This is a genomic window from Lentzea jiangxiensis (assembly GCF_900104175.1).
GTDB lineage: Bacteria > Actinomycetota > Actinomycetes > Mycobacteriales > Pseudonocardiaceae > Lentzea > Lentzea jiangxiensis.
In genome coordinates this window covers 1-57,671 of sequence record NZ_FNIX01000008.1, presented here as the reverse complement: position 1 = coordinate 57,671, position 57,671 = coordinate 1, and the positions used below count along the sequence as shown (strand labels likewise).

The window sequence follows — 57,671 nt, the reverse complement described above, 5'->3', positions numbered from 1 at the left end:
GGTCGACCGGCACGAGCCGTTGCGCACCAGCTACCGCCTCGACGGCACCGACCTCGTGCCCGAGGTCGCGCTGGAGGCGCACCTGTCGATCACCACCCACGACCTGCGCGACCTCCCCGCCGCCGCGCGGTCGGAGCGCGCCGAGGCGCTGGTGGCCGGGGAGCTCGCCCGCCGCGTCGACATCTCCGGCGGGCTGCCGCTGAGGGTCGTGCTGCTGCGGCTGGAGGACGACCGCCACCGGCTCCTCCTGCTGGTGCACCACATCGCGATCGACGGGGCGTCCGTCGCGGTGGTCCAGGACGAGCTGCCGCGCTGCTACCAGGCCGCCGTCGACGGCGGGGACGTGTCACTGCCCCGGCCCGCGGTCGCCTACCACGCCATCGCCCCGCTCGCCGGGGACGTCGGGCACTGGCGCACCGAGCTGGCCGACCTGCCGGAACCGCTGGAGCTGCCGGCGATCCGCACCCGCCCGGCCCGGCCCGACTTCGCCGCCGAGGTGCTGCCGCTGGTCGTGCCGGAGGAGCTCGCGGACGCGGTGCGGCGCACGGCGAGCACGCACCGGTCGTCGTCGTTCATGGTGCTGCTCAGCGCGTTCTCCGTGCTGCTGCACCGGATCACGGGCTCGTCGGACGTCGTGGTCGGCTCGCCGTCCGCCGGTCGCGAGCACGCCGACACCCACGACCTGGTCGGCTACTTCGTCAACATGCTCGCGCTGCGGGTGCGCCTGGGGTGGGACCCGACGTTCGGCGAGGTCATGGACGCCGTGCGCGACACCGTCCTCGACGCGCTCGACCACCGCGACGCGCCGTTCCACGAGGTCTGCGAGGCGCTCGGGCAGACCGGCGACGTGGACCGCCACCCGGTCTTCCAGGTCGTCTTCGCCTCCCCGCCACCGCTGGCCGGGCCGCTCGCCGCGGGGGGCTGCGTCTTCACGTTCACCCAGGGCACGAGCGACCAGGGCCTCTACGACCTCGAACTGCAGCTGCCCGACTCCGGCAGCGGCGAGATGCGCGGCTGGGTCAAGTTCCGCACCGCGCTGTACCACCGTGCCGACGTCGTCGACCTGACCGAGCGCTTCGCCATCGTGCTCGGCCAGCTCACCACCGCACCGCGAGCGCGGCTGTCGAACCTGTCGCTGCTCTCGCCCGGCGAGCGCGACCGGATCGTCCGCGACCTCAACGCCAACGCGACCGCGTACCCGGCGGACGCCACCCTGGTCGAGCTGTTCGAGCAGACCGCCGACCGCCACTCCGGCGACATCGCCGTCGAGTTCGGCAACGAGCGGCTCACCTACGCGGAGCTGGACCAGCGGGCCAACCGCCTCGCCGCGCACCTCGGCACCCTCGGCGTGGCCGGAAGCCCCGTCGGCCTCCTCGCGGACCGGGGCGTGGACTGGGTCGTCGCCGCGATCGCCGTGCTCAAGGCCGGGGGCGCCTACCTGCCGCTCGACCCGGAGTACCCGCTCGACCGCCTGCGGGCGCTGTGCGCCGACGCCTCCGCCACCGTCGTGGTCGCCGACCGCCCGGTGGCCCTGAGCGGGGTCGAGCTCGTCGACCTGTCCGCGATGGTCCTCACCTGTCCGGCCGACCGTCCACAGCGGACTGCGGTCGCGGACGACCTCGCCTACGTCATGTACACGTCCGGCTCGACCGGCATGCCGAAGGGCGTCTGCGTCAGCCACCGCAACGTGGTCCGGCTCGTCCGCGACACGAACTACGTCGACTTCGCGCCCGGTGACCGGGTCGCGCAGGCGTCCACGACGACGTTCGACGCGGCGACGTTCGAGATCTGGGGCGCGCTGCTGAACGGCGGCCGGCTGGTCGGGCTGCCCAAGGACGTCGCCCTCGACCCGGCGGCGCTGGGGGAGTGGCTGCGCGCCCACGAGATCGACACGCTCTTCCTCACCACCTCGGTCGCCATGCACGTGGCACGCGAGCTGCCCGGCGCGTTGTCCGGCCTGCGCTACTTCGTGTTCGGCGGGGAGCAGCCCGACGAGCACGCGATCGCGACGCTGATCGCCCACCCCGGCGGACCCGAGCACGTCGTGAACGGCTACGGCCCGACCGAGACGACCACCTTCGCGTCCAGCCACGAGTGCGAACGCGCGGAGGGCCGCGTCCCCTTGGGACGCGGGCTGAGCAACACCCAGCTCTACGTGCTGGACCAGTACCTCGAGCCCGTGCCGCCGATGGCCGTCGGCGAGCTGTGCGTCGGCGGGGACGGCGTCGGCCGCGGCTACGTCGGCAACCCCGCCCTGACCGCCGGGAAGTTCGTGCCCGACCACCTCGGCGGCAGGTCCGGGACGCGGCTGTACCGCACCGGAGACCTGGCGCGCCTGCTGCCGGACGGCACGTTCGAGTACCTGGGCCGCGCCGACCGGCAGGTGAAGATCCGCGGGTTCCGGATCGAGCCGGGCGAGGTCGAGGCGTGCCTGCACTCGTCGGGACTGGTCCGCCAGGCCGTGGTGGTGCCGCGTGAGGACTCCGCCGGTGACGTCGCCCTCGTCGGCTACGTCGTGCTGGAGCAGGCCGGCGAGGAGCAGCTCGACGAGCTGATGCGGCACGTGCGCGACGCGCTGCCCGCCTACCTCGTGCCGTCCGCGCTGGTGCCGCTGGAGGCGTTGCCGTTGACCCGCAACGGGAAGCTCGACCTGCGCGCGCTGCCCGGCCCGGAGATCGCCGCCGGGGAGCCGGACGAGCCGCGGACGCTCACCGAGGTCGCCGTCGCGAACCTCTGGCGGCAGGTGCTCGGCGCCGAGTCGATCGGCCGCGACACCAACTTCTTCGACCTCGGCGGTCATTCGCTCAAGGCCGCCCGGATCCTGTCGCGCATCGAGGGCGAGCTGGGGGTCCGGCTGCCCATGCGGTCGCTGTTCGACCACCCGACCGTCGCGGGCATCGCGACCGAGGTCGAGCGGTTGCGCGACACCACACCCATGTCCACCGGCGCGATCCGGGCAGGGGCCAGGCCCTCGCTCTCCGTCGCCGACCTGCTCGACCTGTGACCGGAGGGGGACTCGTGCAGGACGTGTTGCGGCGCTTGAGAGCGCTCGATCCCGACAAGCGCGCGGAGGTGTTCGCGCGGCTCGCCGAACGGGGCGAGGAGTTCAACGTCCATCCCGTGTCGTCCGGGCAGCGGAGGCTGTGGCTGCTCGACCAGCTGCACCCCGGTAGCCCCGTCTACAACGTGCCGTACGCCTTCCGGCTGCGCGGACCCGTGGACGGCACGGCGCTGGGGGAGGCGCTGCTCGCCCTCGGGCGGCGGCACGAGGTGCTGCGGACCGTGTTCCTGGACCTCGACGGCGACCCGCGCCAGGTGATCCTGCCGGAGCCGCAGTTCTCGCTCGTCGTGACGCACGCCGACGTCGGCGACCGCGACGCCTTCGCCAAGGCCCGTGCGGCGGAAGCGGCCCGCGAGCCGTTCTCGCTGGCGGACGGGCCGCTGCTGCGGGCCGAGCTGGTGGTGTTCGACGAGACCGACGCCTTGCTGCTGGTGTCGATGCACCACATCGTCTGCGACGGGTGGAGCACGCAGCTGCTGTTCGCCGAGTGGCGCGCCGCCTACGAGGGCCGTGACCTCGGGCCGGAACCGACGCAGTACCTGGACTTCAGCCGCTGGCAGACCGAGTGGCTCGCCGGTCCCGACGGCGCCCGGCTGCTGGACTACTGGACCGGGCAGCTCGCCGGGGTGCCGCCGGTGCTCGAACTGCCGGCGGACCGCCCGCGGCCGGCCGTGATGAAGATGCGCGGCGGCGCGGTCGAGTTCTCCTGGCCGGTCTCGCTCAAGGCGCGGCTCGACGAGTTCTGCCTGGCAGAGCGCGTGACGCCGTTCATGGTGCTGCTGACCGCGTGGAACGTGCTGCTGCACCGCTACTCCGGCGCCGATGACATCGTGGTCGGCACCAACGTCGGCAACCGGCGGGCCGAGGTCGAGAACGCGATCGGGTTCTTCGTCAACACCGTCGCGCTGCGGACCCGACTCGACCCCGAGGCGAGCTTCCTGTCGGTGCTGCACCAGGTGCGGGACACGACGCTGGCCGCGCAGCAGCACCAGGAGCTGCCGTTCGAACGGGTCGTCGAGGCGCTCGCGCCGCCGCGCAGCACCGCGCACCAGCCGGTCGTCCAGACGGTCGTCGGCATGGAGGACAGCCAGCACGAGATCTTCACGCTGCCCGGCGTCGCGGTCGAGAAGATCGCGTCGCACTCCGGGACCGCGAAGTGGGACCTGGAACTCGGCGTCACGTCGACCGAGGGCGGGATCTCCGGGCTGCTGGAGTTCGACAGCGCGCTGTACGACCCCGCCACCGCACGCCGGCTGCTCGGCCACCTGGAGACGGTCCTCGGTTCGGGTCTCGCCGACCCGTCCACCCCGATCGGGCGGCTGACGATGATCACCCCGGCCGAGCGGGTGCGGCTGCTGGAGGAGTGGAACCCGCCGGCGACGTGCCGGCTCGACGGTGTGCTGGTGCACGAGCTCACCGAGGCGTCGGCCGACCGCACGCCGGACGCGGTGGCGCTGGTGTTCGAGGACCAGCAGCTGACGTACGCGGAGCTGGACGCGCGGGCGAACCGGCTCGCGCACCTGCTGCGGTCGTCCGGGATCGGCCGCGGTGACCTCGTCGGCATCAGCCTGCCGCGGTCGATCGACCTCGTGGTGGCGCAGCAGGGCGTGCTCAAGTCCGGCGCCGCGTACGTGCCGCTCGACCCGGAGTACCCGGCCGACCGGCTCGCGTACATGGTCGAGGACTCCGGGCTGCGCCTGGTCGTGACGCTGGCGGCGCTCGCCGGCAGGTTCCCCGGTGCCGGCACGCTGCCGCTGGACGAGACCGACCTCTCCGGCCAGCCCTGCGACCGTCCACAGCGGACGATCGAGCCGGACGACCTGGCGTACGTGATCTACACGTCCGGGTCGACCGGCAAGCCCAAGGGCGCCATGCTGCCGCACCGGGGTGTGGTGAACCTCGCCGACGAGCTGGCGCGGATGCTCGGCATCGGGCCGGGCAACCGGATGCTGCAGTTCGCGTCGTTCAGCTTCGACGTGTCGGTCGCCGACATCATGGTGACGCTGCGGTCCGGCGCCACGGTGGTGCTCGCCGCGCAGCACGACCTGCAGCCCGGCCCGGACCTCGCGCGCACGATCAACGCGCAGCGCGTCGACTTCGCGTGCCTGCCGCCGACCGTGCTGAGGCTGACCGACCCCGCGCTCGTGCCCGGCCTGCGCACGCTGATGGCGGGCGGCGAGGCCTGCCCGGACGAGGTCGCCGCCGCGTGGGCGCCCGGCCGGCGGTTCATCAACGTCTACGGACCCACCGAGGCCAGCATCTGGATCACCTCGTCCGAGTGCGACGGCACGGAGAGCCCGTTGCCGATCGGGCGGCCGATCACCGGCAACACGGCCTACGTGCTGGACGGGAACCGGGAGCCGCTGCCCGTCGGGGTGCCGGGCGAGCTGTACCTCGGTGGCGTGCAGGTGGCCCGCGGGTACCTGAACCGGCCGGAGCTCACCGCCGAGCGGTTCGTGTCCGACCCGTTCGGCGACGGCCGCCTGTACCGGACCGGGGACCTGGCGCGGTTCCTGCCGGACGGGCAGGTCGAGTTCCTGCGGCGGATGGACGACCAGATCAAGCTGCGCGGGTACCGGATCGAGCTCGGCGAGATCCAGACCGCGGTGGCGCAGCACCCGTCCGTGCGCGCGGCGGTGGTCATCGCCCGCGAGGACGTGCCGGGGGACGTGCGACTGGTCGCCTACGCGGTCGCCGCCGAGGGGTGCCGGATCGACGCGGCGCAGCTGCGGGCGTCGTTGCGGCGCGGGCTGCCCGAGTACATGGTGCCGTCGGCGTTCGTGCAGGTGCCCACGATCCCGCGCAACCCCAACGGGAAGCTCGAGCGCCGGGCGTTGCCGAAGCCGGAGTCGGTGGTCTCCGAACGGGTCGTGGTGCCCGCCGGCAACCAGACCGAGCGCGCGATCTCCGAGGTGTGGCGCGAGGTGCTGCGGATGGACCGGGTCGGCGCGGACGACAACTTCTTCGACCTCGGCGGCAACTCCCTGTTGCTGGTGAAGGCGCGCAGCAGGCTGGCCGAGGTGTTCGCGCGGGAGGTGCCGACGGTCACGTTGTTCACCTACCCGACCGTCCGCGCGCTGGCCGCTCACTTCGACGGCGGCGGGCAGACCGGCACGCGTGCCGCCGGTGGCAGGAAGGCTTTGCTGGCGAGGGGGAAGAAGTCGTGACGGAGTACACGGGACTGGAGATCGCGGTGGTCGGCATGGCCGGCCGCTTCCCGGGATCGTCCACTGTGGAGGAGTTCTGGGAGAACGTGCTCGCCGGCGAGGTCGGCGTGCGCCGCTTCACCGACGAGGAGCTCGACGCGGCGGGCGTGACCGCGCAACGACGCGCGGAGCCGGGATTCGTACCCGTGGGTGGCGCGCTGGACGGCATCGAGTTCTTCGACGCCAAGCTGTTCGGCTACAGCCCGCGCGACGCCGCCGTGCTGGACCCGCAGCAACGGGTGTTCCTGGAGTGCGCCTGGCACGCGCTGGAGCACGCCGGGCACCTCGGCGGCGGGGCGGAGGTCGGCGTCTACGCGTCGGCCAGCGTCGACACGTACCTGCTGCGGCACCTGTGGAACAACCCGGCGGTGCCCGGTGGCCTGCAGCCGCTCGACCTGCTGCTGGCCAACGACAAGGACACGCTCGCCAGCCGTGTCGCCTACCACCTCGACCTGACCGGCCCGGCGATCACCGTGCAGACGGCGTGCTCGTCGTCGCTGGTGACGATCCACGTGGCCTGCCAGGCACTGCTGGGCCGCGACTGCGACATCGCCCTGGCCGGCGGCGTGTCGATCCGGCCGCCCGTGCACGAGGGCTACCAGCACACCGAGGGCGGCATCCTCGCCGCCGACGGCCGGTGCCTGCCGTTCGACGTCGACGCGCACGGCGTGGTCGCGGGCAACGGGGTCGCCGCCGTGGTGTTGCGGCGTCTCGAGGACGCGATGGCCGACGGCGACACGATCCACGCCGTCGTGAAGGGCACCGCGGTCAACAACGACGGCGCCGGCAAGGTGGGCTTCACCGCGCCGAGCGTCAACGGGCAGGCGCGGGTCATCAGGGCAGCGCACGACCTGTCCGAAGTGGACTCGTCGACCATCGGCTACGTCGAGGCGCACGGCACCGCCACCCCGCTGGGCGACCCGATCGAGGTCGCCGCGCTGACGCAGGCGTTCGTGCACCCGCCTTCGGCGTGCGCGCTCGGGTCGGTGAAGGCGCTGATCGGGCACCTGGACGCGGCGGCCGGTGTCGCCGGGTTCGTCAAGGCGGCGCTCGCGGTCGGGCACGGCGTCGTGCCGCCCAGCCCGTACTTCACGGCGCCGAACCCCGAGACCGGGCTGGAGGACAGCCCGTTCTTCGTCAACCGCGAGGTGCTGCCCTGGCCCGGTGACGGGCCGCGCAGGGCCGGGGTCAGCGGCTTCGGCATGGGCGGTACGAACGCGCACGCCGTGCTGGAGGAGCCGCCGTCGCCGGAGCCGATGCCGCCCGGCCGCTCGCGGCACCTGCTGGTGTTGTCGGCGGCGAGCGAGCAGGCGTTGGAGCAGAGCAGGAAGAGGCTGGCGGAGCACCTCGCCGCGGGTGGGCACGAACTGGCGGACGTGTCGCACACGGTGCGCACCGGCCGTCGTGCGTTGCGGCACCGGCTCGCGGTCGTGGCCGGTGACCGCGCCGACCTGACCGGGGCCTGGACCGGCTCGGGCGACCGCAGGGACGTGGTGTTCCTGTTCCCCGGCCAGGGTTCCCAGTACGCGGGCATGGCCTCCCAGCTCGCCGACGAGGAGCCGGTGTTCCGCGCGGCACTCGACGAGTGCGCCGCCCACCTGCCGTTCGACCTCCACGAGGTGCTGGCCGACGCCGAACGGCTGACCCGCACGAAGTACACCCAGCCGGCGCTGTTCGCGGTCGAGTACTCGCTCGCGAAGCTCTGGCAGCACTGGGGTGTGCGGCCGGTCGCGATGCTCGGGCACAGCGTCGGCGAGTACGTGGCGGCGTGCCTGGCCGGGGTGTTCGGGCTGCGGGACGCGCTGGGCCTCGTCGCCGCCCGCGGCGCGCTGATGGACGCGCTGCCCGCCGGCGCCATGCTGTCGGTGCCGCTGGGCGCCGCGGACCTGGACCTGCCGCCGGACGTGTGCCTCGCGGCGAGCAACGCGCCGAACCTGAGCACGGTCGCCGGCACGTTCGAGGCCGTCGGGAGGTTCGAGGAGAGCCTCGCGGTCACCAGCCGCAGGCTGCACACCTCGCACGCCTTCCACTCCTCGATGATCGACCCGGTGCTCGGCGAGTTCGCCGCGCTGGTGAGCGAGGTCGAGCTGCGGGAGCCGCGGATCCCGTTCGTCTCGAACGTGTCCGGCACCTGGATCACGGACGCGGAGGCGACCGACCCCGGCTACTGGGCGCGGCACGCCCGCGCGGCCGTCCGGTTCAGCGAGGGACTGACGACGATCCTCGCGAACGGCCCGGCGAACCTGCTGGAGGTCGGACCGGGCAACGTCCTGAGCACGCTGGCCCGGCAGCACGACCTGACCGGCAGCGCGGCCTACGGGTCGCTGCGGCACCCGCGCGAGGACAAGCACGACCTCGACACCGTGCTGGCCGCGGCGGGCCGGCTGTGGATCGCCGGTGCCGACGTGGACCTCGGGGCGCTGACGGCGGACGAACGCCGCCGCCGGGTTCCGCTGCCGGGATACCCGTTCGAGCGGGCGCGGCACTGGGTCGACCTGCCGGGTACCGCACCGCGCGAGGCCGAGGTAGTCGAGGAAGCGCGCGAGCGGGAGGTGGCCGCGACGGGTGACCTCGCCGTGATCACCGGGATCTGGCAGGAGCTGCTCGGCATCGCGAGCATCGCCCCGGACGACGACTACTTCGAGCTGGGCGGGCATTCCCTGCTGGCGACCCAGGTCCTCGCGCGGATCACGGCCGACCTCGGCGTCGTGCTGCCGGCGGCCGCGATCTTCGAGGCGCCCACGCCGGCGAAGCTCGCCGCCAGGGTCGAGCAGCTGCGGGCGCACGAGCCGGAGCAGGACGACGAGTTCGCCCGGCTGCTCGCCGAGATCCGTGACATGTCACCGGAAGAGCTGCGGGCCGAACTGGACCGCGAGCGGGACGCCCAGGAGATCTCCCAGTCATGACAGACCACCTGACCAGCTCACTGACCGAGGAGCAGCGCCAGCTGCTGGCCCTGCGGCTGCGCAACGCCGACCGCTCGCAGCCGGTGTCGTTCACCCAGGAGCAGCTGTGGTTCCTCGACCGCCTCGACCCCGGCAACCCCGCCTACGCGATCCCGTTCGGGCTGAAGCTCACCGGGCCGCTCGACCGCACCGCCCTCGAACTGGCGGTGGGCCGGGTCGTCGACCGCCATTCCGCGCTGCGCACCACGTTCTTCGAACGGGATGGCGAGCTGCGGCAACGGGTGCGCGACAACGTCTCCATCGCCATCGAGGTCACCGACCTGACGGCGGACCCCGGACGTGCCGGGGAAGTGGCCCTGGAGCACGCCCGGCACGTCTTCGACCTGAGCACGGGCCCGCTGGTGGCGTTCCGGCTCGTGGTGCTCGGCGAGCAGGAGCACCTCCTGCTGGTGACGGCGCACCACATCGTGTTCGACGCCGCCTCGGCCGAGGTCTTCGGCTCCGACCTCGTCGCGTTCTACGGCGGTGAGGCGCTGCCCGAGCTGCCCACGACGTTCGGGCGGCACGCGGCGGCCGAGCGGCGCAGGCTGACCGACGAGGTGATGGACGAGCACTTGGCGTACTGGAGGGACAAGCTCGCGGACAGCCCCGCGCGGTCCACGGTGCCGTCCGACCTGCCGCGCCCGGCGATCCAGACCCACAGGGGCGGACGACGTCACTTCGTCGTGCCCGCCGACCTCACCGGGAAGCTCGCCGCACGAGCCCGTGAGCTCGGTGTGTCGCTGAACGCCGTGGTGCTCAGCGGGTTCGCGGCACTGATCGGCCAGGAACGGGTGCTGCTCGGCATGCCGGTCAGCGGTCGCGGCCGCCCGGAGCTGGAGCCGATGATCGGCTCGCTGGCGAACATGCTGGTGCTGCGGGTCGACCTCGGCGCCGACCCCGACGAGGTGGTCCGGGGCACGCACCGCGCGATCAGCGAGGCCTACGCCCACCAGGACGCGCCTTACGCACGGGTCGTCGAGGCCGTCGACCCGCCGCGCGACCCGAGCCAGAACCCGTTGTTCCAGGCCATGCTCAGCCTCACCGAGGCGCCGGCGGCCAAGACGGCCGGCGGGGTCGAGTTCAGCCCGTTCGAGGTCGACAACGGGCTCACCGACTTCGACCTGTTCGTGGTGCTGTCCAGAGTGGACGGCGAGCTGCGCGGTGTCCTCGGCTACAACGCGGACCTCTACCTCGACGAGACCGTCGGTGAGCTGGACGAGCAGTTCCTGACCGTGCTGAGCGGGCTGGCGGCGGGGGAGCCGCTGCGGCGGCGCGACCGGATCTCGATCGCCGCCACGTTCACCGCCGACCCGGTGCGCGAGCCGCTCGACGTCCTGAACGGCGTGCTGCGCCTGCCGGTCGACGTCGAACTGGCTCCCTACGGGCAGATCGTCCAGCACCTGCTCGGCGGCGACGGCGGCAGGCTCGCCGACGTCGTGCTGCTGCGCTGGGAGGACTGGCTGCGCCACGGCGACTCGGTCGAGGCGAGCTGGCAGGACCTCGAGGCCGCGGTCACCGCCTACCGGCAGCGGTCCGCCGCCCCGCTGTTCCTCGTCGTCTGCCCGTCCGCGCAGCCCTTCGGCCACCTCGACGACCGGCTCGCGGTGCTCGCCGACCAGACCGGCGGCGTGCACGCGGTGTGGTTCGCGGACTGGGCCGAGGCGCTGCCCGTCAGCGCCCCGTTCGACCCGCAGGCCGACAAGCTCGGCCACGTCCCGTACACGCAGGAGATGTTCGCCGCGCTGGCGATCCTGCTGACCCGCGAGCTGCACCCGGACTCACCGCGCCTGCACCTGCTGGACACCGCGCTCGGCGACCCGGCCTCGCTCGCCGGTCGCGCCGCGCCCGCCGTCCGGGCCGTCGCGGTCGGCACGCCTCCCGTGGCGCCGCGCACCAGGACCGAGGAACGGCTCGCGAAGGTGTGGCGGGAGGTCCTCAAGCTCGACGAGGTCGGCGTCACGCACGACTTCTTCACGCTGGGCGGGCATTCGCTGCTCGCCACGCAGCTGCTGTCGAAGGTGTTCGCGGAGTTCGGCGTCGACGTGTCGCTGCACGCGCTGTTCACCCACCCGACCGTCGAGGCGCTGGCCGGGCTCGTCGACGAGCCGGGGCAGACCGGGCACCCGCTGTCGCCGGTCTCCCGCACCGGCCCGCTGGAGCTGTCGGCCATCCAGCAGCGGATGTGGGCGGCGACCCAGCTCGACACCACCACGACCCGGATGAACACCACGTTCGCCGTCAGGTTGCGGGGCTCGCTGGACGTGCCGGCGTTGCGCGCCGCGGTGGCCCAGGTCGTGCGCAGGCACGAGATCCTGCGCACCACGTTCGCCGAGCGGGACGGCCGGCCGGTCATGGTCGTGCACCCGGACCTGGACTGCTGGCTGCCCGAGGCCGTCGGCTCGCCCGGCGAGTTCCTCCTGGAGCACACCGGCCACGTCTACGACCTGGAGAACGGGCCGCTGCTGCGAGTCCGGCTGGTGCGGACCGGCACGGACGAGCACCACCTGCTGCTCGGCATGCACCACATCGTCTGCGACAACACGTCGTGGGGCGTGCTGCTCGCCGAGCTGTCGGCCGGCTACGCGCGGGCAGAGCTGCCGGAGCTGGCGGTGCAGTACGCGGACTACGCGGCCTGGCAGCGGGAACTTCTCACCGACGAGGCCCTCGAACCGCACGCGAACCACTGGCGCTCCTACCTCGCCGAGGCGCCGTCGCAGCTGGAGCTGCCGGCACGACGCCCCGAGCGCAACGAGACCCGGCGCACGTCGTCCGAGGTCCCGGGCACCGTCGCGGAAGCGTTGAAGGACCTGGCCCGCGCCGAGGGCAGCACGCCGTTCGCCACGCTGCTCGCGGCGTACGCGGTGGTGCTGTACCGGCGCAGCGCGCAGCCGGACGTCGTGCTGAGCGTGCCGCAGCAGGGCAGGCCGCGCCCGGAGGTCGAGCACCTCGTCGGCTGCTTCACCGACCTGCTGCCGATCCGCGTCGACCTGGCGGGGCGCCTCACGTTCCGCCAAGTCCTGCAGCGGGTGCACCGCGCGATGGTCGACGGCTACCGGCACGCCGACGTGCCGTTCTCCAGCGTCGCCCACGTGCTGCCGCGGCAGAAGGGCCGGCACCCGGTCTACCAGTGCGCGTTCAACTACGCGGACCTGCCCGAGGAGGCGATGACGTGGCCCGGGCTCGACCTGGAGCCGCTGGAGGTGCCGGTCACGAGCCTCGACTTCGACCTGTTCCTCACGCTGACCACCGAGCACGGCGAGCTGGCCGCGACGCTCGAGTACAGCGCCGACGTCTTCACCCCCTGCGGCGCCGACGAGCTGCTCGGGTCGTTCGTCGCCCAGCTGGCCGAGCTGGTCGGCGCGCCGGACACGCCGATCGTCGTCGAGGGCACGGCGAGGTCCACTGTGGACGGCCTGCCGGTGAGCGTCGTGTCGTCGCGCCCGGTCGACGGGGTGTTGCCGGTCCTGTCGTCGTGGGCGGACAAGCTCGGCCTGCCGCTGACCGTGCGCACGACACCGGCCGGCCAGGTCCTGCGCCCGTTGCTGGACCCGGAGGCCGGGCTCGACGGGGTGGAGCGGGAGGTCACCGCGCTGTTGCTGCGGTGGGAGGACCTGTTCGAGGGCGGCGTCGCCGCGTTCGAGATCGCGTTCGCCCGGCTGTGCGGCGCGATCGGGCGGTGGACCGGGCGCACGGGTGCGTCGCTCGCGGTTCTCGCCACGTCCGAACGCGGGGAGAAGCCGTGGCCCGGTGTCTTCGGGCACGCGGCGGACCGGCTGGCCCGCCGCTTCCCGGCGGTGACGGTCGTCGACCTGCTGACGGCCGAGGGCAACGGGGACGTCGTGCTGGGCACCGCTCTCGCGCGGCTCGTCCACGGCGGTGAGCTGCCGGAGGAGCCCAGGGCGGCGGAAGCCCCGCGCACCGGCGAGGAACGCGCTCTCGCCGCCGTGTGGCAGGACGTGCTGAAGCTCGCCGAGGTCGGTGTGCACGACGACTTCTTCGAGCTGGGTGGCGACTCGATGACCGCCATCCAGGTGGTGTGGCTCGCGAACCAGGCGGGCATCAGGTTCACGCCGGCCCAGCTCACGGCCAAGCGCACGATCGCCGAGCTGCTGCGCGTCCCGATGACGCCGGAGCAGCAAGCGCTTGCGGGCGTGTGGTGCGAGGTGCTGAAGCTGCAAGAGGTCGGTCCGCACGACGACTTCTTCGAGCTGGGCGGTGACTCGATGACCGCCATCCAGGTGGTGTGGCTCGCGAACCAGGCGGGCATCAGGTTCACGCCCGCCCAGCTGACCGCCAAGCGCACGATCGCCGAGTTGTGCGCCGCGACCGCGCCTCAGCCGGTCGTGGACCAGGGACCGGTTCAGGGCGACTTCCCGGCCACCGGTGCCCAGCGCTGGTTCTTCGAGGCGCTGGCGACGTCGATGGTCGCGCCCGCCCACTTCAACCACCCCTACTACCTCCGGCTGCGCGTGCCGGCCACGCCCGAGCAGCTGGAGCAGGCCACGAACGCGTTGGTCGCCCACCACGACGGGCTGCGGCTGCGGTTCCGCCGCGAGGGAATCGACTGGTACGCCTCCCACGGCCCGGTCGAGGGCGCGATGCCGTTCGTCTCCTTCGACGTCTCGGACGCGGCCGACCGTGAAAAGGCGATCGAGGACCACCTGAACGAGGTGCACCCGACGCTCGACATCGCGGACGGCCCGCTGGCCAAGGTCGTCCACTTCGGACTCGGCGGCCACGAGCCCGACCGCGTGATGGTCATCTGCCACCACCTGGTCACCGATGGCGTCTCGCGCAGCCTCGTCCTGGAGGACTTCCAGAACGCGCTGCGCCAGGTGCTCGCCGGCGAACCCGTCGACCTCGGGCCCAAGACGACGTCGTTCCGGGACTGGGCGCTGAGGATCGACGAGTACGCCCGCGGCCCGCAACCGCTGGAGGAGCTCGAGTACTGGGAGAGGCAGGCGCCCGGCAGCGAGGAGCTGACCCCGGACCTGCCCGGCCTCAACACCTTCGGCGTCATGCTGGACATCCACACGACGATCGACGCCGAGACCACCGCACGTCTGCGCGAGCTGGCCAAGCGGCACCAGGTCGGTGTCGGCGACCTGCTCGTCTGGGCGTCCGTGCGAATGGCCGCCGAACGGTCCGGCAGTCCCGAGTGGACGATCGCGACCACCGGGCACGGCCGCGAGGCGTTGTTCGACGGCCTCGACCTGTCCCGCACGGTCGGCTGGTTCCAGGTGATGTACCCGATCCGGCTCACGCTGCCGGAGGGCGCCGACACCGACGCGGTCGTGTCGCTGGCCGAGCAGCTCGGGACGGTGCCCGTCAACGGCATCGGCTACGGCCTGCTGCGCTACAACCACCCGGACCCGGCCGTGCGGCAGCGGCTGGAGAAGCCCAGCCCGCAGCTGACCGTCAACTACGCCGGGGCGTTCGGGTTCACCGACCTCTCCAGCGCCGGCGAGCTGTTCGACCTCTGCCAGTCCGAGCTCGGTGTCCTGCAGGACAGGGGAACCGTCTGGCCCGGCCGGATCGACGTCGTCGGATCGCTGGTGGACGACCGGATCCGCATCGAGATGAACTACGGCACCGAGATGTACCTGCCCGAGACCGCGCGCCGGATGCTCGGCCGAATCGAAGAGCTGCTCCGCCGGCTCGTTGACCAGAACAGGACGAGGTAATGCCCAAACCTTCGGGATTCGGCGCGTTCACGATCATGTGGGTGGGACAGCTGCTGTCCGCCCTCGGCACCCGCATGACGAACTTCGCGCTCAGCATCTGGGTGTGGCAGCACACCGGCTCGGCCACGTCGATGGCGCTGATGATGTTCTGCGGCTTCGGCTCCACCGTGCTCTTCAGCCCGGTCGCGGGCAGCCTGATCGACAGGTGGAGCCGCAAGACGTCGATCATCGTCAGCGAGATCGGGTCGATCGCGGTCACGTTCATCCTGCTGGCGCTGTTCCTCACCGACTCGACCGAGCTCTGGCACCTGTACCTCGTCAACGTGCTGACCGGCGCGCTGCTCGCGATCCAGGGACCGGCGTTCGGGGCGACCATCGCGCTCATGATGGAGCGGGGCAGGTTCCTGCGGGCCAACGCGATGATGTGGTCGGTCAAGAGCTTCCCGGTGATCTTCGCGCCGGCGTTCGCCGCCACCCTGCTCGGGCTCACCGGCATCAAGCTGATCCTGCTCGTCGACGGGCTCACCTACGTGGCCGCGATCATCACGGTGCTCGTCGTGCACATCCCGCGGGTGCCCGGCCAGGACCGCGAGAAGAGCACCTTCTGGCAGGACTGCGTGTTCGGATTCCGCTACATCGTCGAACGCCCGCCGCTGCTCGCGGTGCAGGTCGTCCTGTTCTCCATCAGCCTCCTCGCGGCCCTCGCGTGGGCGCTGATCGTGCCGCTGGTGCTCGCCCGCACGCTGGGCGACGAGGGAACGCTGGGCCTGGTGCAGAGCATCGGCGCGGTCGGCGGTGTGCTGGGCGGCACGCTGCTCGCGTTCATGAAGCCGCCGCGCCGCAAGATGCTGGTCGTGCTGGGCGCGATCCTCGTGTTCAGCATCGTCGGCCGGATCCTCTACGGCGTCGGTGACGGCCTGATCGCGTGGGCGGCGGCGATGTTCTTCGTCGAGCTGACCATCCCGTTCATCGACGGTCTCGCGCAGACCATGTGGCAGGAGAAGGTCGACCCGGCCGTGCAGGGACGCGTCTTCGCCGCCCGCAACTTCTTCGAGAACCTGTCGGTCCCGATCGGCTTCGCGGCCGCCGGACCGCTGGTCGACAAGGTGCTGGAACCCGCCATGCGAGGCGACACGGCGCTCGCGGACGCGTTCGGCTGGCTGGTCGGCACCGGACCGGGCTCGGGCATCGGGCTGCTGTTCGTGGTCGTCGGTGTGCTCGGCGCAGGCGTGGGTGTCGCGGGCTTCCTGAGCCGCAACGTCCGCGAGGTCGAGACCCTCGTGCCGGACCACGAGCCGGAGCCGGAAGCGAAGCCGCTCGACCGCCAGCCCGCGCTGGCCGACTGAACGACGAAGGGGGAGAACACCATGACGCACCGGGTCGTGATCAACGACGAGGAGCAGTACGCGCTCTGGCCCGCCCACAAGGACAACGCGCCGGGCTGGCGCGACGCGGGGGTCAGCGGCACCGAGGAGGAGTGCCTTGCGCACATCGGTCGCGTGTGGACGGACATGCGCCCGCTCAGCCTGAGAGGACGGTCATGACCTTCACCGAGGTGGTGGCGGGCGCGCTGGACGTCGATCCGGCGCACGTCACCGACGACGCGGGCCAGGACACGCTGTCGAGCTGGACCAGCATGCGGCACATCCAGCTGATCGTGACGCTGGAGGAGGCCTACGGGCTGTCGTTCGACTACGAGGAGATCGCCGGCGCGCGGACCGTCCGCGACGTCCGCGACGTGCTGCGGGCCAAGGGGGTCGAGGTCTGATGGACCTGGTGGAGGACCTCGCCGCGGTGCGCCGCCGGTGGCAGGAGATGGCCGGCACCGAGGTGAGCCCGGTGATCAGGGCCGGGGTGCTGGCGAGCTACACGATCGACCCGGTGCTGCCCTACCTCGGCACCGCCCTGCACGACGCGGGCCTGCCCGCCTCGTTCACCACCGGGCCGTACAACCAGATCGTGCAGCAGTGCCTCGACGACACGTCGGTGATGGCGGCCGCCAGGCCGGACGTGCTCGTGGTGGCGCCCCGGTTCGAGGAACTGGGCGACGAGCTGCTGACCGTGGTCGACGCCGCGATGGCCGCGGCCCGGCGCTGGGGGTCGTTCCTCGTCCTCGTCCTGCCCGCGGTGCCGGAGGAACGGGTGTTCGGGCACCTCGACGACGGACGGGCCGCCGGCACGGCCGCCACGGCGCACGAGGTGCGCGAGACGATCCGGGCGGAGCTCGCGGGCCGGCCGGACGCCTGGGTGGTCGACGCCGAGCAGGCGGTCCGCGCGGCCGGCACGGGCAAGGCCCACCACCCCGCCATGTTCAAGTTCGCCAAGATCCCCTACACCGAACCGGTGTTCGCCGAGCTGGGCGCCGCGCTCGCCGGTGTGCTGCGGGCGGTGCACGGCGTGACGCCGCGGATCGTCGTGGTGGACCGGGAGTCGGCGGACGCGCTCGGCGAGCCGCTGAGGTGGTTGCGCGAGTCCGGCGCCCGCCTGGTGTTCAGGCAGGGGCAGGAGCCGGTTGCCGAGCTGGCGGAGGCGGAGGGCGTGCCGGCCGGGTCCGCGGCGCTCCTGCGGCTCGGCGCCAAGCCCGCCGCCTGGCGCGACGAGCTCGTCCGGTCCGGGCTGCTGGACCGCCTGCCGCCGCCGGAAACCCCGCCACGTCGTGCGCGGCGCGCCGTCCAGAAGACGGTGTCGCTCACCGACTTCGTCGCCGGGCTGAACGTCGAGGTCGACCTCCGCCCCGTGGGACCGGACTCGGCCGCCAAGGTCGTCGAGGTCGTGTCCAGGGCCAAGGACTTCACCCTCGGCACCGGGGAACTCGACCTGGCGCAGGACCGCGAGGTGTTCGCGGTCCACGTCCGGGACAAGTTCGGCGAGTACGGCATCAGCGGCGCGGTGGGCATCACCGGGGAAGGCGTCGTCGACGTCTTCTCGCTGTCCTGCGTCGTGCTCGGCAAGGGCGTCGAGGACGTCGTGCTCCAGCAGTTGCGCGAGAAGCACGGCGACATCGTCTTCCGCCACCGCCGCACCGCGCACAACCAGATCACCGCCGGGTTCCTGACGGACGCCGGAGCGAGAATCGAGGAGATCCCGTGACCGTCCACTTCGGAGTCGTGTCGCTCGGGCACGTGCTCGGCGACCCCGTCGAGGTGGCGTCCGCCGCCGCCGGCTACACCGCGGACGTCGACCGCGTGCTGGGCTGGGGGTACCGGACGTTCCACCGCGCCGGGGACGGCGTCGGCCTCACCGACCTGGCCGCCGAGGCCGGTGCGAAGGCACTGGGCGACGCGGGCGTGCAGCCGCACGAGGTCGACCTGGTCGTGCTGGCCATGTCCGACCTGTCCGAGCACCTGTACTGGGACGCGGCCGGCGCGACGCAGGCCAAGATCGGCGCCCACCGGTCGGAGAACGTCCTGCTGACCCAGGCGTGCGGCGGGGGAGTGGCGGCGTTCGACATCGTCGCCGGCAAGTTCGCCACCCACCCCGGCTACTCGACGGCGCTGATCATCGGCGCCAACCGCGTCTGCGAGCCGTACTGGAACCGGATGGAGATCAACACCAGCATCTTCTCCGACGGTGCCGCCGCGGCCGTGGTGAAGCGCGACCACCCGCGCAACCGCTGGCTCACCACCGAGATCATCAGCGACGGCCGCTACGCCGACTTCATGATGATGGACGTGGGCGCCGCGGCCCGCCCGTTCGCCGGGCAGCGGGACATCGGCGTGAAGAGCCCGCAGAAGCGGCTCGAGGAGTTCTTCGCGGGCGACATCCGCAAGATGTTCGAGTTCGTCTCGACCATCCGCACCAACAACCACGAGGTGGTGCGCCGGGCCTGCGAGCGCGCCGGCACCACGCCCGCGGACCTGCGCAAGCTCCTGCACCTGCACGACAGCGTGCCCGCGATGACGCTGCTCGCCAAGGACCTCGACCACGGTCCCGAGTGGACGAACACCGAGGTGGCGCAGGCGCTCGGCCACGTCGGGTGCGCCGACCAGCTGATGTCGCTCGAGCACTACCTCGCGGCCGGGGAGCTCACCGAGGGCGACGTCGTGGCACTGACCAGCACGGCCAGCGGCATGCACTGGCTCTGCACGCTTCTGGCGATCTAGGGGGAGACACGATGGAGACCAAGGAAGTGCTGGCGCGGATCCGCCGGCTGACCACACCCGGCGCCGAGGCGGACCCGGCCCTGCTCGGCGACCTGGCCGCGCTGACCGACCTCCCGGCGTTGCTGGAGGCAGGCCGGCTGCTCGGCAAGGTACCCGCGGAGCTGCTCGGCACGCTCAGGCCGCTGAAGGTCGCGATCACCGGCACCTTCACCGCGTCCGGCGTGGCACCGCTGCTGCGGGTCGCGCTGCTGGGCAGGGGGATCGCGCCGGAGATCCACGTGTCCGGCTTCGACCAGCTGGCCGTCGACCTCAGCAGCCCGGACTCGCCGCTCGCGGCGTTCAATCCGCAGGTGACGCTCTGCCTGCTGCACGACGACTGGTTCGTCCCGGCGGAGTGGGACGACGCGGCGGCGTTCGAGAGCGCCGTTCGCGGCCGTTGGGGCATGTTCGACAACCTCGTCGGCGCCTTCACCGAACGCTCCGGCAGCGCGGTCCTCGTGCACACCGTGCCGCTGTCACCGGTCGAGATGCGCGGTGTCGTGGCGTTCGACGGCAGGGCGGCGCTGGGCCGCGCGTGGCGCGAGCTGAACAGCGACCTGCTCGGCATGGCGCTGCGCCGCGACCAGGTGCACGCCCTGGACCTGGAGGCGTACCTGGTCGACGCGCCGGCCCGGCTGCGCGACGAGCGGCTCTACCGGTTCGCGAGCGCCGCCTGGACGCCCGAGGTCGAGCAGGTCTACGCCACCGAGGCCGCGCACTTCTGCCGCGCGTTCCTCGGCCTGGCCAAGAAGGTCCTCGTGCTCGACCTGGACAACACGCTGTGGGGTGGCGTCGTCGGCGACGACGGCCCGAGCGGCATCCAGATCGGCTCGATGTACCCCGGCAACGCGTTCCGCGAGATGCAGCGCCGTGCCGTGCAGCTGCGCAAGCAGGGCGTGGTTCTCGCGCTGGCCAGCAAGAACGAGGCCGCGATCGTCGACGAGGTCCTGAACGACCACCCGGACCTGGTGATCCGCCCGGCCGACATCGCGGCCCGCGCGGTCAACTGGCAGCCCAAGGACCACAACATCCGCGGGCTCGCGGCCCAGCTCAACCTCGGCCTCGACAGCTTCGTCTTCGCCGACGACAGCACGTTCGAGACCCAGCTCGTCCGCGGCTCGATCCCCGAGGTCACCGTGGTGCACCTCGACGGCGACCCGGCCGACCACGTGACGGCGTTGCAGCGCACCGGTTCCTTCGACGTGCTGACGACCACGGCGACCGACCGCGAGCGCACCGGGCTCTACAAGGCGCGCGCCGAACGCACCGAGTTCGCCGACTCGTTCAGCTCGGTGCAGGACTACCTGCGCGGCCTGGAGATCACCGTGTCGGTGCGGGAAGCCGACGAGTTCAGCCTGCCGCGACTCGTGCAGCTCGGGCAGCGCACCAACCAGTTCAACATGATCGGCACCTCCCACGCGGAGGCCCGCACGCGGGAGATGGCCGCGTCCGGCGACCACGTCGTGCTGGTCTTCGAGGTCGCGGACCGGTTCGGCGCCGAGGGGATCGTCGGCGGCGTCTGGGTGTCGAAGCACGACGACCACTGGCTCGTCGAGAACTTCGTGATGAGCTGCCGCGTCTTCACCCGCGGCGTCGAGCACACCGTCGTCCAGCACCTGGCCGACCGGGCCCTCTCGGCGGGTGCCGTGCGGCTGGAGGCCGACTTCAGGGCCACCGACCGCAACAAGGCCGCCGCCGCGTTCTACCCGGACGCCGGGTTCGAGCGGGTGTCGGAAGGCCGCTTCACCCTGCCGCTGCTGCCGCGGCCGCAGATCGGTCCCGAGTGGACCACACTCGTCGTGGAAAGGGAGTCCGCCGATGTCTGAGGTTTTCGTCGACGTGGTCGACCTCGTCGGTCAGGTGACGGACCTGCCGGCCGAGGACATCTCGGCCGACGCGCGGTTCGAGGCGCTCGGCAACTGGACGAGCTACGACGCGCTGCGCCTGCTCACCGGCATCGAGCAGAAGTTCGCGGTGCGCCTCGACCTGCAGGAGTACTTCGCCATCAAGGACGTCGGCGGCCTCGTCGCCGCCGTGGCGACCGCTCAGGAGAAGTCGGGATGATCCTGCGCATCGACCACGTCGGTGTCGTCACCGGCGACCTCGCCGCCGCCGGAACCGGCCTCGGCCTGATGGACATGAAGAACACCTACGCCGACGACGTGAACGCCTACGGCGTGGCCACCTCGTTCTGGCAGTGCCCCGGTGACACGACCTCGATCGAGCTCGTGGCTCCGGTGCGCCCCGACGCCGCCGTGCACGGGCACCTCGCGCGGCTGGGGCCGGGCCTCAACCACGTGGCGTTCGAGGTCGACGACATCGACGCGGACCTGCTGGCGTTGCAGGACCGCGGCGCGGTCCTCGTCGACGAGAAGCCCTGCCAGGGCGGACGGCCCGGCCTGCGGGTGGCGTTCGCGCACCTCGGGCCGGCGACGGGGCTGCTGGTCGAGCTCGTGGACTACGGCAACCGCGCCTGAGTCGGCTGGGAGGCCTCGGGCACCGCCTGGGGCCTCTCGCTCTTGCGGCGGGTCAGCACGAGCGGTCCGTCCTCGGTGATCGCGACGGTGTGCTCGGAGTGGGCGGTGCGCGAGCCGTCCGCCGAGCGCAGCGTCCAGCCGTCCTCGTCGTAGATGATCTTGTCCGTCGTGGCCGCGAGCCACGGTTCGATGGCGATGGTCAGGCCGGGCTTGAGCTTCATGCCGTGACGGCGGCGGCCGTTGTTCGACACGTGCGGCGCCTCGTGCATCGTGCGGCCGATGCCGTGGCCGCCGAACTCCAGGTTCGGCGTGTAGCCGAGCTCGGTGCAGACCTCGCCGATCGCCGCCGAGATGTCCCCGATGCGGTTGCCGGGCCGCGCGGCCTCGATCGCGGCCGCCAGCGCCACCTCGGTGGCCCTGACCAGGCGCAGGTCCTCCTCGCGGGGCGTGCCGACGATGACCGTCATGGCCGAGTCGGCCGCCCAGCCGTCGATGAGCACCGCGATGTCCATCGTCAGCACGTCGCCGTCCTGCAGCACGTAGCTCTTCGGCAGGCCGTGCAGCACCGCGTCGTTGACCGCGAGGCACGTGACGTTGCGGAACGGGCCGCGGCCGAACGACGGCGAGTAGTCCCAGTAGCAGGACACCGCGCCGCGCTCCTCCAGCATGTGGCGGGCGTGGTGCTCGAGGTCGAGGAGGTTCACCCCCACGGCGGCCTGGGAGGAGAGCTCGTCGAGCACCTCCCCGATGAACTGACCGGTGACGTGCATGCGCTCGATCTCGGCGGGGGACTTGAGCTCGATCAACGTGTTCCTCCATCAGCGGGTGCCGGTATAACTATACCGCCGCCTGGGGTGTGCCGCCGAACGGGCGCCCTAGTCAGTCCGCCACGAACTCCTCCACCTTGCGAGCGCGCAACCCGAGGATCAGGGCGCCCTGCGCCTCGCTGTACGGGCTGAGCTGGCTCAGTCGCAGTGTGAACCCCTCGCGGTCGTTGACCGCTCCGCCCAGCGCGTACCGCCGCAGTTCCTGCATGCACGGTCCCAGGAGCAGGTCCTTGCCGGTCGCGAGTTCTCCGCCCAGCACGATGAGCCTCGGGTTGAGCAGGTTGCACAGTTGCGCGAGCGCGATGCCGAGCGTGCGTCCGGCGTCCTGCAGCACGCGGGTGCACACCGCGTCCCTGGCGTGGGCTTTCTCGATCAGGGACTGCAGGGTCACCGGGTTGTCGGTCGTGCTGCCCCGGTGCGACCTGCGCACCTCCGCCACCAAGGACTCGGAACCCACGATGGTGTCCAGGCAGCCGCGGCCGCCGCACTCGCACACGTCGCCGTTGCGATCGATCGTGAGATGACCGATCTCCCCCGCCATGCCGCGGTGGCCCCGGTAGAGCTTGTCGCCGATCATGATGCCGACACCGACACCGTTGGTGGCCTTGACGTAGACGACGGTCTCGGCCGGTTCGTCCATGCCGTAAATCTGCTCGGCCATCGCGCCGAGGTTGGCGTCGTTGTCGATCGCGACGCGCACGCCCAGGTGCTCGGTCAGGTCTTCCGCGGGCCGGTCGTAGTCGTGCCAGGGGAGGAGCACGGGCGTGGTGAACCGGCCGGTGCGGGGGTCGATCATCCGGGGGACCGAGAGGCCGGCCGCCACCACGTCGTCGAGTGTCTGGCCGGTCTCCTCCACGGCCTCGCCGATCATCGACTTGATCATCGGCAGGAGCCGCGAAAGCCCCCGGTTGGCACCGTCGCCGCGTTGCTGGACCGAGAACTTGTCGTGGCGCTGATCGACGCGTCTGGCTACCACGACGACGTGGTCGTGGCTGATGTCGACACCGATGGCGACGCCGCGCGTCGGGGCCAGGCGCACCGGCGTGGTCCGGCCCCTGACCTTGTCCTGGGTCCGGTCGATCTCCAGGACCTGCTCCGCGACCAGTTCCTGCACGGCGGTGGAGACCGAGGCCTGCGACAGACCGCTGCGGTAGGCGATGCGGGACTGCCTGTCGGCTTTCACCATGATCTCGACCAGCATTCGCTTGCGGTTTGCGTCGCGCGCGCCACTCGCCGGTCCGAGAAGTTCACGCGCCTCGATCATGCCGCCTCATCCCGCCTGAACACCCAAAACTGAGAAGATCGATATTAACACGGTTTCCTTCAAATTGAAGAAATAGCACCGGAATGGAGGAGGACAGGCTCGGATCCGATCGTCGGGCGCACTTCGAGTGGAATAGGAGGGCTATCCGTCGAGAGCGGTTCGGTACAGGTTCAGGTAGTCGCCGAGTTCGCGATCGACCAGGAATCGATCACGGCACCGGTCGTGCGCGGCGGCCCCGAGGCGCGCGGCGCGCGTCTCGTCGGCCAGCAAGGAGTTCACCGAACTGGCGAACGCCAAGGAGTCCGTGGGGTCGACCAGCAGACCGCTGCTGCCGTCGACCAGCTGGGCCGTGAGCCCGCCCACGGAGGTCGCCACGATCGGCCGGGATTTCCACATCGCCTCGGTGACGGTGAGGCCGAACCCCTCTTCAAGGCTTTTCTGGACAATAATCGTAGAACTCCGCTGAATGGCATTGATGACCAGTGCGTTGGTGGTCTGATCGGCCAGCGTGAGCACGCACAGATGCACCCTGCGTCGGACATCCGGGGGCAAGGACTCCCTCATCCGGCACACTTCCGCGAAAATTCCGGCACCCTCAGGATCGTCGGGAATGTCGGCGGGATCGGGACCGGCCAGCAGGAGATGTCCCGTCGGGACGTGTTCGGCGAAACTGCGCAGCACCCCGGTCATGTCCTTGAGCGGGTCCCACCGCGAGACCTGGGTGACGACCGGGGCGTCGGCGGGCAGCGGCTGGTCCTGCACGGCGTAGCCGACCGCTTCGTCCGGGGCACCGGTGAGGCCCGCCCGCCGCAGCAGCTCACGGCACTGCTGCGGTGACAGGTCCCGGTTCTTCGGGGCCTCGGGGTCGATCGACGGGGTGACCGCGGTGACCTGGGCGGGTGACAGGTACGCCGGAGCGAAACCGGCGATGGTGAAGACGCACGTCGGGATCACCTCGACGTAGGGCCGGAGGAAGTTCCACGCCGCGGCGACGGCGGCGCCCCGTTCAGTGGTGCCGATGTGGGAGCGCCACACCACCTTCACGCCGGCGTCGAGCAGGTGCGGCGCAATTCCCGCGGTCTGCGGGTCGTGCAGCAGCACCACGTCGCCGGGGCGGACGTACTCGAGCAGCTGCTTGGCTGACCGCGCGGTGACGTCGCGGTAGAGCCGGGCGTCCTCGGCGGTGAACTCCGCGGCGCACCGGTTGTGCAGACCGTGGTGGATCCGCTTCGTCAGCTGGAAGAACTCCGGTTCGGCGTCCGCGATCAACCAGCCGACCGGAAGCCCGAGCGACTGCTGCCGGGCGATCGACGACCACAGCAGTTCGGCGACGCCTCCACCGGCCGGGGTGCTGTTGACGTGCCAGATGCGCCTGGGGCCGAGCTTGCGGGCCAGTCTCTCCGCGGCACGCCGGAGCCCGAAGACCTGCGGGTGCGGGCTCGTGCCGACCTCGACCGGGAACACCGGGTGCGCGGGCTGGGCCTGCTGGGACTGAGTGATCATCAGACATCTCCTTCGGTCGTCCGGATGATCAGGCCTCGGCCGGGTTCGCGCAGGACTTCCAGGTCCGCGCACGCCCCGGCGACCACGTCGGCCTCGGCGAGGTGCTCCGACTCACCGCCGCCCAGCCCGATGACCCGCATGCCCGCACTGCGCCCGGCGGCGATGCCTGCCGCTGCGTCCTCGATCACGACGCACCTCTGCGGCGGTGCGCCGAGCAGACCGGCCGCGAGCAGGTAGCCCGCGGGGTCGGGTTTGCCGGCGGACACCTGCTCGGCCGTTACGAACACCTTCGGCTCCGGCAGGCCCGCGGCTCGCAGCCGGGCCCTGGCGAGCGGTTCGGAGCCGGAGGTGACGATGGCCCATTCGTGCTGCGCCAACGACTCCAGCAGTGCGGCCGCACCGGGGCCCGCCGTCACGTCCGAGGTGTCGAGCGCCTGCCCCGCCTCGAGGCGCGTCGCCTCTGCCTCGGCGTCGAGGTGCGGCGCGACTTGGCGGATCGTGTCCACCGAACGGGTGCCGGAGGCGGCGGCGAGCACCGCGACCGGGTCGATCCCGTGCGAGTGCGCCCACGCCGTCCAGGATCTGTGGACCGAGGCGGAGGAGAAGACCAGCACCCCGTCCAGGTCGAAGAGGACGGCCGCGGCGGACATCTCGACTGATTGCGACATCGGAGAACTACCCATCATGGAGCCGGGGTGAGTGATTCGGAGAGCACCTTGTGGAGGCGGTTCGCGAGCGCGAGGGCGTCAGCACGCTCGCGCTTGAGGAAGTTGCGGCCGAAGATCAGTCCGAGCGCGCCAGCGTCGCAGGCCGCGCGAGCGCGCTCGGCCAGTACGTCGCCGTCGGTGTGGTCTCCGCCGGAGAGCAGCACCAGCGCACGGCACGCGGACGCGACGACGCGGGGGAGTTGCTCCTGCGGCGGTACCTCACGCCGGTACTCCTCCGGCACGAGCGGGGAGTGCTCCGCCGACGGCCAGTTGACCTTCACGACGTCCGCGCCGAGTTCCGCCGCGACCCTGGCGGCGTAGTCGACGGCGTAGAACGAGTCCCTGCCACCCCTGCGGGTGATCGCCGAACCGCGCGGATAAGCCCAGACGATCAACGGCATGCCGAAGCGCTCGCAGTCCTCCCGTACCCGCCGGAAGGCGGCGAAGTCCTCGCTTTGGCGCGGAGATCCGACGTAGAGGGTGTACCCCACGGCATCGGCGCCCAGGGACACCGCTTCCTCGACGGTGGCGTTGAGCGGGGACAGCGGCTCGTCGTCCGGAGGTATCTCGGTCTTGCCGTTCAGCTTCACCACGAGCGGGATCCGCCCGGCCACGGCCCCGTAGTACCGGCGGGCGTGCCCGATCTGGAACACGACCCCGTTGAACCCGCCTTCGACGGCGAGGTCGAGCACGTAGGCCGGATCGCCGGATCTCGGGTTCGCCGCGAAATCGCGGGGACCGTGTTCCAGGCCGTGGTCGTAGGGCAACAGCAGCACGGTGCCGTCCTGCGCGCCGTGCAGGTGCAGCATGCGCCGCAACCGGGTGAGCTTGCCGGTGCTCAGACCGCGGTCCTCCAGTGACACCACCACGTCAGCCACCCGCGATCTGCACGAAGAGGTACACGTGGTCGCCGGAGCGCAGGTGCGTCGGGCCCTCCGGGCGCCGGCTCACCTCGTCGTTCACCGCGACCAGGAAACCCGAGCGCAGGCGGCCGGACTCCTCGAAGAGGTGGTGGCCGAGTCTCTGATGTCGCTGCCGTATCTCGCGGACGGTCTCCGGCCAGGTCTCAGCGTCGAGTGTGAGCGAGCGGTGGCCGGGGGATCCCGCCCCGTCGGACAGGTAGGTGGCGAGCGAGGCCGCGAGTGTCATGGTCACCATGGGACGTTGTCCTCACCTTCTCGGACGGGACGGGGGCCGCGGGCCAGCCGGAAGCCGAGGTCCGGCGCCGAGTAGCCGGCGGGGTCGTGCAGGCGGAACCGCGTGCGGCACATCTCGGGCAGCGCGAGGTACCCGCCACCCCTGGACACCTTGTGCTCCGTCGCGGCCAGGTTCAGGCCCCCGTTGTGCGCGAACGGATCGCGCCTCGGCGACCACGAGTAGAAGTCGGGGAAGTACGTGTCGGCGCACCACTCCCACACGTTGCCGTGCATGTCGTAGAGGCCCCACGCGTTGGGTGCGCGCGTGCCGACGGGATGCCGTCGCCCGCCGGCGTTGTCGCTGCACCACGAGTGGGCGGGCAGCACCTCCGCGGCACAGCACCAGTCGTGCGCCGATCCGGCGCCACAGGCGAACTCCCACTCGGCCTCGGTGGGCAGGCGGCAGCCGACCCACCCGGCGAACAGCACCGCGTCGTACCAGGACACCCCGACGACCGGGAGTTCCGCTTCGGCGGACGGGTACGCGTGGTCCGGGACGAGCAACGTGTAGAGCCTGTTCGTCACCGGGACCCTGGACAGTGCGAACGGCGACAGCGCGACCTCGTGCCGAGGGGTCTCGCCGCAGAAGTGCTGCACGGCCGGAGACGGCGACCCCATCTGGAACACGCCACCCGCGAGTTCCTCCAGCCATGGCGTCACGAACTCCTGGTACCGGTCCTCCGCGTGCCGGTACAGCCCGTGCGTTACGAGTTCCTCGTACGCCTCCTTGTCGGCCCGTGCCGCGAGATGGGCGACAGAACGGACGATGGTTCGGGAATCCGGGCAGCGCGGCCGTCCAGCCTCGTCGAGTTCGAGCGCTTCCCGCCAGTCGGGCGGCAGTGGCTCGTCGGAGGACGGGGAACCGAGGTGCACCGCCAGTTCACGGATTCCCCTCGCGGTCGCGGAGAAGGCCCGCAGCTGCGGCTGGTCGGGGTTGCGCAACGAGATGATCAGGTGCCACATGCTGTCGAACCTGCTCGTGTGCAGGTCGTAGTCGATCACGGAGAAGTTGCCGGGGTGGCGCCGGTGCGTGTGGAACACCGCCACCTCGTGGAGATCGTTCTCCTGCAACATCTTCTGCACGCGCCACGACTCGTCCTCGGCGGCGACGAACCCCGCGTCGGGGTGGTCGACGAAGTACTGGCCGCGCGATTCGAAGCCGTGCTTCCAGCGCGCCGAGTTGCGGACATTGCCCTCGAAACCGATGAAGTCGTGGGGACGGGATTCGCCGCGCGGCGCGACCAGGTAGCCGAACGACTTGTCCGGGTAGCGGTCGACCACGTACTCGACGATCCTGGTCACCAGGGACGGGGGCAGCGCGACGGCCGTCTGGTCAGGCATCGGCGGCCACCGCGGTGTAGCGAGTGTCCGCGGGACCCCGGCCGGGGTCCCGCCGGACCAGGTCGCGTGCCGCCAGGTGTTCCAGCAGCCGGTGCACGGTCACCGGCGGGTGCCCGGTGGCGTCGGCGAGCGCCTCGGCCGTCGTCGGTTCACCGGACTCCGTGAGGTGGTCCAGCACCTTCTGCCGCAACGAGAGCAGCGGCAGCGCGGTGTGCTTGTCGACGCCCGGCTGGTGGTAGGCGTTGACGTGCACCAGTTCCGCGTACAGACCGACCGCTCGTTCGAACAGCGCCAGCAGCGCGCCCAGCGCGTGCTCCCGGTAGTCGGGCAGCGTGATCGCGAGTGCGGGCCGGCCGCGTTCGGCGAAGGCCTCCAGCGTGCCGAGCAGACCGCAGAACAGGTGGTCCGCGAGCGCCGACTCGCCCGATTCCCCGCGGTGGGTGCCGATGAGCGTGACGAACGAGTCGTCGCGGCCGTCCCGCAATTGCTGGAAGTACGAATGCTGGTCCGACACCCCCTTGTGGCCGTGGACGGTGAGTCCCTGCCGGACCACGCGGCCCGATCTGTCGAGCCGCTTGCCGAGCGATTCCATCACCAGTTGCTGCACCCACCTCGGGAGCAGCGCGAGCCGATCGCGGTACGGCACGACCACCATGGTCCGGTCGCCGCGGCCCCCGCCGAGCCAGTACCAGGAGAGGGCCAGCAGCGCCGCCGGGTTCGCGGTGGCCGCCGGGTTCCGGGTGCACCGGTCCATCGCCGCCGCACCGAGCAGGAACGCTTCGGTGTCCGCGCCGGCCAGTGCGGCGGGCAGCAGGCCCACCAGCGACGTCACCGACGTCCGGCCGCCGACCCACTGCCACAGCGGGAACACAGCCGACCACCGGTGTTGTGCGGCGTGCTGCGCCAGGTCACTGCCGGGGACCGTGGTGGCCACCGCGTGCGCCGCGAAGTCGAGGCCCGCGGCGCGGAACCTGCGTTCGACCTCGTGGGTCACCTGCCACGGCGTCGGGGTGATGCCGGATTTCGACACCACGGACACGAGAGTGCGCTCCAGGCCACCGGGCAGGTCTCTCAGCGCTCGGTCGATCCCATCAGGATCTGCGTTGTCGAGGAACCGCACGGCGAGACCGCCGCGATCGTGCCAGGCGTCGCAGAGCAGCCGAGGGCCGACCGCCGACCCGCCGATGCCGATGTGCAGGACGCTGCGGTACCTCTCGCGGGCGACGGGGAGGAAAGTGGCGACCTGGTCCCAGCTCCGCCGGATGCCCGCGCCGAGATCAGCGGAAGGCGCGAGGTCGGGCGCGCGCAGCCAGTAGTGCCCGACCATCCTGTGTTCGTCGGGATTCGCCTCGGTCCCTGCTTCCAGCGCGACCATCGCGGTGAGCGCCTCCGACAGGGGGCCCGCCATGTCGGCCAGGAACGCCTCGGACATGCGGGCGCCGCTCACGTCGAGAGACAGGCCCGTACCGGCGTCGGAGCAGTGCAGACCGCAGTACCCGGCCCACTCTTGCCGATCGTCTGCGGTAGCCATCACGGGCCTCCTGTCATCGGACGCCGGCGGAGCGCTGGGCCATTGATCTTACTTCTCCCTTTGGGTTCGAAGGATCGCCCGAAGGTTTGAACTCCGACCGGAAAACTGGTCAGAACAAGGACAATGTGGAAAATTTCCAAGATCTTTTCCTGGCTGGCGTTGTGTGCCTCCGCGAAGCATTGATCGTCGATTGAGGAGAGCCGTTCCTTGGAAGTGATGCCTGCGGGGTGCCTTGCCGTACGGGTGTCCTTCGATCTAAAGCTGATCGGCGCCGCGGGATCGGTCGGGACCTGTTTTGGTCGGGTGTCTCCAGTGGGCCGGAGATCTGCTGCGGATCAAGGCGTGGTGGGTGGCGGTAGGGTGTCCGAACACGTCGACCCGAAATTGCGTCGATGTGGTAGGCCGTGATCGACTCGTTCGATTCAAACTCCGCTCCCCGGCGCCTCGTGCTCGCTTGTTTCAAGATGAACGACAAGATCAGCTGAAGTGAAAGCTCGTCGCGGCGCATTGCATTTCCTGATGAGTTGACCTTCGTGGTGAAGGTGCCGATGAGCGAGTTGAGAGGAAAGTCGGATGTGGGCACACTGGCTCCTGTCGTACTCGGGAGACGGTCCGAGCTGGTCGGGGCCGAATGAGGAGGCTCACCGTGCACATCAGATTCAGTGTCGAATGTTCGGGCGTGGAGATGATCGCCAGGCCGAGGTACCGCCTGATCTACCTGATCGTCCTGGTGCTCGCCACCTGGGCGGTCGGCGTACCCATGGCGCCTGAGTTGCTCGTCATCGGCTGGTAGGCGGGCGCTGGGTGTCCTGGCGCGGATCAGCTCGCGTAAATGGGCTGGAATCCTTTCGGGTCAGATTCCGGCGGATAGCTGACCAGTCCGTCCGCGGCGTTCGTCCAGGCGTGGAAGAGAAAAGGTTCGTCGGCGACACCGATCACCAGGGAAAGGTGTCGTCGACGCAAAGCAAGAGCGATCGCTGCCCCCAGGGCCAGTTCCAGGCAGGCGACTCGGCCGGGATAGAAACGTCCCACCGACTCGATCGCGACAGTAGCGGACAAAGCCTGACTTGCGGCTGCCGGGCGGGAACACCAATGAGTTCTCGACCAACTCAGCAGCGTGAATGTGATTCGAAACGGCAACCGCACCAGAACGATGGTCAGCAGAAATGCGATCAGTGCGGAGAAGCGGAACGCCGGTACGGCGAAGTCCGGTTCCTCTCCGGCGGCGAGGAGGGCTTTCCCCGCCTGCGGACCCGGTGGCGCGGTCGTGAGCAGGCCTTCTTCGATCAACGACTGGACCAGCGCCTTCGAGTCGTCGGAGAACCTGCTGGTCGCGTATGCCGGATTGCGTGCTGCGAGCACCTCGACAGCATTGCCGACGTCACCTGACGCGCGCAGTTGTGACCATAGGTCATCGGCGGTGCGGTTGATGGCATAGCACCGGCCCGTTTTCGCGTTGAGCAGCACGGTGCTACCACCGGCAGTGATCGCCGAATGCACGTGTTCCGGAATGTTCAGTGTTCTCGTCATCGGAACTCCTCCAAACCGCGCAACCACGACTCCACCCCCAGGAGCCGGTTGAGCGCGGGAAACAACGGTGGTCCTCCAGCGGCGGCGCGGTGCAGCGAGTCGATCACCGCCGAGGGCTCGACGAGCCCCGCTTCCGCCACCCGGGAAGTGGCGATCAGCTTCGCGAGCGACGAGACGTTCGCGGCCAGGCCCTGGATGTCCTCGCGGATGTAGTTGCCCTTTTCGCGCCGTCGCAGGACTTCTGGTGGAACCAGGTCCGCCATGGCCAGACGCAGCAGTGGTTTCAGGCCTTCGGGATCGGCGCGCTGGAACGCGCTGGCACGGGTGCACGCGCGGATGACGGCGTGGTCGAGGAACGGCGCGTGGGACCAAACCCCGTGCGCGCGAGCGGTGTCGATCAGCTGTCGGTGGAACGCACCGGCGGTGCGCACCTCGTCGAGCGCGATCAGGTCCGCTATGCCGAACCCGTCGGGAACGCTGCCCCGGCGTGCGGCCGCGTCCCGGCACAGCCCGGCCAGGTCACCCCTCGTCGCTGTGGTCATCCAGGTCGACTCGACGCCGGGCCCCGGACACCACGAGATGGCGTCGAGCCAGCTCGCTGTGTGGTGCTCGCCGCGTTCGACGCGGGCGGCGAGCCCGGTCAGCGCGCCGGCGAGGGACGTGCCCGCCGTCCTGACCGAGCGGCACAGCACCGAGGCGGGGGACACCCGCCGGTGCCGCCCCGAGCGGAGGACGTGCTGGGCGAGCATCCGCCGGGAACCGCGCCGTGCCAGATCGGCGAGGTAGGCCGGGGCAGGCACGAGCAGCGCGTCGGCGCCCTCGCCCGTCAGGTGGATCTCGCTGCCGCTCGCCGCGACCCGGTCGAGTCGCAACCGCGTGCGCGCGTAGGCGGTGGAGGCGGCGTCGGGCACGTCACCGGGGTCCGCGAGCCGCTGGTAGGTGAGCGTGCCCCCGTCACCCGTCACGACCTCGTGCCACAGCCTGCTGTCGAGACTGGCGAACCGGCGTGCGTGCACCAGGTCGCCGGCGGGTGCGTTGGGGTGGTGGTAGGTGAACACGTGCAGCGGTGTGTGCCGAGCCGCGAGGAACGCGAGTGACGTCGAGTCGAGGCCACCGCTGAAGTCCGAGGTGACGCGAGCCCCTGCCTCGACCCGCAGCCTGATGGCGAGGTCGAGCGCCTCGCGCAGTTCCCCGGCCGCGGTCTCCAGCGGCAACGAGGGCTCGGGCGTCGCGATCACGGCCGCTGACGTCCGCAGCGTCCCGTCGAGCCCGATCCGCAGCGTCTCGCCGCCACCCGTCTGGTCCACGCCCGCGAGCGCGGACCGGCCGTGCGCGAGCTGCGGGACGTGAGGAAAGTAGATCTGCGCGGCCAGCGAGGGGAGGTGTGGCACGTCCCGGGCACCGGCGACCGCGTTGACCCGCGACAACAACGAGCTCAGCACGACACCACCCTCGGTCGGACGGTGGTAGAGCGGGTACTGGCCAGCGAGGTCGACGGCCGCGACCAGCTTGTCCGGTTTCGCGACGACCACGGTGTAGCTGCCGGGCCAGGTGGTCAGGTGTTCGATCCGAACGAACTCGGCAGCGGCACGCGCCAGCTCGTCGTCGTTCGCCAGGCATTGCCCCAGGACGATGACCGCCGTGTCGTTGTGGCGGGCAGTGCGGAATTCGCCGGCGTGCCATTGCCCGACCGTCCACAGAGGTATGTCGGGCCACACCGCTTCGGCGTCGGCGGGTACCGCCGCGGGACGGGCCCGCGCGGGAAACACCCCGATGATTCCAGGTGTCACGTGAACGCCTACCAGTAGTACTGCGAGTTCGCGTCGCCGTTGCCGCTGGCGGAATTGCCCAGCACCACCTCGCGGATCGCGCCCAGGGCGATGAGCAGCGGCGGTACGTATTCCGTACCGTTCATCTCGTTGCTGTTTTCCTTCTTTGGGCCGGATCCGAAACTGCGGAAGGCATCGCTGTGTGACATGGGAACTCCTCGTCCGCGCTCAGAATCAAAGCATTCCAGGAATTCCGGGCGAGCGCGAAAGATCTGTGCTATTCGGCCGAAACGGGTATGCTGAATCGATCCTAGCACCAATGATTGCCAGTCTAGCAAAGTGGAGGGTGGGACGCGAGGGGAAGACCACGTCTTTGTGTCGTTGCGTGGACATTGTTGTGTTACAGGTTTGGCGGAACGTTTTTTGAAGATCATGTACTAATTTTTTGAACGTTGGAGCTTCTCGATCGGGTGACCCGTCGTTCAAAGTGATGACCGCCGCCGCCGCCGCCCCGGCGATGTCAGTCCCAACAGGACTCAGGAGGCGTAGTGCCAGGTGGGAAGTCTTCAAATTGAAGATCAACGTCGCTGGCTGGCGGTACTCCCTCTTCGCGCTGCCCCGCGCCTCGGCCTGAAGATGTGGTCCGGCTGTCGCGGCCTGCTCGAGATCCGGTATCAGGAGACTGAAGATCACCACCCTTGAGTGGGACGCACGTTGCGCGCCGGGGCCCGCGTCACCACAGTGCCTGGTCATGAAGCAGGTGCTGCAGCACAGGATCGACTCGACCTTCGCCCACTACGACGTCAACCGCAACGGCGTCATCGAACTAGCGGACGTCTACGCGCTCGCCAACCGGCTGCTGCAGGCGTTCGGCGAGCCGGCGTCCTCGGAGCGCGGCCGCGAACTGGTCGAGGCCTACGACCGCTTCTGGGAGATGCTCGCGGGCCACTGCGACACCGACCGGGACGGCAAGATCGGTCCGGAGGAGTATCGCGACGCCATGAACGAGGCGTTCGTCGAGGGCGGCCCGATCAACATGGACTTCCTCGAGGTCGTTCGGTCGTTGCTCGACCTCGTGGACACCAACGGTGACGGCCGCGTCAACGCGGGGGAGTTCGAGGTCTTGCTGAGGGCCCGCGGCCTGAGTTCCCATGAGTGCCGCATCGCCTTCACCCACCTCGACACCGACGGCGATGGTGCGATCAGCGTCGGCGAGTACATCACCGCCGTGCGCGACTATTACACCAATCCGGCGGAGGACACGCCTGGGAGTTGGCTGTACCCCAAGGCGTTGCAGCGCGCCTGACCGGCACGCGGAGACCGGCGGTCCGGCGTCTCGCGGCCTTGTAGTCTCCGTCCGTGAGCCGCCGCCCCCGTCCGACAGTCGCGATAACAGCCGACCTCGTCATCCTGACGATCCGGGACGGCGTCCTCTGCGTGCTGGTGGTGGAACGCGGCAATGACCCCTTCGCGGGCCGGCTGGCCCTGCCGGGCGGCTTCCTCCGCGGCGAGGAGAGCCTCGACGAGACGGCGGCCCGCGAACTGTCGGAGGAGACGGGTCTGGACGCCGCCACCCTGCACCTGCAGCAGGTGGGCGTCTACTCGGCCCCGGATCGCGACCCGAGGCGCCCCAGGGTGGTGACCTGCGCGTACCTCGCCATCGCCCCGAACCTCCCGCGCCCAGCGGCGGGCACGGACGCCAAAGCCGCCCACTGGCTGCCCGTCACCGAGGCGCAACGCACGGGCCTGGCGTTCGACCACGACCAGATCCTCACCGACGCGCTGGAACTCGCCAGGGCCGAACTGCAGTTCAGCACCATCGCGACCGCCTTCTGTGACACTGAGTTCACCATCGGTGAGCTGCGCGAGGTGTACGAGGCGGTCTGGGGTGTGGACCTCGACAAGCCGAACTTCCACCGCAAGGTGACCGAGTCGGCGGGCTTCGTGGAGCCCAGCGGTGCCAAGCGGCCCAGCCCCACGGGCAGGCCGGCCGCTCTCTACCGGGCGGGAGGCGCCTCCACGCTCTCGCCGCCGATGATGCGGCCGAGGCCGGCGTCCGCCTGACGGGCCGCGGCGTGCCGGCGGGAACCCGCCGTCTCGGGCGCGCCGTCCGGGTATGCCCGACGGACGGTGTCGTCAACGCCGAGATCCCGCCCGTCACGGTTCTGGCCGGAGGCATGGGACGACTGGCCGACCGCACGGCGAATTTTGCCGCCCCCTCGGTCAGCCCACTTCGTGTCGTCATGACATTTGGCTTTGAATAAAGCAAAACTACTTGATGTCGATCTGACAATAACCTAGTCTCGCCACATGCCCGTCATCCCGGATCCACCCAGAGGCAGACTCACTGCGGACACGGTTCTGTTCACCAAGCAGGCAGCCGCCCTGTCGATCCTCCTGGTGCGGAGGAGAAACCCTCCGCACCAAGGCGCCCTGGCCCTCCCAGGCGGGTTCGTGGAACCGGGAGAGCGAGCAGCGGACGCGGCGGTCCGGGAGCTGGTCGAGGAAACCGGCATCGCGATCCCAAGAGACCGCCTGAAACGCTTCGGCACCTACAAGACCCCGGGCCGTGATCCCCGGGGGCCGATCGAGAGCGTCGCCTTCCACGCCTACCTGCCGGGGGCGCCGGCGCCGACTCGAGGCGGGGACGCGGCCGCCGCCCACTGGACCACCCTGGACGACTTCTTCGCGGTCACCGCCGAGGTCGCGTTCGACCACCGCGCCATCGTCTCGGACGCGATCGTCAGCAGGTTCGGCTTTCGCTACCGCGTGGAATCCGTGGCAGATGTCCACTTCCGCCGCCTGTGAGTGTCCAATCCAGACGCGTCGGAAATCCTCGACGAAAGGTTTGACGCGAAACGTGCGCCGGGGTTAGTCTCCTCCGCGCCGCGGGCCGATGCCATGCGACCCTCACGCCGGACCCGCTCACGCCGAGTTCAGCCACACCGGACCCGCTCGCACCAGACCCACGCGCACCGGGTGCGGTTCCCACCCGGTTTCGCGCCACCAGAACTGCTCCACCCGGAACGAACAGGCCGTGTCGCGGACTCGCCCTCCGCCTTCCAGTCGCGCCTTCGGTCGCGCGTAGCAACGTCCCGTCAGACGACGGGATTACGTTGAGGTGAAAAGATGATCGTGATTCTGACCGCGTTGCCGGTCGAGCAGGAAGCGGTGCTTGAGCACCTAGTGCATGTCCGCGAGCACCGGCACGTCCAAGGCACGCTGTTCGACGTCGGCACGCTCTCCGGGCGGCCCGACCGGCAGGTCGCGCTCGGGGTGACCGGGCAGGGCACGCTGGCCGCGGCCACCCTCACCGAGCGGGCGATCGCGGAGTTCTCGCCCTCGGCCGTGCTCTTCACCGGGATCGCGGGCGGGTTGCGGGAGAAGCTCGCGATCGGGGACGTCGTGGTGGGCACCAAGGTCTACGCCTACCACGGTGGCAAGAGCGAGGACGAGGAGTTCCTCGTGCGGCCGCGGTCCTGGGAGATCTCGCACGACCTCGAGCAGCTCGCGCGCCGGATCCGGCGCACCGGCGCGTGGTCCGCAGGGGAACCGAGGCCCGAGGTCCACTTCGAGGCGATCGCCGCAGGGGACGTGGTGCTGAACTCCACGACGTCGCCGATCGCGAACGCCCTGCGCCGCAACTACAACGACGCCGTCGCAGTCGAGATGGAGAGCGCCGGGTTCGCGCTCGCGGCACATCTGGCCGGACGGATCGGCACGGCGACGGTGCGCGGCATCAGCGACCACGCCGACGGCACCAAGTCCGTCACGGACGGCCAGGGCGGGCAGGTGCGGGCGGCGCGCAACGCCGCGGCCTTCGCCGTCGCGCTCGCCGCCGCCGTCCACGAGACCGATCCCCCGTCGCACACCGCGTCCAGGCCACCGGTGAGCCGCAACATCGCGCACGCCGGTGCCACGGTCGGCCAGCAGAACGGCGTGAACCACGGCGCCTTCACCATGAACGTCACTCGGGAGAACCGATGAGCTACCCGGACGGCACGTGGCCGCCCATGGACAACCAGAACATCGCGGCGTCAGGAGCCGCGGTCGGCCAGCAGAACGCGGTCAACTACGGCGACACGGCGTTCCACGTCGAGGCGATTTACCACGTCAACCAGGGCGATCCGCCCGAGCGCCGCAACGACGTTGCGCGCAACTTCCTCGCAGCCGGAGTGCCGAGAGAGGCCGAGCGGCTCTTCGGCGACCTGCTCAGGGAAGGCCACGTCACCTCGGAAAGAGCGTACTACTACGCGCTTTCCGTCGTGAGCGGACGGTCGTGCGGCGAGGTGGGCGGCGAGCTGTTCAAGAACGTCCGCGACGCGCGCAAGATCGCCCAGTCGCTGCCCGACGACCCGTGGCAGGAGGCGTTCACCGTCGTCTGGCGCCTGCTGCACCTCGTCCGCGACGAGGCGGGGGCGCACCGTCCCCGCGAGAACCTGGACCAGGTCCTCGACGCGTTCGGCTCGCTGCCGCCGGACCGCCAGGACGAGATCACACAGCACCTCGCCACGATTCAGGACGGCGTCACGCAGGCCGCGCTCGAAGGCGTCTACGCGCACCGCGTCGTGGCGCAGCGCATGTCGAACGGCCGCGTCCAGCGGGCCTGGAAGTTCTTCGAACCGGAACCCGCGCCGCCGCGGCCGTTCATCGCGGCCGAAACCAAGCCCGAGCAGAAGGACTGGCTTCCCGTCTTCCTCGGCGGAGCCGCCACCCTCATCGGCCTGCTCAACAGCTTCGCGGCCACGTCACTGCCCGGTGTCCTGCTCGCCCTGCCGATGATCATCGGCGGTGCCGTCCTCATGATCCACCACGGCGCCTGGCGGGCCGGCGCGACGATGTGGGGCCAGATCCGGCTGAGCCAGGTCGCTCCGCCGCCCCAGCAGCCGGAACCGCGGTCGCCGGGCCACTGGGTGTCGACGGCGTTCGTCCGCGAGGTCCACCGGATCGTCGACAGCCGGTTCACCGAGGCGCGGCCGCACGTCGCCGGGGACTGGCCCACCTACACGGCGGGCATCCGGGCACACCTCAAGCGGCGGTTCGTGGACCTCTACGGCAACGCGCAGGTGCCGGCGGGCGCCGTGAGCTGGCTCGCGCGCTGGCACGCCCGCAAGGTCGCGGAGGGCTGGGACAGCAACGCGTTGTTCCACACCGCTGTGCGATCGCCGGAACGCGACACCGCGCTGCACCGGGTGGGGATCGGCGCCACCGTCGCCGGAATGGTCGTGCTGGTCGCGGCGGGCGGCATGGGCGCGGTGCTCTTCCTCGCCCCCGGCTGCTACTTCGCCGTGAAGGCGGTGACCAGGATCCGCGGCCTGAGCCGCATGAGCGCACTCGCCCGCGCCCACGACGAGCAGATCTTCGCCGCGGAGCAGCAGGGCTACGAGGAATGGGTGCGGGTGCTGGCCGACCGGCCGTCCGACAGCGAGATGGCGCGCTGGCTTTCGCTGGACAAGGTGTGCCTGAAGAACGACCTGGTGCGGCGCAACAACCTCACCACCCACGACCTCGTGACGCACGTGGTCATGACGGAGGGCGCGAACGGCGCGAAGCGCGCCAGGGTGCTGCACGGCCCGCCGCGGTACTCGCACTACGAGGTGCAGATCTTCCTACTCACCCGCAGCGGTGTCCGGGAGACGCGGGTGGAGCTGAACTTCCTCACCGGCGAGGCGCGCAACGAGCGCCGCAACCTCTTCCGCTACGACGCTCTCGCGTCCGCCAGCGTCACCGAGGTCGGCCTGCGCGCCACCCACGGCGAGGGCGACGGCGCCAGGGAGGTCGAACGGCTGCGCAGCCGCAGGTTCTGCCTGACCCTCGTCAACGGCCGCGACATCACCGTCGTCGCGGAGAACTTCCGCAACAGCAACGATTCCCTGCTGGAGGACGAGTCGGAGCTGTTCCTCGTGGCACTGCAGACCTCCGGCATCGACGCCGCGCTGCCGATCCTCGAAGCCGTGGCGGCGGAGGGCAGCGACTGGATCGACCGGGAGCAGGAACGCCGCGAGCGCTGGTCCCGCGACTGGTACGAGTGACGAGGCGCAACGGCTTGGCGCGATCTCGCGCCCGGCCTGACCGTGCCCGGATTTCCCGCCTGGGAACAAGAGTCCGTCCTCAGGACCGGATGAACTCCAGCAGGTCGACGTTGATCACGTCGGCGTGCGGTGGGTCGCGGCGGGGGCGGGTGACTTCCTGCACGTGCCGCAGGGCGGGCTGCACGCCTTCCGCAACGACGCCGACGCGCCGGCCGAGATGTTGTTGCTGTTCGCGCCCGGTGCGCCCCGCGAGGAGTACTTCGGGCGGCTCGGCGAGGTCGCGGCGGCCGACCCGCGCCGCGTTCCTCACCGAGCACGACTCGTACTTCGTGGACACGCCCTAGAAGTGCACGGAGATCGCCGAGGCCGGGCACACCGCCGCCGCGTGCCGGACGTCGGCCAGCCGCTCCGCCGGCGGGTTCGCGTCCAGCAGGTCGACGAGCCCGTCGTCGTCGCGCTGGTCGAACACGTCGTCCGCGGCGAGCACGCACTGCCCGGCCCCGACGCACTTGCCCTGGTCCACCACGATGTTCACGCCGACCTCCAGGTGACGGGCAGTTCCGCGACGCCTCCGGTGAGCGTCGCGCGTACCTGCAGTTGGTCGAGTTCCTTGGCGAGCCTCATGTCCGGCAGTCGCTTCGCGAGCGCGGCGAACACGACGCGCAGTTCGGTCCGCGCGAGCGAGGCGCCGATGCAGAAGTGCGCGCCGTGGCCGAAGCCGAGGTGTGTCCTCTCGGGACGGTCGGGGTTGAACTCCTCGGCCTCGGAGTACACCGTCGCGTCGCGGTTGGCGGCGTTGATCGACAGGACCAGGGCGTCGCCCGCCCGGATCGTCACGCCCGCGATGTCGACGTCCTCGCGGGCGTAGCGCAGCAGGCCGAGGTCGCCGGGGGCACCGAGGCGCATGACCTCCTCGACGACGGCGTCGACGCGGCCCTCGGGGTCGGCGACGAGGGCGTCCCAGCGCGAGCGCTCGGTGAGCAGGAACAGCACGCCCAGGCCGATGCGGTTGACCGTGGTCTCGTGGCCCGCGAACAGCAGGCCCACGCAGAGCCGGACCATCTCCACGTAGTCGAATGACGGGTCTTCGGCCTGCGCGCGCACGAGGTCGGAGATCACGTCTTCGCCGAGTTGCCCGCGCTTGCCCTCGACGAGCCCCACCATGTACCGGAAGAACTCCTCGCGGGCCTGGTGGGCCTCCTCGCCGATCTCGGTGCTCGCCATGCGTTCGGACAGCGACGCGAAGAGCTCGTTGTCCTCCTCCGGCACCCCGAGCAGGCCGCAGATCATGGCTACGGGCAACGGGAACGCGAGGCCGCGGTGCAGGTCGACCACGCCGGTCCGCTCGTGCTCGGCGATCAACGAGTCCAGGCAGGCGTCCACCAGCCGCTGCATGTTCTCGCCCAGCATCCGCATCCGCTTGGCGGAGAACGCCGGCGTCAGCAGCCGCCGCATGCGGGTGTGGTCGGCCTCCTCGGTCGCGTACTCGCCGCTCGGCCCGTCCTGCACGGCGGAGGTAGAGACGCGCGACGCCTTCTCCGGTTCCGGGTGGGACCGGCCGAAGCGCTTGTCGCCCAGCAGGAGCTTGACCTCCTCGTACCGGGTCACGAGCCAGGCCGGGTCGCCCGCCGGGGTCGTCACGGGCGCGATCGGCGCCTCGCGTCGCAGCAGCTCGTAGAGCGGAGCCAGTTCGAGGACGTTCGGCCTGGCAAACGGCAGCTTCAGGCGCTCTGCGTCAATGCTCATGCACTGACCGTAGCGCTTAATGGCAGATGGTGCCAATAAAGATTTGCGGGGCTGGCGTGCTTGAATCACCCGATGACGGACGTCGCGACGGAAAAACCCCGCCGGGGTCGGCCGCCGGTCAGCGAGGAGCAGCGTCAGCGTCAACGCCTCGACATCTCCCGCCACGCGGTCGCGTTGTTCGCCGAACGGGGCGTCGCCGCCACGTCGGGCGAGCAGATCGCGCAGGCCGCGGGCGTCTCCGAACGCACGTTCTGGCGCTACTTCCCGCACAAGGAGAGCTGCGTCGAGCCCCTGCTGACCAAGATGGTCGACGCCTTCCGCGCGGTCGTGCGGGCCTGGCCGCGCGAACTCGAGCTGATCGACCACCTGCGCGAGGCTTACACGCCGCTGCTGGACGCGGCCTCCGACGCGGACATCGAGGCGGTTCTCGCCGTGGTGCGCCTGACCCACGGCGAACGTGCGCTGCGCGCCGCGTACCTCATGCTGCGCGAACGGGCGGAGGACACGCTGGCGGAGGTCCTGGCCGAACGCACGGGTCTGCCCCCGGACGCCATCGAGGTACGGGTGCAGGCCGCCGCCATGAGCGCGGTGCTCAAGGTCGCCACGGACGACGTGGCGCGCGCGGCGGCCGGCGGCGTCACGAGGGACACGCTGGAAGGCCACCGCGAGCAGATCGCTGTGGCGCTGCGCGGCCTGTCGCAGGTGCTCTAACCGCTGGAGCTCGACCACGCCCAGATGAACGCCACGACCAGCGTGATCACGACAACCACCCCGGCGGTGCCGGCGATCGCCATGTCCTTCCCCGCGGACCGCCACGGCGCGGGCGCGGCCACCAGGACGACGAGCCCGGCCAGCGCCGAGCCGAGCGCGATCCAGATGAACGAGTAGGCGTATTCGCCGCCCTGCCAGCCGAACGACTGCAGCGCGTTGGTCAGGAGGGCGACGACGGTGAGCACGAGCAGGACTGCGGGGTGGCGGACCCGGCCAGTGCGGCGAGACGCCACGGTCGATTCCGGTCACGGTTCGAGGGTGCCGCCACCGGTCGGGGACGGCATCGGTGGGACTACTCAACGCAGGACGAGGCGACCACCCCGCTGGAACACACGCCCTCACACCCCGAGCAGCGCGACCACCCGCTCCCGCAACGCCAGCGCGACCGAGTCGAAGCCGCGTTTCACGTACTCGCCCTGCGCCTCGAACACCGCCCCGGCGTACCTGCCGGTGAACGTCTCGAACGTCCGGTAGGCGCACCGGCCGGCCGGCAACGGCGTGATCACCTGGTCCCGCGTGCCCAGCAGGCCGGGGAACGTGTCCCCGGTGTCGTACCGCAGCAGGCGCGGTGGCTCGACCACGCGGACGAACTCGCGGCTCACCCAGGTGCCCTCGCTGCCGTCGGGCCTGGGGAGGGTCAGGTCGATCGGCGAGCCGACGGCCAGCGTCGTGGCCACGGCCAGCGTGTAGGGGTTCCACTGCGGATAGTGCGGGTAGTCGAGCAGGACGTCCCACACGAACGCGGCGGGCGCGTCGATCTCCACGACCACGGACTCGATCACGTGTGCGCTCATGCCGGCATGTACTCCCCGCCGTTGACGTCCAGGACGGCCCCGGTCACCTCGGAGGCGTGGCGGGACAACAGGAACAGCACCGCGCCCGCGCACGCGTCGTCGGCCGGGATGCGGCCGAGCGGGTTGCGGGCGGCGATCTCGTCGTAGACGTCCTGCTCGGTGACGCCCCGCGCGCCGGCGGTCATCCTGAGGTAGGAGCGGACACCCGGTCCGTCCAGCCAGCCCATCACGGCCTGGTTCGCGCGGATGCCGTGCTCGCCCAGCTCCAGGGCCAGGAACCGGGTCGCCGTCGCCATCGCGGCCTTCGCCGCCGCGTACCCGCCCTCGCCGCGCATCGGCTTGCGGGTCGTCATCGTGCCGATGTTCACGATCGAGCCCCGGCCGGCGGCCTTCATGTGCGGCACGACCTCGCGGGTCACGTTCAGGGCGCCGAACAGGATGATGTCGATCGACCGCCGGATCGCCTTCTCCGGCGTGTCCAGCAGGTCGGCGAAGCCCGCGTGCCCGAACGCCGAGTTCACGAGGCCGGTGATCGCGCCGAACCGGTCGGCGGCGGTGGCGACCAGGCGCGCCACCTCGTCGGGCCTGCGCACGTCGCACTGGACGCCCACGGCCTCGCCACCGGCGGCGGCGACGTCCTGCTCCACCCGCTTCATCACGTCGGCGGACCGGGCGGCCATCACGACCTTCGCGCCCTCGGCGGCCGCCCGCAGGGCGAGCTTCGAGCCCAGGCCGGGGCCGACGCCGGTGATCAGCACGACCTCGTCCCGCAGCATCACAGGTAGACCTCCTCGTAGAAGGCGAAGTCGCGCCGCAGCTGCTCCTCGGACAGGCCGAAGTCCTGAGGTGCGTAGGAGTGCGAGCCGTGCCGCTCGGTGCGGTTGCGCTCCAGGTAGGCCTCGAACGCCGCGTCGTCGGCGGGACCGGGTCGCAGGCCGAGGGCGTCGAGGACCTGGCGGGCGACCTCGACGGGTTTGCTCACGGTGTCGGCGAACCGCACGTCCACGAACCGGTCCGGGCGCGCGGACCTCGCCGCGGCGAACCCTTCCAGCGTCCTGGCGAACCGGCCGGACCAGTACCGTCCGATCCGGACCGGATCGACGTCCTCGCTGTACTGCGCGGACATCGCGCTCACCATCGAGGCGTACGACGGCACCGCCTGGCCCGGGGACCGGTGCGTCATCACGATCCTGCAGCCGGTGAACTCGTCCAGCACGGTGTCGACGGCGGTCAGGTGGTGCGGTGACTTGAGCACCCACGGCAGCGAGCGCGACTCGTCCTGCCACCGCAGCACCTGCAACCACTCCCGCAGCTCGCGGTAGGCGGGGCGCTGGTCGGCCGAACGCAGCCAGTCGCCGTAGGACGGGACCCGGTAGAACGAGTCGAAGCTCATCGACACGAACGTCCGGTCGAGCAGGACGACGTCCTCCTCCGGCCCGTCCCACACGACGGTGTGCAGGTCGCCGAAGTCGGGGGAGAGCTGCGAGAACACCCGCATGCGTTCCCGCGCCCGGCGTTTGCGCACCGCGGCGTCCGGACCCTCACCGGGGAACGGCAGCGGGTAGGCGACCTCCCACGACAGCGTGGACGTGACCTGGGGCGAGGCCGCGAGGAGGCGGTGCAGCAGCGTCGACCCGGTGCGCGGCAGGCCGCAGATCTCCGCGGCCACCCGCACCTCGACGTCGAGCACCTCGGGGTGCGCGCGTTGCAGCTCGCGCAGCCGCAACCGGTCGCACAGCAGTGCCGTGAGCCGGTGCCCGGTGAGCTCGAAGCCCAGCGGGGAGAGCGCCGCCTCGGTGTTGAGGCTGTGGACGAGCACGTCGAGCGGTTCGCGGAACCAGTCGTCGCCGAAGTCGGCCAGGCCGGTCTTCGCGCACGCCTTCTCCAGCAGTTCCGGCACGTTCAGCGCCGTCGTGACCGTCATCGGACCTCCTCCAGGGGCACCACGCGGCACTTCGGGATCGGATGGGTGCGCGCGCCGAGCCAGCGCAGCAGAGCGGTGCCGGAGCTGTGGCCGCAGGTGTCGATCCAGTTGCCCACCCCGGGGTCCTCGGCGGCCACCACGATCGTCAGCCGGCCGTTCACGAGCGACGCCGTGTGCTTGTTGACGGTGGTCCGGCGCCGGTGGTCGAGCGACTCCATCCACCAGTTGTCGAGCTGGAAGTTCCAGTACGGGCAGTCCGGCACGTCGGTCTCGATCACCCAGGCCTCGCCGGGGCGCAGCGCCCAGTACCCGTGCAGGTAGAAGATCTCCGGATCGCCGCCCGCCCGCTGGAACATCTCCTGGCCGAAGTCCGGCAGCTCGTTGGGGCGCGCCATGAACGTCCGCGTCCAGTGCGCGAACGTGGCCGCGGTGCCGTGCACGGACGAAGCCGCGCGCCGCAACGCCTTCGCGACGAACTCCGGTGTCGGCGCGGCGGGTTCGGCCGGACCGCCGACCTGCTCGACGTGCCACCGGCCGGGTGTTTCGGACGACCGGTCGAGGTAGGTCTGGCGCACCACGAGCCCGGTCGAGTCGGGGGCGAGCGGGAGCCAGTTGCCCGGCTGTTCGGCGGCGCTCGCGATGATCTCGACCGTGCCGTCCGGCGCGACCGTCAGGTCGGCGTCGGACAGCTCTCCGGTCGACGCCATCGTGCCGTCCGCGGCATACCGGTTGGCCTTGGAGCCGATGCTGAAGTACGAGATCGTGCCGCGGGTCCCGGTGATCCGGTAGGTGCGGTCGCCGCGGATGTTCGCGGACAGGTAGACGTTGTCGGGGTTGTCCGCGCCGATCTTCACGAGGTCGAGCTCGTGGAACCGCGGGAAGTCGGGATCGGCGTTGTCGAGGCAGGAGTAGAGCATCTCGCGGGTCAGCCGGGCGAGGTAGCGGTAGCCCTCCGCACGGTCGAGCGGGGTGTCCGGCGCGCGCTCGGACAGGACCACCTCACCGGCCTTCTCCAGCGCCCGGCAGAACTGCGTCCACGTCTGGTCCCGCACGGGAGTCCTCCCCGGATCTAGAACGTGTTCTAGCTGAAGCTACACCACTCCGAACAACGTTCAACAGACCCCGAGCGCGCGAAGCCGGGCCAGCACGACCTCTGCGGCGGCCTGCGGGCTCAGCACCGTCGTGTCGAGCCTGACCTCCGGGGCGACCGGCGGTTCGTAAGGCGAGTCGACGCCGGTGAAGTTCGCCAGCTCACCCCGCCTGGCCTTGCGGTACAGGCCTTTCGGGTCGCGCTGCTCGGCCACGGCCAGCGGCGTGTCGACGAAGACCTCGCAGAACTCGTCCTCGCCCACCAGGTCGCGCGCCAGCGCCCGTTCCGCCCGGAACGGCGAGATGAACGAGACCAGCACGATCAGCCCCGCGTCGACCATCAGTGCCGCGACCTCGGCGATGCGCCGGACGTTCTCGACCCGGTCGGCGTCGGTGAACCCGAGGTCGGAGTTCAGCCCGTGCCGCACGTTGTCGCCGTCCAGCAGGAACGTGTGCCTGCCTTCGGCGTGCAGCGCCTTCTCGACCAGGTCGGCGATCGTGGACTTGCCCGCCCCGGACAGCCCGGTCAGCCACACCACGCACGGCCGGTGCCCGTTGCGGGCGATCCGAGCCTGCTTGTCGACGGTCATCGCCCGCCAGCGCACGTCGTTCGGGCTCAGCGCGAAGTCGATCATCCCGGCGCCGACGGTGGCGTTGGAGAGCCGGTCGAGCACCACGAACGAGCCGAGGTCTCGGTTCGTGCGGTAGGTCTCGAACGGCACGGGCGTGTCGAAGTGCACGTTGTCGACGCCGATCTCGTTGAGCCGCAACGCCTTCGTCGCGGTGAACCCGACCGTGCGCGCTCCGATCTTCGCGAGGTACTGCCTGCCCGGCAGCAACCCGTTCTCGTGCAACCAGACCAGCCGGGCCTGGAACGAGCGGGCGACGCCCGGCGGGTCCCCGGCGGCGCCCAGCACGTCACCGCGGCTCGCGTCCACGTCGTCGGCGAGCACGACGGTGACGGACGCGCCGTCCGGTGCCTCGTCCAGGTCGCCGTCCATCGTGACGATCCTCGCCACGGTGGTGGTGCGGTTTCCGAGGCTGACGGCCTCGCCCTTTTCCAGCGTCCCGCCCAGCACGCGCCCGGACAGGCCGCGGAACGTCGCGTCCGGCCGGTTGACCCACTGCACCAGGAAGCGGGACGGGCCTTCCCGCCTCGTCGGCGGGGAGGCGGTCTCCAGCCACCGCAGCAGGGTCGGCCCGTCGTACCAGGGCGTCCGCTCGCCGCGCCCGACGACGTTGACGCCCTCGGTGGCCGACATCGGCACGCAGGTGATCTCGTCGAAGTCGAGCTCCGCCGCGAACTCCGCGAACCCCGCGGCGACCGAGTCGAACGCCTCCCGCGAGTAGCCCAGCAGGTCGAGCTTGTTCACCGCCACGGCCACGTGCCGGATCCCCAGCAACGACACGATCCGCGCGTGCCGCCGCGTCTGCGCGAGCACGCCTTTGCGCGCGTCGAGCAGGATCACCGCGGCATCGGCGGTGGACGCGCCGGTGACCATGTTCCGGGTGTACTGCTCGTGCCCCGGCGTGTCCGCGACGATGAACCGCCGCGCCTCGGTCGCGAAGAAGCGGTACGCCACGTCGATCGTGATGCCCTGCTCGCGTTCCGCCTCCAGCCCGTCCACCAGCAGCGCGAAGTCCAGCTCACCGCCGCGCGTCCCCACCCGCCGGGAGTCGGCCTCCAGCGCGGCGAGGTGGTCGGCGTGGAGCAGCTTCGACTCGTACAGCAGCCGTCCGATCAGCGTGCTCTTGCCGTCGTCGACGCTGCCGCAGGTGATGAACCGCAGGAGCTCCATCAGAAGTACCCCTCCCGCTTCTTGCGCTCCATCGACCCGCTCCGGTCGTGGTCGATCACCCGTCCCTGCCGCTCGGACGTCGTCGCCGTCCGCATCTCCTCGACGACCTCCGCCACCGTCCGGGCCTCGCTGCGCACCGCGCCGGTCAGCGGGTAGCAGCCCAGCGTCCGGAACCGCACCAGCTCGTGCCGCGGCTCGTCGTGCAACGGCATGCGCTCGTCGTCGACCATGATCAGCGTGCCGTCGCGGTCGACCACCGGGCGCGGCGCGGCGAAGTACAGCGGTACCACGGAAATCCGCTCGCGCTCGACGTAGCGCCACACGTCGAGCTCGGTCCAGTTCGACAGCGGGAACACCCGGATGCTCTCGCCGGGCGCGACCCGCGTGTTGTAGAGCCGCCACAGCTCCGGCCGCTGGTCCTTTGGGTCCCACCGGTGCTGCGCGGTCCGGAACGAGAACACCCTCTCCTTGGCGCGCGAGGCTTCCTCGTCCCGGCGCGCGCCGCCGAACGCCACGTCGAACCGGTGCTCGTCGAGCGCCTGCCGCAGGCCCTGGGTCTTCCACAGGTCGGTGTGCCGCGCGGAACCGTGGTCGAACGGGTTGATGCCCGCGGCCACGCAGTCGGGGTTGCGGTGCACGATCAGGTCCAGGCCGAGCTCGGCGGCCGTGCGGTCACGGAACTCGATCATCTCCCGGAACTTCCACGTGGTGTCGACGTGCAGCAACGGGAACGGCGGCTTCGACGGGAAGAAGGCCTTGCGCGCCAGGTGGAGCAGCACCGAGCTGTCCTTGCCGATCGAGTACAGCAGCACCGGGCGCTCGCTCTCGGCGACGGCCTCGCGGAAGATGTCGATGCTGTCGGCTTCCAGGCGGTCGAGGTGGTTCACGTGAGCACCCCCGCGAGCTCCGGGCGGCAGATCAGCAGGTCGGGCAGCCACGGGTCGGGCTGGTTGTAGTGCAACGGCCGCCCGTCGGCGCGCGAGGCGTGCAGCCCGGCCGCGCGGGCCACGTGGACGGGCGCGGCCGAGTCCCACTCGTACATCCCGCCCGCGTGCAGGTAGGCGTCCGCCTCGCCGCGCACGACGGCCATCGCCTTCGCGCCGGCGCTGCCCATCGGCACCAGCACGCCGCCGATCGCCTCGGCCACCTGCCGCGCGAACGCCGGTGGTCTCGTGCGGCTCACGACGATCCGGGGCCGCCGGTACGGCACCCTGGGCTTCGGCCGGTGCGCGGGCAACGCGACCGCACCCGCGACGAGCTCGCCGCGTTCCCAGAGCGCGACGTGCACGGCCCAGTCCGTGCGGCCGGGCTCGGCGTACTCGCGGCTGCCGTCCAGCGGGTCGATGATCCACACCCGGTCGGCGGTGAGCCTGCGGAGGTCGTCGGGCGCCTCCTCCGACAGCACCGCGTCGTCCGGCCGGTGCTCCGCGAGCTGCGCGGCCAGGAAGATCTGCGCGGTCCGGTCGCCGTTGCCCGGTCGCACGCGGACCAGCAGCCGGCCGGTCTCGGTGGCCAGCCGTCTCGCGAGCCCGCTGTCGGTCTCCGCCATGCACCCGAGCGTAGGAGCAAACCGAACAACGTTCAACATGCTTCTGAACGTTGTTCAACGTTAGGCTGGACGGCGTGAGCACCGAGCGAACGGCCTGGGGTGACGCGGAAGGCAGGCGGCGCGACATCCTGTCGTCCGCCGAGCTGCTCCTCGAGCAGCAGGGCTACGCGGGCCTGACCATGCGCGCGATCGCGGTCGGCGCCGGCGTCAGCCCCGGCACCGTGTACCAGTACTTCTCCGGCAAGGAGGACGTGTTCGCGGCGCTGATGCAACGCCGCCTGGCCGAGATCCGGCACACCCTCGCCACCGTCGACAGGAGTCTCGGCGTCGCGGGCGTCCTGAAGGAGGTCGAGCCCCAGGTCACCGAGTTCTGGCGGCGGTTCGGCCGTTCGGCGGCGCAGTGGGAGGCCAAGGTGCTCTCCGGTGGCCGCCGCGGCAAGGAGGCCGCGGGGTCGGCGTCGGACTACCGCAAGACGCTCAAGGCGCTCGCGAAGGCGTTGCGCGAGACCGCGGAGGCGTCCGGGCAGACGCTGCTCGACGATCCCGCGCTGCCGCACTGGGTCTGGGACTCGCTGATCGGCCTCGCCGACGACCTGCTGCTGCAGGGCGCGCGGATCAACCGGGTCAAGCCCGCTCAGCTGGTCGAGTTCGCCACCGGCGCCATCGAGCGCGGCATCACCGCTCGCTGATCGGGAGGTCGTAGCGGCGCCGGATGCTCGTGCCCAGCACGCTCACGTCGGCACCGTAGACGTGGATCGAGATCGCGACCGAGCTGGAGTTGTTGCACACCTTGTGGATGTCGCCGGGCGGCACCAGGTACGAGGCCACGCCCTCCGGCGTCTTGTTGACGCGCAACGGGACCAGCCGATCGCCCTGCAACCGGTAGGTGGTCTCTTCCTCCTCGCCGACGTACGTGCCGACGACGCACCACGAGACGTGGTCGTGGATGCACGTCTCCTGGCCCGGCAGCCACACCAGGGCGACGACCGAGAAGCTGCCGTCCGGCTCGACGTGCAGGACGTGCTGGCGGTAGGCGGCCGGGTCGGGCTCGCGCTGCGCCGCGCTCAGCAGGAACGGGTCGGTGAGGTGCCCGGCGAGCGTCGCCGACACCCGCGCGGCGACGGTCTCGTCGTCACCGCCGCGCGCGATCGCGGCTCGGAGTGAGCCCACCAGAAGCGTGGCCGTGGGGGAGAGCAGGCTGTGCGTCACGAGCGGGTCCTCCTCGGAGGTCAGCTGATCAACACCGTTCCAGTCAGCACCAGGACGGCGATCAGCACGGTCGAGAGCAGGCCCAGCAGCAGCACCGCGGGGCCGGAGCGGATCAGGGAGCGCAGGCGCACCGCGGTGCCGAGCGCGAACATCCCGGCCGCCAGCAGCACGTTGTCCACGAACGTCGCCACCGACAGCACGGTCTCGGGCAGCAGGCCGGTCGCCCGGACCGCCGCCATGGCCAGGAAGCCGAGCACGAACAACGGCACGAGCGGCGGGCGTTGCCCGGTCGCCGGGTACTTGAGGCGCTCGGCGAAGCTCACCGCGGCGAGCATCGGCGCGAGCAGCACGACCCGCGTCAGCTTCACCGCCACCGCGATGGCCAGTGCGCCGGAGACGGGTCCCGCGGCCGCCACGACCTGCGCGACCTCGTGCACGCTGCCGCCCGCCCACACCCCGTACTGCGCCGGGGTCAGGCCGGTGAGCGGGAACAGCGCGGGAAGGCCGAACATCGTGACCGTGCCGAAGAGCGTCACGAGGCCGAGCGCCTTGGCGACGTCCTCCTCGTCCTGCTGCCGCACGCTGTTCATCGCGGCCACGGCCGAGGCGCCGCAGATCGAGAACCCGGTCGCGATGAGCAGCGACAGGCCCTCGCCCACCCCGAGCAGCCGCCCGAGCCAGCGCGTCGTCACGAACGTCACCACGACCGCGACGACCGCGAGCGCCAGGACCTCGTAACCGAGCTTCAGCACGTCGTGGAAGACCAGCTTCAGCCCGAGCAGCACGACCCCGAGGCGCAGCAGGCGGCGCCCGGCGAACTTCATGCCGGGAGCGACCGACGGCGGCAGCGCCACGACGTTGGCGACGACGGCGCCGAGCAGCACCGCGACCGTCAGCGCGCTGATCGACGGCTGCAGCCAGGACACGACCATCGCGACCGCGACCCCGCCCGCCACCACGGCGAGGCCGGGCAGCACGGAGTCGGTGGTGCGCGGTGTGGTCCTGACGGTCCCCATGACCACAACGATGGCCAGTGCGACCTATCGGCAGTAGATGGCCATTTCTTGGGGGCCCATAAGACGCGCTTATGCCGTGGCCGAAGCGGAGATCAACGCGTCCACCGTCGCGCGCATGATCGGCAGCCGGATCAGGTCCGGCCACGTGTAGAGCGAGGTGAGCCGTTGCGCCGCCGACTCCACGCGGACCGCGGTCAGCCCGGGGTGCTGCAGGAACGACAGCAGCAGCCGCGGCACGAGCGCGACGCCCAGACCTGCGGTGACGAGGCTCTGGATGGCCAGGTTGTCGTCGGTCGAGCAGGTGATGTCCGGCACGAACCCCGCCGCCCCGCACGCCTGGTGCAACGCGCGCTGGCACCGCACGCACCCGGCGATCCAGCGTTCCTCCGCCGCCTCGGACAGCGACACCCGCTCCCGGCCGGCCAGCCGGTGCCCCGAGGGCACGAGCAGCGCGAGCGGCTCGCGCAGCAGGGGCACGGTCAGCATGCCGTTGACGGTGGCCTCGTCCTGCGGTTCGTCCAGGTAGCTGAAGCTCAGCACCAGGTCGACCTCACCGCGCCGTAGTAGCGCGAACGAGTCCGGCGGCTCCTGCTCGACCAGCTCCAGCCGCAGGTGGGGGCGCTCCTCGGCCAGGATCGCCGCCGCCGCGGGCACGAGCGAGACGTTGGCGCTCGGGAACGCGCAGATCCGGATGGTGCCGATGTCGTGCGTCGCGATCGCACTGACCTGCTGGTGCGTGGTCGCGAGCCGGTCGAGCAGGTCCGACCCGCGTTCGGCGAGGATCCGCCCGGCCTCGGTGAGGTGCAGGCCCCGGCCGGTGCGCACGAACAGCGGCCCGCCCACCTGCCGTTCCAGCGCGCGCATCTGCTGGCTCACCGCCGGCTGCGTGCAGTGCAGCAGCCGGGCGGCGGCGCTGAACGAGCCGGTCCTGGCGACCGTCGCGAAGACCTCTAGCTGGCGGGTGTCGAACACTCCCGCACTGTAGGGCTCATTTCCCGGTGACGAGCGAGTCGAGCGTCGCGCCGTTGTTCTCGCCGCAGTGCTTGCGGGACGCGTCGAGCGTGATCGGCTTGTCCGCCTCGGCCTGTCCGAAGAGCCGCCGGAGCAGCTCGGCCTGCTCGTCGACGCCCGCGCGGAGGAAGTCGCCGCAGCTCGACTTCACGGTGAGCCGGTCGTCGGCGGGCACGAGGTCGACCGGGCCGAGGACGAACAGCACCGCGAGCACGATCGCGAGGCCGAAGCCGATGACCGCGCCGCCCGGGGAGCTCTTGCGCGGGGCGAGCCAGACCTCCGCCTGCTCCACGAACGGCTCGGCGGGGGAGAGGCCGGTGTCGATCCAGAACTCGAGGCTGTCGCCGCCGGTCAGGTCGAACTGGACGTGACCGGCGGCGAGGATGATCCGCACCACCTCCCCGCGGTCGTACGAGCCCGTCCAGAACGGCTCGGGCCGCACGAGCACCAGCCGATCGGGCAGCAGGAACACGACGTCGCGCTCACCCCTGGCGAGCCGCGCGGTCTGGCCGGGCTGCACGACGGTGCCCGCCAGCCGCGCCATCACCAGGGCGTGCTCGTCCTCGTCGAGGGCCTCGGCGGCCACCGACCACAGATCCGGTTCCACGTCACTGCTATCGCTGCGGGCGGGGACCGGGGTTAGCCGCGGCCGCCGAGGTTCGTCCGTTTGCCGATCAGAAGGTGAGCTTCCAGGAGTTGATGTAGCCGGTGTCGGCCCGTGCCACGTCCTGGACCTGCAGCTTCCACGTGCCGTTCGCGACTTCACCGGAGGCGTTGACCGGGTAGGTCGTCACCACGTTGTCGGCGGAGTCGTTGCCCGAGCCCTTGAGCCGGAACGCCGTGCCGTCCGGGGCGATCAGGTCGATGACCAGGTCACCGCGGTAGGTGTGCACGATGTTGACGTCGACCTTCAGCGTCGCCGGGGCGTTGCCGGTGATGCCGGAGACCGTGACGGAGCTGGTCACAGCGGCGCCGGCGTCCGGGATGGCCACGTCGTCCGTGTTCTCGAACGAGCCGCCGCCGGGAGGCGTGCCGGTCCCGACCGCGGCCAGCGCGTCGACGCGGCCCTCGCCGAAGAAGTTGTTCTTCGCCGTGGTGCCGCTGCACCGGGTGTCGGAGCAGGTCAGGTCGTCCGCCTGGGTCGCGAGCAGCGTGCGCAGCTGCGCCGGGGTGGCGGTGGGGTCGACCGACTTGAGCAGCGCGGCGACGCCCGCGACGTGCGGGGACGCCATCGACGTGCCGGACTTCGTGCCGTAGCGGCCGCCGGGGACCGTGGAGTAGACGCTGTCGCCGGGCGCCGCGATGTGGATCTTTTCGGTGCCGTAGTTGGAGAACGACGACTTGGCGTTCGACGAGGTGATCGACGCGACGCTGACGACGCCGGAGACCTCCGCCGGGACGCTCAGGCAGGAGTTGGTGACGGTGCGCGTCGCGGGGGTGGAGTCGTTCGGGCTCGTCGCGTCACGGGACTTGCTCGCGAGGTTGTAGTTCTCGTTGCCGGCGGCGGCGACGTTGAGCACGCCCTTGCCCTCGGCGTAGGCCACGGCGCGCTTCACGCCCTCCAGGATCGCGTCCTGGTCGGCGTTGTCCGGGCAGTTGAACAGCCACGGGTCGGTGTAGTAGCTGTTGTTGGTCACCTCGAAGCCGCGGTCACCGGAGAAGACCATGGCGCAGATGGTGTTCTCGGGGAAGAACAGGCCGGACGGCTTCTCGGCGATGCGCACGCTGGCGATCTTCACGCCCGGTGCCACACCGACCATGCCGCGGCCGTTCTTGGCCGCCGCGATCGTGCCGGCGACGTGCGTGCCGTGGGTGTCCGTGTCACGCCACGAACCCGCACGCGTGTCGAGCTTGCCGTAGGCGCACGACGCGGAGTTGGCGGCGTCGAAGTTCCCCTTGAGGTCGTCGTGCAGGTCGTCGACGCCCGTGTCGAGCACGCCGACCGTGACGGCGGCCGAGCCGGTGTTGACCGCCCACGCCTTGTCGGCGCCGATCTGGGTCATGTCCGTGCGCAGCGGCTCCGTGGTCGCGGGCGTGGCCTGCGAGGCAGCGGCGGGGATCGGCGGGTTGGCGGCTTCGGCGGGGATGTCGCTGGTGCGCGTGGCACCGACCTTCTGCACACCGGAGACGGCACGCATCTTCGTGGCGAAGTCGGCCGCACCCGAGTGCGCGACGATGACGCCGATCGCGTCGTAGGTGGACCAGACCGTGCCGCTGTTGCCCGCGACGGCCGACGCGGCACCGGCGGTGGCACCGGGCGCCGTGATGACGAGGTACGAGCGCGTGCCCGCGAGAGGCGCCGCAGCGGCGGGGGTCGCCACCGTGAGGACGCCTGCGCCCACGACCGCGGCGATGGCCGCGGTGCGCAGGCGAGAACGTGAACGCAAGAACACTGTTCCTCCAACACTCCCTAGCGGGCGATGCCCGCGCATGCCGCGCGGGTGCAGGGGCCCGTCATGCCGATTAGAGGAGGTCGGACGGCGTTCAGGACGCGCCGTTGCGGAAATGCCCCGTTCGGCTCACTACGAACGTCGCACGTCAGGCGTGGCACGTGAGAAGCCCGGCGAAGCGGCTCATGTCCAGCCGGGCGAGCGACCACAGCCGCCGCAGCGACAGGAACTCGGGTGCGACTCACCCGGTGAGCTTGGTGAGGCTCGCCGGCAGCCGTTCGAAGCCGCGCAGGATGCGGGTCGGACGGCGGCGCGCGCCGGGGAGCGGTGCGAGGCCGGGGAAGCGCTCGAAGATCGTCCGCAGGCCGATCTCGCCCTCCATGCGGGCGAGCTGGGCGCCCAGGCAGTAGTGGCGGCCCGCGCCGAAGGAGACGTGGTCGCGGGCGTTCGGGCGGCTCACGTCGAACGCGTGCGGGTCCTCGAAGACCGACGGGTCGCGGTTCGCGCCGGCGAGGACGGTCGTGACGAGCTGACCGCGGCGGACCCCCACGCCCGCGACCGTCGTGTCGCGGGCGCACATGCGGCCGGTCAGCAGCACCGGCGGGTCGTACCGCAGCACCTCGTCGACGGCGTTGCCCCACAGCTCCGGGCGGGCGCGGAGGGCTTCGAGCTGCTCGGGGTGCCGGGTGAGCAACGAGATCCCGTTGCCCAGCAGGTTCACCGTCGTCTCGAAGCCGGCGGCCAGCACGAGCCCGGCGGTCGCCTTGAGCTCGCGTTCGGTGAGGCCCTCGCCGTCCTCGCGGGCGGTGATCAGGCGGCTCAGCAGGGTGTCGCCGGGGTTCTCGCGCAGGGTGTCGAGGTGACGCGTGAGCCAGGTGTCGAACGACGTGAGCGTGGACTCGACGTCGCGGAACACCCGCCACGACAGGCCCAGGTCGAGGCTCGGGGCGGCGGCCGCGCCGAGGGCGAGGACCGTCGCGCGTTCACCCGGTGGCACGCCGAGGATCTCGCTGATCACGGTCACGGGCAGCAGGCCGCAGTACGTCTCGATCAGGTCGACCGGGTTCGCGGGGTCGAGGCCGTCGAGCAGGTCGTCGGCGATCTCCTGGGTGCGGGCGCGCAGCTGTTCGACCGCACGGGCGGTGAACACGCGTGTGACGAGCTTGCGGTAGCGGGTGTGCGCGGGCGGTTCGACGGCCAGCAGCGACGGCGGCTGCACGGGGTGCATGACGTCCGTGGCGGACCAGGCCGCCAGCTTGCCGAGGATGCCGGCGCCGAACCGCGGGCGTGCCGTGACGAACGCGTCGTCCGACAGCACCGCCTTCACGACCTCGTGCCGGGTCGTGGTGTGGCCGACCTTCGTGGCGGCGAGCGGGCCGCGGGCGCGGATCTCGTCGAACAGGCCCGTCAGGTCGGCGCCGGTGGAGGCCTCGACGGTGATGCGGCCCTGCAGGTCGCCGCGGCGGGCGGCCAGCCGCAGCACGGCACGCGGCAGCGCGTGGCCGATGCTCCAGCGCACCGCCGGTTTGACGTGCTCCTCAGCCAGGCTCGTCACGGTTCGCAGCGTGCCCAGCCGGTCGCTCCGAGTCAAGGTTCCGACCGCCGACGGCGAACCGGGCGTCCACTGGGGACGGTGTGCTGCCGGAGGAACGCCGCACCCGCGGATCAGCACCTGATGACCGGCACCTCCAAGGCGTCCACGACGTCGTTGTCCGCGTCCGTGATCACCCCGGCGACCTCGCCGAACGGCAGCACGGAGAACCGCGAGGCCGTGCCGATCTTCTCCGAACTGGCCAGCACGTAGGTGTCCGCGGCCTGGTGGGCGAGTGCGCGCTTCATCGCGGCCTCATCCGCGTCACCCGTCGTGAGGCCCGTTTCGGGATGCACGCCCGTGACGCCGAGGAAGAAGAGGTCCGCGTGCACGCCTCGTGCGGCTTCCACGGCAGCGGCACCGCACGCGACCATCGAGTGCTTGAACAGCCGCCCTCCGATCACGTAGACGTCCACGCTCCCGTGCTCCTCCAACGCACTCGCGATCGTCGGACTGTGCGTGACGACCGTGGCTTCGAGGTCGAGCGGCAGCGCGCGCACCACCGCGAGAGTCGTCGTGCCGCCGTCGAGGATCACGGTGCTGCCGGGTTCGACCAAGGCCGCTGCCGCTCGTGCGACCCGTTGCTTGCCGTCGACCTCGACGCCCTGACGCGTGGCGTAATCGGCGATAGCGGGAGAAACGGGCAGAGCGCCGCCGTACACGCGTTGGCAGAGGCCCGCGGCCGCGAGATCGCGCAGGTCGCGGCGGATCGTGTCCTCGGAGAGGCCGACTTCGGCGGCCAAGTCCTTGGCGACGATCCGGCCGTCGGTGCGCAGTCGTTCGAGCAGCAGGTCACGGCGCTGGGCGGCAAGCATGCACGTTTCTCCTTGTTTTTGCCGAGTCTTGCACATTATGGTCGGAGCATGCTGATCCTGATCGCAGGGCCTTACCGCTCGGGCACCGGGGACGACCCCGCACTGATGGCGCGCAACCTCGAACGGCTGGAGGAGGCGGCGTGGCCGATCTTCCGCAGCGGCCACGTGCCGATGATCGGCGAATGGGTCGCCCTGCCGGTGCTGCGCGGCGCCGGCGGCACCTCGCCGACCGACCCGGTCGCCTCCGAGATCCTGTACCCGACGGCGGAACGCCTGCTCCGGCACTGCGACGCCGTGCTGCGGCTGCCCGGTGAGTCGACGGGCGCGGACGAGGACGTGCGCATCGCCCGTGAGCGCGGTCTGCCGGTGTACGACCGCGTGGAGGACATCCCCGGCTACAGCGCCGCCTAGTGGCTCGTCCCAGAACGTTGACCCGGTAATCGGTCTTCTGGGCTGACCGGCAGGCTGGTCCCGCATGTCGAGTGCGGGAGGTGGTTGTGGCTCGTCGTCCGGAAGTGTTCGTCCGGCCGCTGTCGATGGAAGACGGCCGGAAACTGGCTCGGATCAGCCGGACCGCGAAGAACCCGGTCAAGTTACGTCGGGCGATCGTGGTACTGATGTCCAGCCAGGGGCAGACCGTCCGCGATATCACGTCGTTGATGCAGGTCAGCGCCGACTATGTGCGTGATGTGATCCACGCGTTCAACGAGCGGGGGTTCGACGCGCTGGACCCAAAATGGAGCGGGGGA

Annotated in this window: 51 protein-coding genes (1 of these 51 running past the window's edge); 22 read left to right on the top strand and 29 right to left on the bottom strand. The window is 71.0% G+C overall.

Annotation, left to right across the window (positions count from 1 at the left end):
- The 12 genes in view from BLQ91_RS22005 to BLQ91_RS21950 are tightly spaced (at most 21 nt apart) and all read left to right on the top strand, a layout consistent with a single transcriptional unit that may run on beyond the window.
- Positions 1-3,004, top strand: partial view of a non-ribosomal peptide synthetase gene (locus tag BLQ91_RS22005; protein WP_176959891.1) — the 3' portion only. 155 nt of this gene lie to the left of the window's left edge; the window shows 3,004 of its 3,159 coding nt (coding positions 156-3,159); its start codon lies beyond the left edge, outside the window; its stop codon occupies positions 3,002-3,004.
- 14 nt (positions 3,005-3,018) lie between these two features.
- Positions 3,019-6,228, top strand: coding sequence for a non-ribosomal peptide synthetase (locus BLQ91_RS22000; RefSeq protein WP_176959890.1), 3,210 nt, complete (start codon positions 3,019-3,021; stop codon positions 6,226-6,228).
- A complete protein-coding gene (locus BLQ91_RS21995) occupies positions 6,225-9,173 on the top strand; it encodes a type I polyketide synthase (RefSeq protein WP_245733726.1) in 2,949 nt (982 codons plus the stop codon). The genes BLQ91_RS22000 and BLQ91_RS21995 overlap by 4 nt, the downstream gene beginning before the upstream one ends.
- The gene (locus BLQ91_RS21990; protein WP_090099302.1) at positions 9,170-14,899 is read left to right on the top strand and encodes a condensation domain-containing protein; all 5,730 of its coding nucleotides are present in this window, start codon (positions 9,170-9,172) and stop codon (positions 14,897-14,899) included. The genes BLQ91_RS21995 and BLQ91_RS21990 overlap by 4 nt, the downstream gene beginning before the upstream one ends.
- Positions 14,899-16,245 (top strand): MFS transporter, encoded by a 1,347-nt coding sequence (locus tag BLQ91_RS21985; protein WP_090099300.1) that lies wholly within the window; start codon positions 14,899-14,901, stop codon positions 16,243-16,245. The genes BLQ91_RS21990 and BLQ91_RS21985 overlap by 1 nt, the downstream gene beginning before the upstream one ends.
- A gap of 21 nt (positions 16,246-16,266) precedes the next feature.
- The gene (locus tag BLQ91_RS21980) at positions 16,267-16,443 is read left to right on the top strand and encodes an MbtH family protein (protein ID WP_090099298.1); all 177 of its coding nucleotides are present in this window, start codon (positions 16,267-16,269) and stop codon (positions 16,441-16,443) included.
- Positions 16,440-16,667 carry an acyl carrier protein gene (locus tag BLQ91_RS21975; RefSeq protein WP_090099296.1) on the top strand — a complete coding sequence of 76 codons (228 nt, stop codon included), beginning with the start codon at positions 16,440-16,442 and terminating at the stop codon, positions 16,665-16,667. Before BLQ91_RS21980 ends, BLQ91_RS21975 begins: the two co-directional genes overlap by 4 nt.
- Entirely contained in the window at positions 16,667-17,989 is a 1,323-nt protein-coding gene (locus BLQ91_RS21970) for a hypothetical protein (protein WP_090099294.1), read from the top strand. The genes BLQ91_RS21975 and BLQ91_RS21970 overlap by 1 nt, the downstream gene beginning before the upstream one ends.
- Positions 17,986-19,002 carry a 3-oxoacyl-ACP synthase III family protein gene (locus tag BLQ91_RS21965; RefSeq protein WP_090099293.1) on the top strand — a complete coding sequence of 339 codons (1,017 nt, stop codon included), beginning with the start codon at positions 17,986-17,988 and terminating at the stop codon, positions 19,000-19,002. The genes BLQ91_RS21970 and BLQ91_RS21965 overlap by 4 nt, the downstream gene beginning before the upstream one ends.
- Positions 19,003-19,013: 11 nt before the next feature.
- Entirely contained in the window at positions 19,014-20,867 is a 1,854-nt protein-coding gene (locus BLQ91_RS21960; RefSeq protein ID WP_090099291.1) for an HAD-IIIC family phosphatase, read from the top strand.
- Positions 20,860-21,105, top strand: coding sequence for an acyl carrier protein (locus tag BLQ91_RS21955; protein ID WP_090099288.1), 246 nt, complete (start codon positions 20,860-20,862; stop codon positions 21,103-21,105). Before BLQ91_RS21960 ends, BLQ91_RS21955 begins: the two co-directional genes overlap by 8 nt.
- Positions 21,102-21,518, top strand: coding sequence for a VOC family protein (locus BLQ91_RS21950; RefSeq protein WP_090099286.1), 417 nt, complete (start codon positions 21,102-21,104; stop codon positions 21,516-21,518). Before BLQ91_RS21955 ends, BLQ91_RS21950 begins: the two co-directional genes overlap by 4 nt.
- On the opposite strand, the gene map is transcribed toward BLQ91_RS21950, so the two are convergent.
- The 8 genes from map to BLQ91_RS21910 form a co-directional block, all read right to left on the bottom strand.
- A complete protein-coding gene (map, locus tag BLQ91_RS21945) occupies positions 21,500-22,324 on the bottom strand; it encodes a type I methionyl aminopeptidase (protein ID WP_090099284.1) in 825 nt (274 codons plus the stop codon). The two genes, BLQ91_RS21950 and map, sit on opposite strands and share 19 nt — an antisense overlap.
- Positions 22,325-22,397: 73 nt before the next feature.
- Complete coding sequence (locus tag BLQ91_RS21940) at positions 22,398-23,609, bottom strand: ROK family protein (RefSeq protein WP_090099282.1); 1,212 nt, start codon at positions 23,607-23,609, stop codon at positions 22,398-22,400.
- A gap of 141 nt (positions 23,610-23,750) precedes the next feature.
- Positions 23,751-25,112 carry a glycosyltransferase gene (locus BLQ91_RS21935; protein ID WP_090099280.1) on the bottom strand — a complete coding sequence of 454 codons (1,362 nt, stop codon included), beginning with the start codon at positions 25,110-25,112 and terminating at the stop codon, positions 23,751-23,753.
- Positions 25,112-25,780, bottom strand: a complete 669-nt coding sequence (locus tag BLQ91_RS21930; RefSeq protein ID WP_245733725.1) for an HAD-IA family hydrolase — start codon at positions 25,778-25,780, stop codon at positions 25,112-25,114. The genes BLQ91_RS21935 and BLQ91_RS21930 overlap by 1 nt, the downstream gene beginning before the upstream one ends.
- A 14-nt stretch (positions 25,781-25,794) precedes the next feature.
- Entirely contained in the window at positions 25,795-26,697 is a 903-nt protein-coding gene (locus BLQ91_RS21925) for a class I fructose-bisphosphate aldolase (protein WP_245733724.1), read from the bottom strand.
- Positions 26,690-26,977: a MoaD/ThiS family protein gene (locus BLQ91_RS21920; protein WP_090099276.1), complete on the bottom strand. Its 288-nt coding sequence runs from the start codon at positions 26,975-26,977 to the stop codon at positions 26,690-26,692. Before BLQ91_RS21920 ends, BLQ91_RS21925 begins: the two co-directional genes overlap by 8 nt.
- A complete protein-coding gene (locus tag BLQ91_RS21915) occupies positions 26,971-28,356 on the bottom strand; it encodes a formylglycine-generating enzyme family protein (protein WP_218130364.1) in 1,386 nt (461 codons plus the stop codon). The genes BLQ91_RS21920 and BLQ91_RS21915 overlap by 7 nt, the downstream gene beginning before the upstream one ends.
- Positions 28,349-29,887 carry a helix-turn-helix domain-containing protein gene (locus BLQ91_RS21910; RefSeq protein ID WP_090099273.1) on the bottom strand — a complete coding sequence of 513 codons (1,539 nt, stop codon included), beginning with the start codon at positions 29,885-29,887 and terminating at the stop codon, positions 28,349-28,351. Before BLQ91_RS21910 ends, BLQ91_RS21915 begins: the two co-directional genes overlap by 8 nt.
- Positions 29,888-30,533: 646 nt before the next feature.
- Between BLQ91_RS21910 and BLQ91_RS41535 the strand changes: the two genes are divergently transcribed.
- Positions 30,534-30,680 carry a hypothetical protein gene (locus BLQ91_RS41535; protein ID WP_176959889.1) on the top strand — a complete coding sequence of 49 codons (147 nt, stop codon included), beginning with the start codon at positions 30,534-30,536 and terminating at the stop codon, positions 30,678-30,680.
- Between the two features lie 26 nt (positions 30,681-30,706).
- Here the strand turns inward: BLQ91_RS41535 and BLQ91_RS21905 are convergent, their stop codons facing one another.
- From BLQ91_RS21905 to BLQ91_RS41530, 3 genes are read right to left on the bottom strand one after another with little or no spacing between them, the layout of a single operon-like run.
- A complete protein-coding gene (locus BLQ91_RS21905; protein WP_090099271.1) occupies positions 30,707-31,417 on the bottom strand; it encodes a lasso peptide biosynthesis B2 protein in 711 nt (236 codons plus the stop codon).
- Positions 31,414-33,207: an albusnodin/ikarugamycin family macrolactam cyclase gene (locus BLQ91_RS21900; RefSeq protein WP_176959888.1), complete on the bottom strand. Its 1,794-nt coding sequence runs from the start codon at positions 33,205-33,207 to the stop codon at positions 31,414-31,416. Before BLQ91_RS21900 ends, BLQ91_RS21905 begins: the two co-directional genes overlap by 4 nt.
- 8 nt (positions 33,208-33,215) lie before the next feature.
- Positions 33,216-33,395, bottom strand: coding sequence for a hypothetical protein (locus BLQ91_RS41530; protein WP_176959887.1), 180 nt, complete (start codon positions 33,393-33,395; stop codon positions 33,216-33,218).
- Between the two features lie 542 nt (positions 33,396-33,937).
- Here BLQ91_RS41530 and BLQ91_RS21895 point away from each other — a divergent pair.
- From BLQ91_RS21895 to BLQ91_RS21875, 5 genes are all read left to right on the top strand, one after another.
- A complete protein-coding gene (locus BLQ91_RS21895) occupies positions 33,938-34,492 on the top strand; it encodes an EF-hand domain-containing protein (protein ID WP_090099266.1) in 555 nt (184 codons plus the stop codon).
- 53 nt (positions 34,493-34,545) lie between these two features.
- Positions 34,546-35,250 carry an NUDIX hydrolase gene (locus BLQ91_RS21890; protein WP_218130363.1) on the top strand — a complete coding sequence of 235 codons (705 nt, stop codon included), beginning with the start codon at positions 34,546-34,548 and terminating at the stop codon, positions 35,248-35,250.
- A 246-nt stretch (positions 35,251-35,496) separates the two neighbouring features.
- The gene (locus tag BLQ91_RS21885) at positions 35,497-35,994 is read left to right on the top strand and encodes an NUDIX domain-containing protein (protein WP_090099264.1); all 498 of its coding nucleotides are present in this window, start codon (positions 35,497-35,499) and stop codon (positions 35,992-35,994) included.
- A gap of 321 nt (positions 35,995-36,315) precedes the next feature.
- Positions 36,316-37,173 carry a 5'-methylthioadenosine/S-adenosylhomocysteine nucleosidase family protein gene (locus BLQ91_RS21880; protein ID WP_090099262.1) on the top strand — a complete coding sequence of 286 codons (858 nt, stop codon included), beginning with the start codon at positions 36,316-36,318 and terminating at the stop codon, positions 37,171-37,173.
- Complete coding sequence (locus BLQ91_RS21875; protein WP_090099260.1) at positions 37,170-39,218, top strand: hypothetical protein; 2,049 nt, start codon at positions 37,170-37,172, stop codon at positions 39,216-39,218. Before BLQ91_RS21880 ends, BLQ91_RS21875 begins: the two co-directional genes overlap by 4 nt.
- A gap of 79 nt (positions 39,219-39,297) precedes the next feature.
- On the opposite strand, the gene BLQ91_RS41525 is transcribed toward BLQ91_RS21875, so the two are convergent.
- From BLQ91_RS41525 to BLQ91_RS21860, 3 genes are read right to left on the bottom strand one after another with little or no spacing between them, the layout of a single operon-like run.
- Positions 39,298-39,555: a hypothetical protein gene (locus BLQ91_RS41525; protein WP_176959886.1), complete on the bottom strand. Its 258-nt coding sequence runs from the start codon at positions 39,553-39,555 to the stop codon at positions 39,298-39,300.
- A gap of 3 nt (positions 39,556-39,558) precedes the next feature.
- A complete protein-coding gene (locus BLQ91_RS21865) occupies positions 39,559-39,753 on the bottom strand; it encodes a ferredoxin (RefSeq protein ID WP_090099258.1) in 195 nt (64 codons plus the stop codon).
- The gene (locus tag BLQ91_RS21860) at positions 39,750-40,964 is read right to left on the bottom strand and encodes a cytochrome P450 (protein ID WP_090099256.1); all 1,215 of its coding nucleotides are present in this window, start codon (positions 40,962-40,964) and stop codon (positions 39,750-39,752) included. Before BLQ91_RS21860 ends, BLQ91_RS21865 begins: the two co-directional genes overlap by 4 nt.
- A 72-nt stretch (positions 40,965-41,036) precedes the next feature.
- Here BLQ91_RS21860 and BLQ91_RS21855 point away from each other — a divergent pair, with 72 nt between their 5' ends.
- Positions 41,037-41,675 (top strand): TetR family transcriptional regulator, encoded by a 639-nt coding sequence (locus BLQ91_RS21855; protein ID WP_090099254.1) that lies wholly within the window; start codon positions 41,037-41,039, stop codon positions 41,673-41,675.
- Here the strand turns inward: BLQ91_RS21855 and BLQ91_RS21850 are convergent.
- From BLQ91_RS21850 to BLQ91_RS21815, 8 genes are all read right to left on the bottom strand, one after another.
- A complete protein-coding gene (locus BLQ91_RS21850; protein ID WP_143022755.1) occupies positions 41,672-41,968 on the bottom strand; it encodes a hypothetical protein in 297 nt (98 codons plus the stop codon). The genes BLQ91_RS21855 and BLQ91_RS21850 overlap by 4 nt on opposite strands.
- Positions 41,969-42,073: 105 nt before the next feature.
- Entirely contained in the window at positions 42,074-42,529 is a 456-nt protein-coding gene (locus BLQ91_RS21845; protein ID WP_090099250.1) for an SRPBCC domain-containing protein, read from the bottom strand.
- Positions 42,526-43,305 carry an SDR family oxidoreductase gene (locus tag BLQ91_RS21840; RefSeq protein ID WP_090099569.1) on the bottom strand — a complete coding sequence of 260 codons (780 nt, stop codon included), beginning with the start codon at positions 43,303-43,305 and terminating at the stop codon, positions 42,526-42,528. Before BLQ91_RS21840 ends, BLQ91_RS21845 begins: the two co-directional genes overlap by 4 nt.
- Positions 43,305-44,453 (bottom strand): sulfotransferase family protein, encoded by a 1,149-nt coding sequence (locus BLQ91_RS21835; protein WP_090099248.1) that lies wholly within the window; start codon positions 44,451-44,453, stop codon positions 43,305-43,307. Before BLQ91_RS21835 ends, BLQ91_RS21840 begins: the two co-directional genes overlap by 1 nt.
- Positions 44,450-45,505: a DUF1214 domain-containing protein gene (locus BLQ91_RS21830; protein WP_090099246.1), complete on the bottom strand. Its 1,056-nt coding sequence runs from the start codon at positions 45,503-45,505 to the stop codon at positions 44,450-44,452. Before BLQ91_RS21830 ends, BLQ91_RS21835 begins: the two co-directional genes overlap by 4 nt.
- 60 nt (positions 45,506-45,565) lie before the next feature.
- Positions 45,566-47,341, bottom strand: coding sequence for an adenylyl-sulfate kinase (gene cysC / locus BLQ91_RS21825; protein ID WP_090099244.1), 1,776 nt, complete (start codon positions 47,339-47,341; stop codon positions 45,566-45,568).
- Complete coding sequence (cysD, locus tag BLQ91_RS21820; RefSeq protein ID WP_218130362.1) at positions 47,341-48,228, bottom strand: sulfate adenylyltransferase subunit CysD; 888 nt, start codon at positions 48,226-48,228, stop codon at positions 47,341-47,343. The genes cysC and cysD overlap by 1 nt, the downstream gene beginning before the upstream one ends.
- Complete coding sequence (locus BLQ91_RS21815; RefSeq protein WP_090099240.1) at positions 48,225-48,890, bottom strand: 3'(2'),5'-bisphosphate nucleotidase CysQ; 666 nt, start codon at positions 48,888-48,890, stop codon at positions 48,225-48,227. The genes cysD and BLQ91_RS21815 overlap by 4 nt, the downstream gene beginning before the upstream one ends.
- Before the next feature lie 74 nt (positions 48,891-48,964).
- Here BLQ91_RS21815 and BLQ91_RS21810 point away from each other — a divergent pair, with 74 nt between their 5' ends.
- Positions 48,965-49,579: a TetR/AcrR family transcriptional regulator gene (locus BLQ91_RS21810; RefSeq protein ID WP_176959884.1), complete on the top strand. Its 615-nt coding sequence runs from the start codon at positions 48,965-48,967 to the stop codon at positions 49,577-49,579.
- On the opposite strand, the gene BLQ91_RS21805 is transcribed toward BLQ91_RS21810, so the two are convergent.
- The 7 genes from BLQ91_RS21805 to BLQ91_RS21775 all read right to left on the bottom strand — a co-directional run bounded on the left by BLQ91_RS21805 (position 49,566) and on the right by BLQ91_RS21775 (position 56,922).
- The gene (locus BLQ91_RS21805) at positions 49,566-50,099 is read right to left on the bottom strand and encodes a cysteine dioxygenase family protein (RefSeq protein ID WP_090099236.1); all 534 of its coding nucleotides are present in this window, start codon (positions 50,097-50,099) and stop codon (positions 49,566-49,568) included. The two genes, BLQ91_RS21810 and BLQ91_RS21805, sit on opposite strands and share 14 nt — an antisense overlap.
- A 20-nt stretch (positions 50,100-50,119) precedes the next feature.
- Positions 50,120-51,115 carry a YeiH family protein gene (locus BLQ91_RS21800; RefSeq protein WP_090099567.1) on the bottom strand — a complete coding sequence of 332 codons (996 nt, stop codon included), beginning with the start codon at positions 51,113-51,115 and terminating at the stop codon, positions 50,120-50,122.
- Positions 51,116-51,184: 69 nt separating this feature from the next.
- A complete protein-coding gene (locus BLQ91_RS21795; RefSeq protein ID WP_090099234.1) occupies positions 51,185-52,087 on the bottom strand; it encodes a LysR family transcriptional regulator in 903 nt (300 codons plus the stop codon).
- A 16-nt stretch (positions 52,088-52,103) separates the two neighbouring features.
- Positions 52,104-52,733, bottom strand: coding sequence for a hypothetical protein (locus BLQ91_RS21790; RefSeq protein WP_090099232.1), 630 nt, complete (start codon positions 52,731-52,733; stop codon positions 52,104-52,106).
- A gap of 67 nt (positions 52,734-52,800) precedes the next feature.
- Positions 52,801-54,519: a S8 family peptidase gene (locus BLQ91_RS21785; protein WP_425412514.1), complete on the bottom strand. Its 1,719-nt coding sequence runs from the start codon at positions 54,517-54,519 to the stop codon at positions 52,801-52,803.
- A 238-nt stretch (positions 54,520-54,757) separates the two neighbouring features.
- On the bottom strand, positions 54,758-56,071 hold the full coding sequence (locus tag BLQ91_RS21780) for a cytochrome P450 (RefSeq protein WP_245733722.1): 1,314 nt from the start codon (positions 56,069-56,071) through the stop codon (positions 54,758-54,760).
- Between the two features lie 110 nt (positions 56,072-56,181).
- Positions 56,182-56,922, bottom strand: a complete 741-nt coding sequence (locus BLQ91_RS21775; RefSeq protein ID WP_090099228.1) for a DeoR/GlpR family DNA-binding transcription regulator — start codon at positions 56,920-56,922, stop codon at positions 56,182-56,184.
- Positions 56,923-56,970: 48 nt separating this feature from the next.
- Between BLQ91_RS21775 and BLQ91_RS21770 the strand changes: the two genes are divergently transcribed.
- Together BLQ91_RS21770 and BLQ91_RS21765 are read left to right on the top strand one after the other, a co-directional pair.
- The gene (locus BLQ91_RS21770) at positions 56,971-57,333 is read left to right on the top strand and encodes a DUF4406 domain-containing protein (RefSeq protein WP_176959883.1); all 363 of its coding nucleotides are present in this window, start codon (positions 56,971-56,973) and stop codon (positions 57,331-57,333) included.
- Positions 57,334-57,419: 86 nt separating this feature from the next.
- Positions 57,420-57,671 (top strand): helix-turn-helix domain-containing protein (locus BLQ91_RS21765; RefSeq protein ID WP_143022754.1); only part of this gene is annotated, 252 nt, incomplete at its 3' end.

Excerpts from the sequence above, each read along its gene's own strand:
- BLQ91_RS21990 (WP_090099302.1), top strand. The coding sequence starts at position 9,170 with ATGACAGACCACCTGACCAGCTCACTGACCGAGGAGCAGCGCCAGCTG.
- BLQ91_RS21985 (WP_090099300.1), top strand. The coding sequence starts at position 14,899 with ATGCCCAAACCTTCGGGATTCGGCGCGTTCACGATCATGTGGGTGGGA.
- BLQ91_RS21980 (WP_090099298.1), top strand. The coding sequence starts at position 16,267 with ATGACGCACCGGGTCGTGATCAACGACGAGGAGCAGTACGCGCTCTGG.
- BLQ91_RS21975 (WP_090099296.1), top strand. The coding sequence starts at position 16,440 with ATGACCTTCACCGAGGTGGTGGCGGGCGCGCTGGACGTCGATCCGGCG.
- BLQ91_RS21970 (WP_090099294.1), top strand. The coding sequence starts at position 16,667 with ATGGACCTGGTGGAGGACCTCGCCGCGGTGCGCCGCCGGTGGCAGGAG.
- BLQ91_RS21960 (WP_090099291.1), top strand. The coding sequence starts at position 19,014 with ATGGAGACCAAGGAAGTGCTGGCGCGGATCCGCCGGCTGACCACACCC.
- BLQ91_RS21955 (WP_090099288.1), top strand. The coding sequence starts at position 20,860 with ATGTCTGAGGTTTTCGTCGACGTGGTCGACCTCGTCGGTCAGGTGACG.
- BLQ91_RS21950 (WP_090099286.1), top strand. The coding sequence starts at position 21,102 with ATGATCCTGCGCATCGACCACGTCGGTGTCGTCACCGGCGACCTCGCC.
- BLQ91_RS21940 (WP_090099282.1), bottom strand. The coding sequence starts at position 23,609 with ATGATCGAGGCGCGTGAACTTCTCGGACCGGCGAGTGGCGCGCGCGAC.
- BLQ91_RS21935 (WP_090099280.1), bottom strand. The coding sequence starts at position 25,112 with ATGATCACTCAGTCCCAGCAGGCCCAGCCCGCGCACCCGGTGTTCCCG.
- BLQ91_RS21930 (WP_245733725.1), bottom strand. The coding sequence starts at position 25,780 with ATGTCGCAATCAGTCGAGATGTCCGCCGCGGCCGTCCTCTTCGACCTG.
- BLQ91_RS21920 (WP_090099276.1), bottom strand. The coding sequence starts at position 26,977 with ATGGTGACCATGACACTCGCGGCCTCGCTCGCCACCTACCTGTCCGAC.
- BLQ91_RS21915 (WP_218130364.1), bottom strand. The coding sequence starts at position 28,356 with ATGCCTGACCAGACGGCCGTCGCGCTGCCCCCGTCCCTGGTGACCAGG.
- BLQ91_RS21910 (WP_090099273.1), bottom strand. The coding sequence starts at position 29,887 with ATGGCTACCGCAGACGATCGGCAAGAGTGGGCCGGGTACTGCGGTCTG.
- BLQ91_RS21905 (WP_090099271.1), bottom strand. The coding sequence starts at position 31,417 with ATGACGAGAACACTGAACATTCCGGAACACGTGCATTCGGCGATCACT.
- BLQ91_RS41530 (WP_176959887.1), bottom strand. The coding sequence starts at position 33,395 with ATGTCACACAGCGATGCCTTCCGCAGTTTCGGATCCGGCCCAAAGAAG.
- BLQ91_RS21895 (WP_090099266.1), top strand. The coding sequence starts at position 33,938 with ATGAAGCAGGTGCTGCAGCACAGGATCGACTCGACCTTCGCCCACTAC.
- BLQ91_RS21885 (WP_090099264.1), top strand. The coding sequence starts at position 35,497 with ATGCCCGTCATCCCGGATCCACCCAGAGGCAGACTCACTGCGGACACG.
- BLQ91_RS21880 (WP_090099262.1), top strand. The coding sequence starts at position 36,316 with ATGATCGTGATTCTGACCGCGTTGCCGGTCGAGCAGGAAGCGGTGCTT.
- BLQ91_RS21875 (WP_090099260.1), top strand. The coding sequence starts at position 37,170 with ATGAGCTACCCGGACGGCACGTGGCCGCCCATGGACAACCAGAACATC.
- BLQ91_RS21860 (WP_090099256.1), bottom strand. The coding sequence starts at position 40,964 with ATGAGCATTGACGCAGAGCGCCTGAAGCTGCCGTTTGCCAGGCCGAAC.
- BLQ91_RS21855 (WP_090099254.1), top strand. The coding sequence starts at position 41,037 with ATGACGGACGTCGCGACGGAAAAACCCCGCCGGGGTCGGCCGCCGGTC.
- BLQ91_RS21845 (WP_090099250.1), bottom strand. The coding sequence starts at position 42,529 with ATGAGCGCACACGTGATCGAGTCCGTGGTCGTGGAGATCGACGCGCCC.
- BLQ91_RS21840 (WP_090099569.1), bottom strand. The coding sequence starts at position 43,305 with ATGCTGCGGGACGAGGTCGTGCTGATCACCGGCGTCGGCCCCGGCCTG.
- BLQ91_RS21835 (WP_090099248.1), bottom strand. The coding sequence starts at position 44,453 with ATGACGGTCACGACGGCGCTGAACGTGCCGGAACTGCTGGAGAAGGCG.
- cysC (WP_090099244.1), bottom strand. The coding sequence starts at position 47,341 with ATGGAGCTCCTGCGGTTCATCACCTGCGGCAGCGTCGACGACGGCAAG.
- BLQ91_RS21815 (WP_090099240.1), bottom strand. The coding sequence starts at position 48,890 with ATGGCGGAGACCGACAGCGGGCTCGCGAGACGGCTGGCCACCGAGACC.
- BLQ91_RS21800 (WP_090099567.1), bottom strand. The coding sequence starts at position 51,115 with ATGGGGACCGTCAGGACCACACCGCGCACCACCGACTCCGTGCTGCCC.
- BLQ91_RS21775 (WP_090099228.1), bottom strand. The coding sequence starts at position 56,922 with ATGCTTGCCGCCCAGCGCCGTGACCTGCTGCTCGAACGACTGCGCACC.
- BLQ91_RS21770 (WP_176959883.1), top strand. The coding sequence starts at position 56,971 with ATGCTGATCCTGATCGCAGGGCCTTACCGCTCGGGCACCGGGGACGAC.